The following is a 56,457-nucleotide window of genomic DNA, read 5'->3' as shown; positions in this document are numbered from 1 at the left end:
CGACAGCCGCCCCCGCGAGGAACCGCTCCAATCCCTTTGTGCCGGCCTTGCGTTTGTGCCCTACCTTTATGCCGGTCCATGTAATCGCCGTTAAAAGGAGCAAAAGTAACATTTGAACCTTCCAGACGGTGCCGAAAGCCGTTAGATTCAGCGTCTGCCAGAGTGCTCCGCCATGCAGCAATCCCTGAAAGTCGCCTTCATAAGAAAATGCTTGCAGCGGCAATGTAATAAGAAGGCTGATTCCGCTTCCCGCCAGGCCGGCAACCAGCAGGGACCGGCTCCTTTGAACAAGCCTGGATGCTCCAATATCCAGCGAGCCGCGGGGAAGCAGGGCCAAGTGGAAAAGCAGTGTCCCGGAATAGAGCGTCATACCGATATACCAAAGCCAGCGCACCACAAGGGCAGCCGTCCCCGGCGCGGCGGTGGAAGTATCCGAATTCGGCGGCGTCCGGACGGCAGCGCTTGGTTCATCCCCAACTTGAAATAGAATTGTTCCTTTCACCGGATGGCCGTCGCTGGATACGACCCTCCATTTAAGCGTGTAGGCTCCTTCGGGCAATCCCTGCTTCAGGCTGGCCGTCAGCTTGTCCGGTCGCTTGTTATCCAGTTGGGGGCTGCCTTGAACGGCTTGCTCTCCCTTTGGCCCCAGTACTTCCAGGGACGAAAAAGCGGGCTCGATCGGCTCGTTAAACTGAACATAGACGGATTCTGGAGGAGCTTGCAGCGTGGAGTCCGAGGCCGGATACGAGTCTACGACTGAGGCATGGGCGGCAGCCGGAATCGGGATAGCGCATGCCCCAAATCCGCAAACCCAAATAACCAACAACGTATATTTCCAAAGTTTTGAATAACCCAAACTCACACCACCCAGCTTTGTCAGTGATTAATGTCACAACTAATTACTTTACTATTTCTTTTTGAGTTTTATATAGCTCTAATTTACGTAAAATAACCAGAATTCCCCCGTTGATATGTCTAATTTGTGACACATCATCCCCGTTTGAACCGCCGGAGTGATGTTTATTTCTTCACTTGACGTGTTAGATATTTTAAATTTCACTGGAGTGCGTTAAAATGGTAAACATATTTGAATTGGAGGAGGAAACGTTTAGTGGCAGCGAACATCAAGGTGGGTATCGTAGGGTACGGAAATTTGGGTCGCGGTGTGGAAAAGGCGATCAAGCAAAACCCGGACATCGAATTGAAAGCGATCTTTTCCAGAAGACAACCGGATGAAGTGGCAGCGGCGAACGGCGTTGTACATATCTCCGAGGTTGAGAAATACAAAGGTGATATTGACGTCATGATTCTTTGCGGCGGGTCGGCTACGGATTTGCCGGAACAAGGACCGGAGCTGGCGGCTTTGTTCAATACGGTGGATAGCTTTGATACGCATGCCAAAATTCCTGAGTATTTTGAGAAAGTGAATGCGGCGGCCGTCAAAGGCGGCAATGTCAGCGTCATCTCCACCGGTTGGGACCCGGGACTGTTTTCGTTGAACCGCCTGCTGGCGGAAGCGGTGCTTCCTGAAGGTAAAGAATACACCTTCTGGGGCAAAGGGGTCAGCCAAGGCCACTCGGATGCCATCCGGCGAGTTCAGGGCGTGAAGAACGGCGTGCAGTATACGATTCCGGTCGAGTCCGCCGTAGAGCGTGTCCGCAGCGGGGAAAATCCCGAGCTGAGCACGAGAGAGAAGCATTTGCGCGATTGTTACGTCGTGGCGGAAGAAGGCGCCGATCTGGCGGCCATCGAACGCGAAATCAAAGAAATGCCTAACTATTTTGCCGATTATGATACTACGGTTCATTTTATCAGCGAAGAAGAACTCAAGAAGAACCACTCGGCGATGCCGCACGGGGGTACGGTGCTGCGCAGCGGCCGGACGGGCGAAAACAGCAAGCAAATTATCGAATTTGGCCTCAAGCTCGACAGCAACCCTGAATTTACGGCAAGCGTACTGGTGGCTTACGCGCGCGCCGTGTACAAGCTGTCCAATGCGGGACAAACCGGGGCGAAAACGGTATTCGACATTCCGTTCGGCTTGTTGTCTCCGAAATCCCCGGAACAGCTGCGTAAAGAATTGTTGTAACGCTGCAAAAAGATGTCAGCCAGCCGGCAAAACCGGTTGGCTTTTTTATGTTGTAGATATAAAGTGTCACCTTCGACGTAGGCGTCTCCACACTAACGGGAAAACCTCCCGTTAATGCACCGCTCTTGGCCCTTGAGCCGGATTTAGCTGGAGAAGCTCCATCTATTTCGTGGCTCAATGGCCGATATGCACAATTTCAGGTGGATTAGCGGGAGATTTTCCAGCTAAATCGCCTCTACAGCCGCATAGGCACCGATTTAACGAGAGGAATTCCCTTTAATTTGAACCAAACCATGAGCTGTAGGCCAAGAGTGCGAAAAGCCCCCTCACCCGACTGTCCAATAGGCAAATCAATAGTTCAATCTATATAGCAAGCATAAATAAGAAAATTTAGTAAGTGATTATTATCACTAACTATCGTATTTATATGACAATTTTGCGAACTGCGACTTGTTTTGAGATCATTGTGAACAATTATCAAAATCGCTGATTTTGCCGGAATTCGAGTTGAAACGGGCTTAAATCGGGATTGTGTTGGAAAAACGCATGACAGGTGCATGTCCTAATTGTAAAAATATTGAAAAAATGTCTAACTCTATGAATTGTTTAAATTTCCGGACTTTCCTAACATAATTCTTAAACGATTACTATTAAAAATCATCCCGCCTGCTCGTGATGAGCTTTACCAATTAGAAAGGGGTATCGGAAACCTATGAAAAGGAAAGGATTGCTGCTTGCTGTATTTACAGCTCTTCTTGTCCTCCTGACCGGGTGTGAGTCTCTAGCGGTCTTAAACCCGAAAGGACCTGTGGCCAAGACACAATCTAACGTCATCATCTTTTCCATGCTTGTAATGGCACTGATCTTGCTGGTTGTTTATGTGCTCTACATTTACATGCTTACCAAATACCGCGCTTCCAAAGCGGCTCCGGACTATGAACCGCCTCATGTCGAGGGAAGCAAGTGGCTGGAGATCACTTGGATCGCCATTCCGGTCATTATCGTTACAATCTTGTCCGTAGTTACGGTGAAGAGCACGGCCGCGGTCGAGACGGTGCCGGAAGGATATGAAGATCAAAAGCCGCTGGTCATCTATGCGGCATCCTCCAACTGGAAATGGCACTTCAGTTATCCGGAAGAGGGGATCGAGACGGTAAACTATGTCAACATCCCGACGAATCGTCCGGTCGAATTTAGATTGTACGCTTACGGACCGATTACAAGCTTCTGGATTCCGCAACTCGGCGGACAGAAGTATGCGATGAGCGATATGGTCAATAAGCTGAATCTGGTTGCCGAGCACCCGGGTTCGTATATGGGCAAGAACTCGAACTTCTCGGGCGAAGGCTTTGCTCACATGGAATTCGAGGCGTTGGCTATGTCGCCCGGCGAGTACGACGAATGGGTGAAGGAAGTCAAAGAGACGGCATCCGCACTGACGGAGCAGGAATTCGATTCGCTCCTCAAGGAAAGCCATGTCGGAAGAAAGACTTACACCTCCACGCATTTGGAATTCAGACCGGCACCTGAGGGCGAAAATGCCGGCCATAACCATGGTGACAGCGAAGAGACGGACCATTCCGATCATTCGGAAATGGATCACTCCGAGATGAATATGGACCATTCGGAAACAGAAGACGCCGGGCATGAATCGCACGGCCACTAACTAACGGAAGGGAGCTAGCTACAGATGAAATGGGACGAATTTTTCGTCACTGGAGAACCGATGATCTACGGCGCCATGGTCAGCATTGTGGTCGCCACGCTAGCGATCATCATCGGGCTCACCTATTTTAAAAAATGGGGCTACTTGTGGCGCGAATGGTTGACGACCGTTGACCATAAGCGTATCGGCATAATGTATATCATCGCCGCCTTATTGATGCTGTTCCGCGGCGGTGTCGACGGACTCCTAATGCGGGCCCAACTGGCGGTTCCGGAAAACGGGCTTCTGGACGGGCAGCATTACAACGAGATTTTTACGACCCATGGGGTTATTATGATTCTGTTTATGGCGATGCCTTTTGTCATCGGGCTGATGAACGTCGTCATTCCCCTCCAAATCGGAGCGCGTGACGTGGCGTTCCCGCGGTTGAATGCGGTCAGCTTCTGGCTCTTCTTCGCCGGGGCGATGCTGTTCAACATTTCCTTCGTCATCGGGGGCTCCCCGGACGCAGGCTGGACCGCTTACTTCCCGCTGGCGAGCATCGAATTTAGCCCCACCGTCGGCAACAACTACTATTCCATCGCGCTTCAGATCGCGGGGATCGGTACGCTGATGACAGGCGTAAACTTTATCGCTACGATTCTGAAAATGCGTGCGCCGGGCATGACCCTGATGCGCATGCCGATGTTCACCTGGTCGGTGCTCATCACTTGCGTCATCATCCTGTTCGCCTTCCCGGTCCTGACCGTGGCGCTGGCGCTTATGATGTTCGACCGCATGTTCGGCTCACAATTTTTCACGATGGCGAACGGCGGGATGGATATGCTCTGGGCCAACCTGTTCTGGGTTTGGGGGCACCCTGAGGTTTATATTGTTATCCTTCCTGCCTTCGGGATATACAGTGAAATTATCTCTACTTTCTCGCGCAAAAATCTGTACGGCTACAAATCCATGGTATGGAGTATGATCGTGATTTCCCTCCTTTCCTTCGTCGTATGGGCGCATCACTTCTACACGATGGGTCACGGGGTTATGGTCAACGGGATCTTCTCGATCACCACGATGGCGATTGCCATTCCTACCGGGGTTAAAATATTCAACTGGCTATTCACGCTGCAAAAAGGCCGAATCGAGTTTACGACGCCGATGCTGTACTCGCTCGCCTTTATTCCGATCTTTACGATCGGCGGCGTAACCGGCGTTATGCTCGCGATGGCGAGCGCCGATTATCAGTACCACAATACGATGTTCCTGGTAGCGCATTTCCACTATGTGCTGATTCCGGGTACGGTGTTTGCGGTCATCGCCGGTTTCTACTACTGGTTCCCGAAATTGTTCGGGTTCCGGCTTAACGAGCGCCAAGGCAAGCTGGCCTTCTGGACCATTGCCATCAGCTTTAACGTAACGTTCCTGCCGCTGTTCTTCCTCGGCCTTAAGGGGATGACGCGCCGGATGTACACCTACTCGGAAAGCACGGGCTTCGGTCCGCTGAACCTGATCGCCTCGATTGGCGCGGTAGGCCTGGCCATCGGTTTTGTGCTGCTGGTGTACAACATTTACTGGAGCTTCCGTTACGCGCCAAGAGATACGACGGGCGATCCGTGGAATGCCCGGACCTTGGAATGGAGTACGCATAGCCCGGTACCGGAGTACAACTTTGCGGTTGTGCCGAAGGTAAACGGACTGGATCCGTTCTGGGAAGCTAAAAAGGGCGGCCCTGCGCTCTACGAAGACAAAATTGAAGAGATTCATATGCCGAATAACAGCGGTCAGCCGGTTATTCTGGGGATTATATTCTTCTTCTTCGGATTTTTCATGGTATTCAGTTGGTGGGTACCGGCCATCGTCGCCGGCATCGGCGTTCTGGTCATGCTGGCGGTACGTTCGTTCGAACGCGACCACGGCCGGCATATCCCGGTCAAGGAAATTCTGGAGACGGAGTCAAAATTGCGGGGTGAACAGGTATGAAATTAGATAATACGCTGCCGTTGGAGTACCGTTCGGAAGAGAACAGCAACCGTATTTTCGGCTTCTGGCTGTTCCTCGGCGCGGAAATCGTATTGTTCTCGACGCTGTTTGCCGTGTACCTTACGCTCTGGAACCGTACCGGCAACGGACCGTCGGGGCATGAAATCTTTGAGATCGGACCGGTGTTGATCGAAACCTTCCTGCTGCTTACCAGCAGCTTCACCATCGGTCTGGCCATCAACAGTATGCGGCAGGGTTTCAAGAAGGCCACCCTGGTGTTTTTCCTGATTACCTTGCTGCTCGGCCTCGGGTTCCTCGGGGTGGAGATCATGGAGTTTGTAACCTATGTGCATGAAGGTGCAACCCTCCAGACAAGCGCGTTTTTGTCCAGCTTGTTCGTATTGCTCGGGACACACGGGGCTCACGTTACGCTGGGTCTGCTGTGGGGCGGAGGACTGATGCTGCAAATCAAGCGCGAAGGGTTCACGCTCGATACGGCGAACAAATCGTTCATCTTCTCGCTGTACTGGCACTTCCTCGACGTGGTCTGGATTTTCATCTTCAGCTTTGTCTACTTGAAAGGACTGATGTGACATGAAAAAACTGTTCCCGCTTCACCACGTCATGGGATATCTGTTCTCGCTGGTCCTGTCCGTGGTCGCGCTGTCCGTCGTTTTCTGGGATATGTCCCCTGCGGTAGGCATGACCATCCTGTTGATTTCCGCCACGATCCAAATGGGCGTGCAACTCTTCCTGTTCATGCACATCGGCGAGAGCGGCTCCAAGAAGGCGTTGTACACCAATATCGCTTACGCCTTGTTCGTCGGTCTGGTCACAGTGTTCGGAACCCTGCTTACGATGATTTGGGGATACCAATAAGATACAAAATCATATCCAAGTTTAAATGTAACGCCGCACCTCTTGGTTGAAGAGAGTGCGGCATTTTTTTTGTGCAAAATCCGTCGGGGTGGGTCGAGTGGGCAATTAACTGGAATTCTTCCCGTTATTTTGGTGGCTATATGGATGAATGGGCGGATTAGCTGGAAAAATACCCGCTAATTTTCCCGAAATATTGACGACCGACGTTTGAGGCGCGAAATAAAGGGAGGTTTTCCCGCTAAATCGAAGCGATGGTCCTAACGCTGAAGATTAACGGGAGATTTTCCCGTTAATATAGTTGCAGGACCGTCTTCATTGCGACGGCTAAGCAACTGTGCCGGGCCAAGGGCGCCTTGATTCCGACATATATCATATGGGTTCGAAATCAGCGACGATCCGCTCCCTTACGGATGAATTTTCGAATTTAAATCCACTGTTCGAAGAAGTATGATTTTGTCATCATAATAATATGACCAAACAAGCGTATTACTTGACACCTTTCGGGGATTTACCTGCAAGGGTGTTTTTTTCATTTTTACCGTTAAAAGGATCCGAGCAGGTGTCCCTTTCCCCGGAGTAGAAGTGTCATATTACCTAAAGGAAAAAAAGCGGGGAGGTCTTGAAAGGTTGGATCCCATCGAAGAGTATATCAGGCGCGTCCGGGCCGGGGAGGTGGATCGCTTTGAGCAGATATATATTTATTGCTGCCGAATGCTCGGCTGCACGCAAGATGCCCAGGATGCGGTTCAGGAAATATTCATCAAAGCGTTTACGAAAATTCGTTCGTTTGAGGCAAAGGCAACCTTCTCATCCTGGTTGTACAAGATCGCCTACCATCATTGCCTCAATATGCTGCGCAAAAGAAACATCCGTCTCCGGATAGGACGCCTGATGTCGTCGGTTTCGACAAAAAAATATTAGGCGGCAAGGGATAACAAACGAAGGTTAGAAAAAAGCCGGAAGGGGAAAATAAAGGGAGAGAGAAAATTAAATCTTTACATACCCCCATAGGGTATTTTATAATAAGTTTGTAAGTACGGGATGAAGACGAACACGGAAAGGGGATGGATGAATGGCTGCGAATACCAAGCCTGAGCATGCCGGCCATGAAGGGGCTGAGGATGCCTGCTCCGGTCATGAAGGAACTGTGCGGCACAGCCATCATTCGGCTGCGGTCAAGAATAATCTGACAAGCCGGCTTAATCGGATTGAGGGCCAGATCCGCGGGATCAAAGGCATGATCGAGAAGGACACCTATTGCGATGATGTGCTGAACCAGATTGCAGCCGTGCAATCCGCATTGAACAGTGTCGGGAAGCTGCTGTTGGAAGGGCATATGAAGAGTTGTCTGATCGAGCGCATTCAGGCCGGTGAGACCGAAGTTGTGGATGAACTGTTAACCACGGTCAATAAATTGATGAAATAAACTACTAATCCATCAGGAGGAATATGAAATGGCAAACATTACTCTGCAAGTTGAAGGCATGTCTTGCAACCACTGCGTAAATTCCGTGGAGGGAGCCGTAAAAGAACTTGGGGCGACGGCCAAAGTCGATCTTTCTGCAAAGAGCGTAACCGTTTCTTATGATGAGAACAAAATCACCCTAGAAGCCATCAAAGAAGCCATCGAAGACCAAGGATACGACGTGGTATAAGGCACACCCGTTCTGTCGCTTGAAATATACCCCTGGCAGGTATTATTGGTGGGGTAAAAAAACTCCCTTGAATCCATCCGATTCAAGGGAGTTTTCAATTAGGTCTCATTTCTCGCGGACAAATCCGTGTTCGTGAAGCGCCTCAATAAAATGCAAAGCCACCTTGACACCTGCCTCAAGAAAGGCGAGATCAGGCTTCTTGCTGAGCCCGGACACGGTCAGTATCCCCCGGCTCCCCTTGATCCGCAGCTTTACGCGGGCGCCGGGGAGGTGCTCCAAAGCCTCGTACAGCCCTTCCTGCTTCAGAATCAGGCGAAGCAATCCGGGATGGGTGGCCTTCGCGTGGTACGTCTTGTTCATGGCCGAATGGGGGAGCGAAGCGGAACGCAATTCCGGATGAAAAGGCAGGGCCAGCGGATGCTTGGAGCGCTTAAGGCTAAACTCAAGTTTCCGCCTTGGCATGAAGCAGAATTTCACGGCGGAGGACCATTGTTTCGAAGAATCAGAGCCCGCATCGGCCAAAGTCACATAGAGTGCTCCGATACCCTGTTTTAACTCTTTGCGGACATGCTGGCCGGTATATTTCCAGCCTTTAAATGAAGTCCGCACGTAGACGCCGCTGTGCGTTTCCGCGTATTGCTGCAGCAAAGCCTGGGATTTCGATACCCACCAAGGTTTGTTTAACTTTTTAACCGTATGCATCGCTTAATCCTCCTTACGGGACGTCCCCTTCGGAGAAGGAAGGCGTCCCTCTTTCCGCAATGCCTCCCGGAGCAGATATTCGATATGACCGTTCACGCTTCGGAATTCGTCAGCCGCCCAGCGCTCCAAAGCTGCATAAAGAGTAGGGTCCAGGCGCAGCGGAAAGCTTTTTTTGGTTGCCATTTGCCTATCGCGCCAGCATTAGTACAGCGTGCTCGTATTGATGACCGGCTGGGCGGAACGGTCGGATACGACGGCGACGAGGAGATTGTTGATCATAGCGGCTTTCCGTTCATCGTCCAACTCAACGAGATTGTCGTTTTGCAGTCTTTGAATCGCCATTTGCACCATGGTCACGGCACCGTCGACGATTTTCTCGCGGGCGGCGATAATGGCTTCGGCTTGCTGACGCTGCAGCATCGCACTGGCGATCTCCGTCGAATAGGCCAGGTGGGTCAGGCGCGATTCAATTACTTTTACCCCCGCGATGGACAGCCTGTTCTGGAGTTCATCCGTCAGCTCCAGGGCGATCTCCTCCGAGTTGGCGCGCAGGGAAAAACCGGTGCCGTCGGGCTGATCGTAAGGATATTTGCTGGCGACGTGGCGCAGCGCCGTTTCGCTTTGAATCTCCACGAACGTTTCATATTCATCCACTTCGAAGAGCGCCTTGGCGGAATCGACCACCGAGAACACGACGACCGCGGCGATCTCGATCGGATTCCCGTTGACGTCATTGACCTTCAGCTTGGCACTGTTAAAGTTGCGGACGCGCAAGGATACTCTTTTGCGGGTGGAAAAAGGCACGGCCAGATAGAACCCGCTCTTCCGAATGACGCCAAGATAGCGTCCGAAAAAGGTGACGACATTCGCCTGGTTCGGCTGCACGATCGTCAACCCGGTCAACAGCACGAAGCCGATCACACAGGCTACAATGCCTGCCACCATCGGCAGAGTGATCTCAAGCGAAATCAGATAAGCGCCCGCGCCCATCAGGGCCAGGATAAGCAGCACCGCGACAAAACCGTTCACGTACGATAATTCCTTTTCTTTCATAACTGACACTCCTTAATGTATATATTGTTTTGATATTTGTATGATATCACTTTTAGTATTTATTGTAAATTGGTAATTAAAAAAACAGGCACCTTCTGCCTGTTCCGGCAGGGTACCCGTTCTTTAAGGGATCATCCTATTAACTGATCCAAGTCATTTCGGACTCGGTAACACTCCAAGCCCCCTCTTTAAGCTCCAGTGTAATCTTTGCCCCGATAGCCCCCTTACCGGACCGGTACTTCGAGCCTTCGATCACGGCGGAGTTCTCCCCGAGCTCCACTTTTTTAATTTTTAGCAAAATACCTTGCAGCACCATTGTTTCCTTGAACTCGGGCTCTTCTTTTTTGAGTTCCTCCATTGTGGCGTCCCGGACGTCCACATCCCCGAAGGCAAACGATGAAAGGAGGTGCTCTCTGTCCGCATCGGTTAATTGCGGGAGGTCGCTCAGATCGAGGGCGATGTACTTCATTTCCGAATTAAGCGCCTCGTCCATGGAAAACATCGCTTCAAAAGCAAGGCGATAGAGTTCACCGGCCGATCTGTGCGTGTCCTGATCGCCGTCGGGAACGGCGGCTGTGGCCGGTTTCGTCCCGCCAGCGGTTTCTTCCGCCTTCGGCTGATGCGTTCTATCCGATTCACCTGCCAATGGCGGAGCCTGGACCGCGGGTTCGGCGGGTTTATCGCCACCGCAGCCGGTCAGCGCAAAAAACAATCCCAACAGGCAGACGGCCGCTCTTGCACGATTTAGGGTCACTGTCGGATCCCTCCTTTTTAGGATAGACGCTTGGAGAGGGGGAGAAGTTGCTTTTGCGTCAGCCTCCAAGCCTATAACTTGGCCACGATGCCGGCAAGGCGGGCGATGCCGCTCTCCAGTTCATCCAAGGAGGCGTACGAGTAGGAGAGTCTTAGGCAGTTGCCGGCTTCCCGGTCATACAGATGTCCGGGGTTTATGAGTATGCCCTGCTTTAAAGCCGCATCGAACAGCTTGCGCGGGGCCGCCGCTTGTTTTAGGCGCAGCCAAATATAGAAGCCGCCGGCGGGCACGTTCCAGTCGGCCAGCCCGGCAAAATGCCGGTCCAACGCCTCGGCGGCGATTTGTCTGCGGAAGCGCAGGGCGCTGCGCAGGCGGTCGAGGTGTTCGTCGTAGATGCCGCTGGACAGCCACTCCGCCGCCATCCGCTGGGAGAAGGCGCTGGAGCCGTAGTCGCTCTGCATTTTGATGTCGGCCAGGCGCTCAATGACCGGCTGGGGCCCGGCGATCCAGCCGATGCGCAGGCCGGGGCTGAGCGTCTTCGACAGGCTGCCGAGGTAAAGGACGCTGCCGCTTGAATCCCCGGCTTTCAGCGGAGCCGGGGGCGGCTCGTCCAGCCACAGATCCCGGTAGACGTCATCCTCCAGCACCGGCAGGCCCGCCGCCTGGCAGGCTTCCAGCAGCCGGGCGCGGCGGGGCTCGCTCATCACGGTCCCCGTCGGATTATGGAACGTGGGAATCGTATAGAGCAGCGAGCCGCCATACTGCCGGGCGTAAGGAGCGACCAGTTCGGGGCGAAGCCCCTGGTCGTCCATCGGCACGCCCTGCAGCCTCATGCCGGCCGATTGGAACACGGGCACGGAGTATAAATAGGACGGCCGTTCGAGCAGGATTACCGATCCGCGCCGCAAAAGGCCGACCGAAATCAGCTGCAGGGCCTGGAGCGCGCCGGAAACGATCAGGATCGATTCCGGGGAGATGGCCAGGCCCTGGTTTTTTAAGCGGGCGGCAAGGATTTCGCGCAGCCCGGGGTCGCCCTTCGGCTCGCCGTAGCCGAGCTCGGGGACGCGGTCCGCCATCCGCTTGAGGAGGCGGCCCATCGCCGGCCTCGGCAGCAGCTCCGGCGCCAGCTCGCCGGTGCCGAGGCGGAGCATGCCCGGGCGGAATTCCGCCCGGTTGATTTCCTGCACGGCCGGCAGGTTGGGACGGTGAATTCCCGCACTGACGTAGGAATTCCAGTCCGGCGGCGGGGCGGAGGTCAGCACGCCCCACGTCCGGTTCGCGACGCGCGTTCCGCCGCCGCGTCCCGTCTCGACCATGCCGGCGGCGGCAAGCTCGTCCATCGCGGCGACCACGGTGCTGCGGTTGACGCCGAAGCGGGCGGCCAGCTCGCGCTGGGACGGGATCCGCATCCCGACCGGCCATTCGCCGCCTGCGATTTTGTCGCGGAGATATTCGAAGATTTGCGTGTGCAGCGGAATCCCGGAGCGGCGGTTCGGCTGCCAGGAAGTAGGCTCCACATAGATCAGCTCCTTTTATGAAGAAGACACGACAGTTTTCTTCATTATACAGTTTGGTTGGTTCAACATCCATCCAAATGGATGGAGCCAGATCATCGCCGGGCGGTTACAATAACCAAGGGGTCTATGATCCCGGGAGGATGACCATCAAAGAGAGAAGGGAAGAGAGAGGCGATGTTGACGGCGTTCATTCACGGTTTTGTTCTTGCTCTCGGCCTGATTTTGCCGCTGGGGGTTCAAAACGTATTCATATTTAATCAAGGGGCATCCGGAAAAAGGTGGACGCGGGCGCTTCCCGCGGTCATTACCGCTTCGGTATGCGATACGATGCTGATTCTGCTGGCGGTCCTCGGGGTATCCCTGATTGTCCTCACGCTGGAGTGGTTAAAAGTTATTCTTTTCATCGGTGGGGCCTGCTTTATGTTATACATGGGCTGGTCGATTTGGAGAAGCTCTCCTTCGGGGAACCCGGAAGGGAGCAAGGGCCTGCCCGCCAAGCAGCAGGTGTTGTTCGCCATGTCGGTGTCCCTGCTGAATCCGCATGCGATTCTCGATACGATCGGCGTGATCGGAACCAGTTCCCTAAGCTATGAGGGGGGAGGGAAAGCGGTTTTTGCCTTGGCGGCGATCCTGGTATCCTGGCTTTGGTTTGTCGGCCTGGCCCTGGCCGGCCGCCTCGTTGGCGGGCTGGACGGAAACGGCACGCTGCTTAAGCGGATCAATCAGGTTTCGGCCCTGGTGGTGTGGGGTATGGCGATATATTTACTGCTCGGGCTTCTAACTTCTATATAGTTTGAACTATTGATTTGCATACTAGTGCCCCGTCAGACAACCTTGAGCCTTGAGTAGCATAGAATTCCTGCATATCTGTAGGATTTTTCCTGTTCGGAACAAAAATTTGAGGGTTCCTGCAATTCTGCAGGAATTTTCGACGAAATAGGCCCGTTTCTCTAAAATCGCTAGAAATACCTGCAGATTTGCATCTTTTGGAGTTGGAAGTGCGCTAGGTACCTTGATAGTCTAGCCGTGGGCTTGATACGGATTTGGATGTCTGTGGGCGTGAGACTACTTAATTATCGAGCACCTCACTCCAAATCATAGTTGAAGCAGCGGATTCTCATTTTCCCCCACTACGCTGTCCGATGGAGCACTAGATAGCGGGGGAAAGGGTTCTTTGTTTCGAATTAAAGGGAATTCCTCCCGTTAATTTGCTGCGTATGCGGCTGCTTAGACCAATTACCGGGAAAAACTCCCGCTAATTCGCCTGAAATTGTGTATATCGGCAATAGGGCCGCGAAATAGATGGAGCTTTTCCAGCTAAATCCGATCGAAGAGCCAAGAGCGGTATATTAACGGGAGATTTTCCCGTTAATAATGTAGACTCCGACGGTGGTGGGCACCATTTCATATCCTTGCCCAACGCCAATTCTTTAGTTCAACCTATATAGGTTAGGGGGCGGGCATACTAAAAGGAATCAGGCAGCTTTTTCTCATTCGGAGACAGGTGCTTTCTTTTTCCGATGGCGATATCGCTCCTTTGAAAAAGTGCTGGGGATGATTAATAATTTAGCTGTTGACATACACAGGGGGGGTATAATATGATGGAGACAAATCCTTTATACCCCTCGGGGGTATTATGCGAAGGGGAGTTTGATATGAGTAGCGCTGAAGGTTCAAAACAACAACAAACCACCTTACAGATTACAGGCATGACCTGTGCCGCGTGCGCCAATCGGATCGAAAAGGGGCTGAGCAAGCTGGAGGGAGTTTCTCAAGCCACGGTAAATTTTACGCTCGAACAAGCGGCGATTACTTTTGATCCAAGCAAAACCGATCCGTCACAAATGGAACAGAAGATTCAGGCGTTAGGCTATGGCACGGTCGGGGAGTCCGCGGATTTTCAAATAACGGGCATGACCTGTGCCGCCTGCGCGGCGCGAATCGAAAAAGGACTGAACAAATTGCCGGGCGTGACGAAAGCGACGGTGAATCTGGCCCTGGAGACGGCGCATGTCGAATATAATCCGGCGGAGGTCACTCCAACCGACATGATTCAGAAGGTTGAAAAGATCGGCTATAAAGCGGCGCTAAAAGGTGAGAAGAAGGAAGCCGGGGATCACCGGCAGAAAGAAATCAAACGCCAGAAACTCAAATTGCTGGTTTCGGCTCTTCTGTCTTTTCCGCTGCTCTGGGCTATGGTCAGCCACTTTTCATTCACTTCGTTCATCTGGCTTCCGGACCTGTTCATGAATCCGTGGTTCCAACTTGCTCTAGCTACGCCGGTCCAGTTTATCATCGGCAGTCAATTCTACATTGGAGCCTACAAGGCGCTCAGAAACGGCAGCGCGAACATGGATGTATTGGTTGCATTGGGGACTTCGGCCGCCTATTTCTACAGTCTTTACCAGACGATCGAAACGATAAACGCGCATGGACATCACCAGGTCGACCTTTACTATGAAACGAGCGCCGTTTTGATTACATTAATTTTGCTGGGCAAGCTTTTTGAAGCACTTGCCAAGGGCAGATCCTCGGAAGCCATCAAGACCCTAATGGGACTGCAAGCCAAATCCGCCACGGTCATTAGAGCGGGTCAAGAGATGGTCGTGCCTGTTGAACAGGTTTTGGCCGGCGATGTTGTTGTAGTGAAGCCGGGAGAGAAGATCCCTGTCGACGGCGAGGTCGTTCACGGTACTTCATCCGTGGATGAGTCCATGTTGACCGGGGAGAGTATTCCGGTTGAGAAGCGCGCGGGGGATAAGGTGATTGGCGCGACGATCAATAAAAACGGGATGCTGCAAATTCAGGCAACCAAGGTGGGCAAAGAAACAGCGCTTGCGCAAATCATTAAAGTGGTGGAAGAGGCTCAAGGCTCTAAAGCCCCGATTCAACGGATTGCCGATATCATTTCAGGGATTTTTGTCCCGATTGTCGTGGGAATTGCCATTGTAACCTTCCTTGTTTGGTATTTTGCGGTGGAACCGGGAAGCTTCGCCAGTGCGCTCGAAAAAGCTATTGCCGTCTTGGTTATCGCCTGCCCGTGTGCCCTTGGCTTGGCAACCCCAACCTCGATTATGGCCGGTTCCGGCCGCGCCGCCGAACTTGGGGTACTCTTCAAAGGCGGCGAGCATCTGGAGGCCACGCATCGGATTGAGGCGATCGTTTTGGATAAAACAGGGACCGTAACCAAAGGAAAACCCGAACTGACCGATGTTATCGCAGAAAATGGGATGGATGAGCGGGCGTTCTTGCGGCTTATTGGCGCGGCGGAAAAAAACTCCGAGCATCCTCTGGCCGAAGCCATTGTTGCGGGGATTCAGGAAAAAGGGATCGAGCTGCCGCCATCGGAACAATTTGAGGCGATTCCGGGCTATGGGATTCGCGCGATGGTCGACGGACTCGAATTGCATATCGGGACCCGCAGGCTGATGCAGAAGTACGGTATCCAGGCAGACAGCGCATTCGGCAAGATGAATCGATTGGAGGAGACGGGAAAGACAGCGATGCTCGTCGCAATAGAGGGTCAATATGCCGGCATGGTCGCCGTGGCCGATACGATAAAAGAGACTTCCAAAGAAGCGGTGAAACGCTTAAAAGATCTTGGTATTGATGTCATCATGATTACCGGCGATAATGAACGGACCGCGAAGGCCATTGCGGCTCAGGCGGGAATCGATAAGGTGTTGGCGGAGGTTCTGCCGGAGGGCAAGGCTGCCGAGGTGAAAAAGCTTCAGGAGTCCGGGAAGAAAGTAGCGATGGTCGGAGACGGCATTAATGATGCGCCCGCCTTAGCTACGGCGGACATCGGTATGGCGATTGGGACCGGTACGGATGTGGCTATGGAAGCTGCGGATGTAACGCTCATGAGAGGAGACTTGAACAGCATTCCGGACGCCATATTTATGAGCAAAAAGACGATGTCGAACATCAAACAGAATTTGTTCTGGGCGTTAGCCTATAACGTCATTGGAATTCCCGTTGCGGCGCTTGGGTTCTTGGCTCCATGGCTAGCCGGGGCGGCTATGGCACTGAGTTCGGTTTCCGTTGTGTTAAATGCCTTAAGACTTCAAAGAGTCAAATTATAAAAGACGGCAAGCGGCCCGTTCATTAGCTTAAAAAGTTAATGAACGGCCGGTTTTTAATAAGGATAATATACACGTTTGCAGAGAAGATATAAAATCATAATGGAATTCATCGGGGCAGTATGAATTTTTGACCTTGATTTATTATGTTGGGATTGGGAGTGAAAGCGAATGAATGAAGTGATTAATCTGCTGAAGAATCATCGTTCGATCCGAAAATACAGCGACCGTCCGGTCGGCCGGGAACAAGTGGAGGAGATCGTCGCCGCGGCGCAGATGGCGTCCAGTTCCAGCAACGTCCAGGCTTACAGCGTCATCGCTGTCACCGAGGAAGACAGGAAGGACAAGCTGGCGGAACTGTGCGGCAGCCAGACCTACATTGCGGAGTGCCCGGTATTTTTGGTTTGGTGCGCGGATCTTTCCCGGTTGAAATCGGCGGCGGAACGCCATCTTCCGGCGGGAACCGAGACCTATGAGGGCGCGGTGGAAAATTTCATCGTAGCGACGGTCGATGCGGCCTTGGCGGCGCAGAACGGGGCGGTCGCCGCGGAATCGCTGGGGCTCGGCATCGTGTACATCGGCGGCATCCGCAACCGGAGTGAGGAGGTGGCCGAACTGCTGGGGCTGCCGGAACTGATCTACCCCGTATTCGGCATGTGCGTCGGCTATACGGACCAGGAGCCGGGCCTCCGGCCCCGCTTGCCGCTGGAGGCGGTCTTGCACTGGAACGGCTATGACGCCGAACGCTCGGAAGCAGGGGTGAAAGCCTACGATGAGACGATGGTGAAGTATTTGCGGGACCGGACCGGCGGTATGAAGGACACCCCTTGGTCCGTATTGATGGCGGAGAAGCTCGCGCAGCCGGCCCGGCTTCATATGCGGGAGTTTTTGCGGCGGCGCGGCTTTGGACTGAAGTAAAGTGATAATCCCTTTGCTTTGCAACAGCCCTGCTATTTCCCTAGCCGCCCACCGCATTAGCGGCCTTTTGGGGTGCTATTTCGGTCCGATTCGCTTCCGGGGGGATAATAAGCGGTGAAAAAAGCCCTTATTGGACTGCTGCGGGCCCCGAAGTCAGGGGTTGGCCCGCTTTTTCCAAAATAAGACCTCAATATGCCGCTATTTCACATCGTTCAGCTGAATTCGACAAAATAGCGCCGCAAAGGGCCCCTATTCATCTGCCTGGCGTCAAAGAAATGGAAGAAGCCCGCTAATGTCCGGACGCTCCGGTATCCCCCGTCCTGTCGGCGGAGACGGGAGTGGCGCGGAGCGTACGGGAGGCGCTGTACACGGCGGCGAATATAGCTCCAGTGACCGTAAGCAGCCCCCCTCCTATCAGGCCGAGCATACGGGGGGACAGGACATCCAGCAAAAAACCGCCGAGAAGCATCGCCACCCCCATGATCGTATTTTGCAGCGTGGCCAGCATCCCCATAAATCTCCCTCGAATTTTATCGGGTACGAGCGTCATCAGGATCGTCTGGTTGCAGGCGTTCCCGATTCCTGAGCATATCGCCGTTCCCGCCAGCAGAACCATCAGCAGACCAAACGATCCGCTTTGGCTGATCAATATATGGCATATCCCTTCCAGCAGCAGGGTCAGGACTGCGGCGGCCTTGATCCGCCGGGCAAATCGGCCCGTCAGCGCGGATCCGGCGACCAGCCCGGCACCGAGCGCTCCGTACAGCAGCCCGATCCCGAGATCGCCCATGTGAAACACTTCCACCGCATAGACGCTGAGCAAAATATTGAAGATGCCGTCTCCGACCGGCCAGACCGCAAAAATGATCAGCATCAGCCGGAGGAAGGGCGAGCGGGCGAGCAGCCCGCGGAAGGCGGCGACGGTTGGCGAGGCGGCGGCCGGGGCCGAAGCCGAAGCTGGCGCGGCGAAGCCGTCAGCGCTCTCGTCTGCGGCGGCCTGACCCGGGCCGTGGGCGCAGCCGCTGTCCGGCGAGGAGCCGCTGAGCCGCGGCAGCCGGGCAAGCAGCAGGGCGGCGGCCAGGAAGGACAACGCGTTGAGGAGGAAGGGGACCTCCATGCCGAATTTAGCGGCCACGAAGCCGCCGCTGACCGAGCCTCCGATCAGCACGAGGCCGGTCATGACCTCTTCGAGGCTGTTAACCTGAAGCAGACGATCCTTCCGAACCAGGCGGGGGATCGCCGACATGCGGGCCGGGGCGTAGACGGCTTCCCCTGCGGACAATAGAAAGGAGCTTGCGTAGATCAACCATACGTCCGCGGCCTCGCGGACCAGCAGCGGCGTCAGCGCAAAGACAGCCCGAATCAGGTCCGTGGCGATCATCACCCGCTTATTGGAGAAACGGTCGGCGAGCATGCCGCCGAGCGGCCCAAACATCAAATAAGGGATAAGTCTGACGCCAAAGGTGATGCCGATCGCAAGGCCCGAACCGGTCAGCGTCAACAAGAGGCCAAGCACGGCAACCTGGCTGAAGCGGTCCCCCATGCCGTTCACGATTCCGGCCGTGAACAGTCTTGCATAGTCTTTTTCTTGTCGCAGAACGGTCCAGGGGTTCATGATGATGTTTATCCTCCATAATTGATCAATTTTATTAACATCTAATTTTATAAATATCTAATTAGTTAACGAAAAAAAAGAGCAGGCAGGCTCCAAACCGCATATCCCGCTCGATGATCCATCTCTATTCCCGCGCCCGATCGGCACCTGTCAGGGCTTCTCCCACAGTTCCGGCGGATTCAGCTCATAAATGCCGTCTTCCCGGTACATATACTGGTGCATAGTGAATTCCCGGCGAATCGTGGCAAAGTCCTCGTGAAATTTTAGAATGTATTCGTTAATTTCCTTCTCGGCATATTTTCGGTGCGGCTCCAAGCCCTGGATCAAATGCTCAAGCACCATGCGCTTCTTCTTTTGCTGAGCGGGCAGATGCTTTAAACGGCCGTCTTTGGTAAAAAAATTGCGAATCACCGCCATGCGGTCCAATGTCTTGTCACCCCCCGGATCCCCGCTTTCGTCGGCGCCCCCGTCTCCGACGGTTAATATGGCCCGGGCCTGCAAAGCGAGGCTTTTTTCGTTGAGATAAAAATAAATCGTATTCTTATCCCGGCGTTCGTAAATTAGATCGGCTTCGCGCAATTTGGTCATGTGGTGGGTTACCGTGGGCGGCGAGACCCCCAACTTGCCCGCCAAAGCTTGCCCGTGAAGCGGGCCGTTCTTGAGAAGCGCGATGATCCGGATTCGCGTCACGTCGCCTACCGCTTTATGAAATTGAACGAGACGGTCGAGCTGCATGTGCGATGGCCTCCTTTTTTTGATGCTCAACTAATTAGATATATGTCGAATTATTTCACGCGGAATAGCGATTGTCAATAGTCATCGCTTCCGCAGGTTTTGCTTTTTATATCCGATAGAAAGTCCGGGTGTTCTCCGTTAACCTGTCCGCGGCCTCCCCGTAGGAGAGTCCCAGCAGACGGCCCCAAGCCTTCGCTACCTCGTGAACCATGTCCGGCCGCGTGGTCTGTCCGGCAAAAGGACCTTCAAATGGCCAAGGGCCATCGGTTTCGGCCATCACGAGGTCCCGGGGATAGTAGCGGGCCAACTCGGCGATTTCGGCTTCGTACAAAAGGTCGGGGGTAAAAGAAATAAGGTATCCCTGTTCGGCCATCCGGCGAATGGTGGGCTTGGTACCCTTGAACCAGTGAAAGTGCGCCTTGGCGATGCCGTGCCGATCCAGGAGATCGCACGCCAGTTTGGCGTCCTCATAAACGGCATGGAGCACGACCGGTTTATCGAGGCGCTTCGCGAGCCCAAGCAGCCGGTCCAGCAGGGAAATATACGGCTCCAGGGGAAAGGCTTCCCCGCGCTTTTCCTTTTCCTTCCGGGTGTAATAGGGCAGCCCGATTTCACCGATCGCGACCATTCGGGAGGCATGCGCTTCTATCCATTGGACCAGCCTCGCTTCGGCTTCGGGCGAAGGAAGGGGTTGCTCCGGATGAAAGCCGAAGGCGGGGTGGATGAGTCCGGGGTACTGGTCCGACAGAGCCAGGTTGCTCCGGCAGGAATCCAGATGCATGGAGACGCCGACCAATCCGTCGATCCCTCGTTGTTGCGCTTCCCGCAGCAGATCGTCTCTGGCGGACTTCTCATATAAATCCAAGTGAATATGGGCATCCATCATCACGAATTCCTCCTTATTGCCGGTTAATTATGAAAAAATATTATTTTTAGGAATGTTATCACTTTATTCCTAGTCAGTTCGCAACTTTTGACCTATAATGTTAATGATGCATGTCAGGACTTCCAAGTTTTAGGAGGCGTAAGCCGGTGAACGATTCAGACCTACATATTGAACGCTTAAAGCTAGACCAAGAACCGGATGCCGCGATGTGGCTGCGGATATTGCTTCATAAGCACCCGCATGTCTATTATCATTCTTCGAGGGTAGCCATGCTGGCCGAGAAAATCGCGGAGCCTCTTGAATTGAGTGATGAGGAGAAGAGACAGCTGGTAAGGGGCTGTTTTCTTCACGATATCGGAAAATCAGTTATCCCCAGGGAAATCCTGACGCAAAGAGAACCCTTCACCAGCAGCCAGTGGGCTTTGATTAAACAGCATCCGATTATCGGAGCCAGGATGGCGGAGAGCAATCCCGGGTTTTCCAAGGAAATCGTGAAGATCATTCGGCATCACCATGAAAGGTGGGACGGCAAAGGGTATCCCGACGGATTAAGCGGCGAGGAAATTCCTTTGGGCGCCCGCATCTGTGCGGTGATCGACGCTTTTGATTCAATGACCTCCAACAAGGTGTATCGGCGGAGCATCCAGGTGAGCGAAGCCAGGCTGGAGTTGATTCGGTATGCCAATATTCAGTTCGATCCGGACGTCGTTCATGCCATTGTCAAGCTCCCTATTGAAACATTAAGCATCTTTTCGCTCTAATTGCATTTTACATAATAGCTTAAGGCCAAAGTGACCGGAGGAACACCGCCGTCAGTTTGGCCTTTTGCGTTGCTCTTCCCTCATTTGAATGCCAATTTCCTTCCTGAGTCTCAAAAAGGCGGGATCCTCCGTCAGCTCCTCCCGACGAGGCCGGGGAAAAGGGACCTCTATCCGGTGAAGCACCCGGGCCGGACGATTGGAGAGCAAATAAATCGTGTCCGACATCATCAGCGCCTCCTCGATACTGTGCGTGATGAGGATGACCGAGCGGCGCCGGGTCTCCCACAGATCAAGCAGCCAGTGCTGCATCTCCGTACGAGTCAGCTCATCCAGAGAACTGAAGGGCTCGTCCAGGCACATCACTTCCTGGGGAGCCAACAGTCCGCGCAGAAAAGCGGCCCGCTGCTGCATGCCGCCCGAAAGCATGTGCGGATAGGCTTTCTCAAAGCCGCCGAGTCCCGCTTTGACCAGCCATTCCTTGGCTTCGGCCAGGGCTTCCTTGTCAGCGCCGCCCGAAATTTCCCGGGCCAGCAGGACGTTATCGAGCGTAGTCCGCCAAGGGAAGAGGGCTGGCTTTTGCGGCACATAGCTGATCAGGCCCCGCTGCCCGGTGACTTCCGTTCCGCCGGCCATCACGCTTCCCGCGTCGGGCTTCAGCAGCCCGCCGATGACATGAAACAGCGTGCTTTTGCCGCAGCCCGACGGGCCGATGATCGAGACGAATTCTCCTTCGGCCACGGAGAGGGATACTCCGTTAAGGACGGGCAGGCTCCTCCGGCGCTCCCGAAAAGAGAGGGTGAGTTCCCGGACCTCCAGTGCGGGCGGCGGGGAGAGCGAGGATTTTTCCGCGTGCGTCATTTGTTTGGCACCTCTTTCTAATTGTCTTCGCCCGCCGGTTTGTAGCGCACGAGCCATTTTTCCAGCAGGGCGACGAGGGTGAACATGGCCAGGCTGATAGCCACGATAATGGCGATGGCCACGAAGATCCGGTCCGTGCGGAAGGAAGCCTTCTGCAGCATCATATAATAGCCGATGCCTTTCTCGGCGCCGACCCATTCGGCGATGACCGCGCCCATGACGCTGTAAGTGGCGGCTATTTTGATACCGGACAGCATGGTAGGGATCGCATGGGGGATCTCCAGCTTGCGGAAAATTTCGCCCCGGCTCGCCCCCGTCATCCGCATATAGTCGAGCATCACGCGGTCGGTTCGGGTCAGTCCGTCCATCGCCGCCACGGCGACCGGAAAGAAGCAGACGAGCGTAATGACGATAATTTTGGGCAGGATGCCGAAACCGAACCAGATCATAAGTAATGGAGCCAGCGCGATGGTGGGCACATTCTGGCTAAGAATGATGAGCGGGTACAGCGATGATTTTAAAAATGGGACGTAATGGAGCACAAAAGCGACCAGCAGGCCCACTCCCGTTCCGATCGCAAAGCCGAGGATCATGAGTTCCAGCGTGGCCCGTGTATGCTCCCACAGTCCCGACGAGTTGGCGGCGGCTTCCCTGGCGATATCGGACGGACTCGGGAGGATCCACTCTTCGATATGAAACAGGGAGGTCGCCATTTGCCACAGGACTAAAAACAGGATGACCGCCACTAAGGGCGGCCATGTGCTGTTCCAGAGCCGGCGAAGCTTCATGGACGGTATTTCTCGGTCAGCTTGTCCATGCTGACGCCTTTCGGATTATAGGAAATTTTGATCTGCGAAATAATGCCGGTGCTCCCGAAATCGATAACCGCCTCGTTCATTTGCTTGACGATCGAGAGCAGCTCATCCAGCTCGCCTTCCATGGTCGTTTCGAGCGGGTTGACCTGATACTTGACCCCGGAAGCCTGAATGACCTCGATGGCGCGGTCCACGTACGGGATCACATCCTCGCCATTGGGGGTTTTGGGAATGATTTGAATGCTGAGCAATGCGTTTGGCATCATATTTCATCCTCTTTCGTTTATTTTATAGGTTGGGTGCTCCTGATTTCCTGTTTTAAGATTCCGGTAAAAACTCGTTCGTAAACGCCTTGTCCGTGTCGAGCGGTTTTTCGAGCAATCCGAATTTCTGCATCCAGTCGGAGTAATTTTGCCAAACCTCTTTCTTTTGTTCTCCCCAGCGGGCGGCATCCTCCTGGTATTTCGGACTCAGCCATTTTTGACTGGCCACAACCAGATCCTTGTCCAGGTCCGGCACGGCTTTCAGCAGCATTTCCGCGGATTCCTCCGGATGCTCGATCGCATAACGGTAGCCTTTGGAGGTGGCGCGCATGAAGGCTTTGACCAGTTCCGGATCATCCGAGATCGTTTTCTCGTTCGTCACGATCACGGGGGTGTAGTAATCCAGCTGTTCCGAGTAGTCTTTCACATACTGCATATCCAGCGGTTCGCCGCGCAGCTCGGCCTCAATGCCGGTCCAGGCATAGAAGATCCAGGCGAAATCGATGTCCCGTTTGACCGCGGTAAAATAATCGGCTTCTCCCATGTTGACGAACTTGACCTTGCCGACGTCGGCGCCGCTTTGGTCCATAATCGATTTCATGACGGCTTCCTCCACCGGGGAGCCCCAGCCGCCGTAGGCTTTGCCTTCAAAGTCCTTCGGGGTCTTAATCCCTTTATCGGCAGGCGCGGCAAAGCCCGAGGTGTTATGCTGGATGACCGCGGCGATGGAGACCAGCGGAACGCCCTGGATGCGCCCTTGGGTAACGTTCTCTTGCACGCTCACTCCGAAAGGGACCTCCCCCGACGCGACCATGGCGTCGGCGCCTCCGGCCCCCGGCAGAACGATATCCACGTTCAGCCCTTCCTCTTTGTAGTAGCCCTGCTCTTTGGCTACGTAAAGGCCGGTATGGTTCGTGTTCGGGCTCCAGTCGAGCACGATTTTGACGTCGCGCGGCTTTTCGGCCGTGTTCGGGCCGGATGCGGCCGAGCCGGTCTTCGCGGTTTTGCCGGCGTTTTGTCCGCAAGCCGTCAGGGCCAGCAGGAGGGCGCATACGGCAAGCAGTGCCCATGTTCTTTGCTTCACAGAAATTCTCTCCTTTATATGGATTTTGAATTTCCGCAGTCACGTTCGTGTGAAGTTCCGAATTATCTGAAATGGTGGCGTCCCAATTTTTCCCACAGGCAGAAAAAAAGCGCCCCGGATCGGGACGCGTAGGTATCATGGCAAATGACGATAAGCCCATGCTAAAGCATTCTTCCTACGCTGGCATTACCCAGATCAGGTTTAAGGGTCAGTATCTTGCGGGATACAATCTCAGCCGGCCTTTTTCCAGCTCCCCTGAACTATAGACTGCGGATTACAATAGTCATTATAGACGCGGGCCCGGTTTATGTCCAGTTTAGGTAAAGGCTTTCTTTTTGATTTGCTTTTTGGTTCGGGGGAGAGTATAATAAAATCAATTGAAGTTTTAAGAAGTGATATTCACGTATTGAAAAGGGTGTCAATTTTTAAAATGAACTTTTTTCAATATGTGAATTTTTTTATGTAAAAAAGGAGCATGTTAATCTTTAAACAGGAGGTAATTTACCATGGAAACTGGAACAGTAAAATGGTTCAACGCAGAAAAAGGCTTCGGCTTTATCGAAGTTGAAGGCGGAAACGATGTTTTCGTTCATTTCAGCGCGATCACAGGCGAAGGCTTCAAAACGCTTGACGAAGGCCAACGTGTACAATTTAACGTTGTTCAAGGCAACCGCGGACCGCAAGCCGAGAATGTCGTAAAACTGTAATGCAGGCATGGGCTGCTCTTAACGCGTGCGTTAAGAGCAGTTTTTATTTTTCCCCAAACGGCATATAGTTTAAAAGTTCCGGGATCTCGCTGAAGCCAAACTAATATCTAGGAGGTAACCATGAACTACCGTAAAAAAACGATTGAAGAAATTCCTGAGGAGAACACACCGGTATGGTCTTGCGTGAGTGAGGATTGCAACGGATGGATGAGGGATAACTTTGCGTTTAATTATGTTCCGGTATGTCCGTTGTGCTCCTCGGAAATGGCGAAAGGGATGAAGATGCTCCCGCAGCTGATCAACACCAATGCCGTGAAAGTGGACCGGTAATTACGTTCCAACCTGATATAGCATGCGATAAAAGCCGCCTCCCGCGGATTTGGGGGAGCGGCTTTTGCGTTTTTGAGTCCGCTGGCTGCCCGCTTCCGCCATGATCAGGGCAGAGGGGCGCTTCCGGCGGCTAGCCTCCTTTGGAAGCCAACCGGGCAGGTGAATAAGGTAGGCCCCGGCTTAGGCCTGAGCCGAAAATTTCTAACGGAAGCCATAGCCGCTATTTCGCCCATGAAGGGGGATTTCAGATTCTAACGGACGCAGCAGCCGCTATTTCAGTAAAATGAGGTCATTTCGGCGGGAAATTGGACAAATAGGCGCTAATATTTCCGTTAGAATTCCGAAAGTGCGGATCCCCGCGAAATAGCGTCTATGATGTCCATTAGAGCCAGCGCGCGGCACGTTGTTCATCCGGCCCTAGTAGGCCGAGATTCGGCTGGGTGGTGTAGCCAGCTAAGCCCCGCTGCGGCCCTTCCAGTACAGGATTGCAAGCTGGGTGCGATCCCGGACTTCGAGCTTGCCGAGAATGTCGGTCACATAATTTTTAACCGTTCCCTCGCTCAGAAACAGCTGGCCGGCGATTTCCTTGTTGGACAGGCCGTCGGCGATCAGGCGGAGCACATTGTGCTCGGTCGCCGTTAAACCGGCACGTTGGAGCCTGTCGTCGGCGGGAGGTGCGGGAGTGGGGCGCAGCAGGCCGGTGAGCTTCCTGGCGATTTCCGGATGGATCAGCATGTTCCCGCCATGAACGGTTTTGATGCCCTGAATGATCCGGTCGGGCGGAATGTTTTTGAGCAGATAGCCGCTAGCTCCGTTGCGAAGCGCCTCCAGAATGAATTCATCATCATCAAAGGTCGTCAGCATGAGTACCGCGACGTCCGGGAAGAGCGCCTTGATTCTTTTCGTTCCTTCGACTCCATTGCATTCCGGCATGCGGATATCCATCAAAACCACGTCCGGAACCGTTCCGCCGTTCCGTAGCCGCTCGACGGCTTCGGCTCCGTTCCCCGCCGAACCGATCACTTCGATGTCCGGATCCATGCCGATGAGCAGGGTCAAGCTTTCCCGGATAAAAGGATCGTCGTCCACAATGAATAAAGTTAAGTTGGCCATATCGGTCCTCCCCTTTTACGATAACTTCTCTTCGGTGTCTATATGTACCGTGCCCTAAACCATTTCCGCCCGCTGCGCCACCGGCAGTTTCGTAATTACCGTGAACATCGGTTCTAAAACGATGTCCAGACTGCCGCCCGCCAAGGCGCAGCGCTCTTTCATCCCCCGCATGCCCAGGCCGCCGGATTGCGGCGGAATCCGTCCGGGAAGGGCGCCGTCGTTGCTTACTGTCATGGTGATTTCGCGGGCATCATAGGTGATTACGATTTCGACCGTTTCGGGCCGTCCATGTTTCAGCGCATTGGTGATGGCCTCCCGGGCGTTTTTGTACAGGATCAGCTCTTGGCTGGGATATAAGGAGTAAGGATCTCCTTCCAGAGTTAGCCGGGTCCGGACTCCGGTTTCTCTGCCGATCTCCTCCAGCATTTGGCGCAAGGAAAGGATTCCTGCGGCTTCCCCGGCGGGCCTGATCCGGCGGACCGCGGCTCTCATCTCATCGAGTCCGGAGGCCAACTGGTCGCGGATTTGCAGCAGCAGGCTCATCCCTTTCTCCGGATTGCCGGGAATGACCTGCAGGGCGGCTTCCATCATCATCTTGGCCCGGATCAGGCGATGACCGACCTCATCATGCAGCTCCCGGGAAATTCTGTTGCGCTCCTCGGTCTGCGCGGCTCCTTCGACCTGCTTGGTGAAGAGCAGTAGGCGTTTTCTCGCTTCGTCCAGTTCATAGTGTTTTTTTCGCAAATCATCAAATTGAAGATCGGCATGCTGCTTAGTCAGGGCGGAGTGCCGCAGGAGGGACAGAAGAACGGCCATGGCGAGCAGAAGCAAATTACCCGTCACGGCCCATTCCAGGGATTGGCCTCTCACGGCGTAGTTGTAGGCCAGCAGGTGCAAGCCCGCCAGCGTATATCGCCATCCGGCGCGAGGCAATTGGAAGTACAGCAGTACCGGGCTAGCGGCGACAAGGCTTATAATACCGCCATAAACATGACCCAACCACGACGCATACAGAATCAGCAGGGTGGAAAGCCCCGTCAGCGGAGTTACCCGGGAGGTAAACCGGGAGGCCACAAACAGGTTAAGCAAGATGAGAACCTGCAGCAAGTACTTGCCGTAGCCCCCTTCCTCGGGCAGCAAGTAAATATGAAAGAAGCAAGGAATCAAGGTGAAGCCGAGGATGAAGATGAACAGGGAGTTTTTTGGCATGCGGTTCCATTCCTATCTTTCGGGATTCCTGCGGATTTCGCTGGCTTCATTATAGCACAGCCGTTTTTGAGGAGAGGCGGGCCGGCATGAATCTGATGAGGAGGTGACTTTCGTCACCCTCAGGTCATGACGATCCGTACCTTCGCGGGGAAAGGGGGGCTGATAGAATAATACTCAAGAAACGGCAACGACACAGGAAGGTAGGGGAGCCGCATGGCATTGGTTGAGGTGAAAGACGCTATTAAGCGTTATGGAGATAAGCTGTCCGTAGACCATCTAAGCTTAACGATCGAGGAGGGAGAGATTTTCGGGCTTCTGGGTCCGAACGGCGCGGGAAAAAGCACGACCATCAATATGATGGTCGGTTTGCTGCGGATGGATCAGGGGGATATCCGTATCGACGGTTTCTCGGTCAAGGAGAAACCGCTCGAGGTGAAACGGAGAATCGGACTGGTGCCGCAAGATTTGGCGCTTTACGAGTCGATGCCCGCCGCCGACAACGTGGCTTTCTTCGGCAGATTGTACGGTCTGCGCGGCCGGGAGTTAAAGGCGCGGATATCGGAGGCGCTGGCCTTCGTCGGTCTGGAAGACCGGGCCAGGGAGCTGCCGAAGACATTTTCCGGCGGCATGAAGCGGCGGCTTAATATCGCTTGCGCGATTATGCACCGCCCCAAGCTGATTATTATGGATGAGCCGACGGTGGGGATTGACCCGCAGTCGCGAAATCATATTTTGGATTCGGTCAGGGAACTGAACCGGATGGGCTCGACTGTCATTTACACGAGCCATTACATGGAGGAGGTCTCGGCGATTTGCGACCGGGTAGCCATTGTGGATCAGGGGCATGTGATTGCTTGCGGGACGCAGAATGAGCTGAGAGAACGCGTCTCCGGTGAGGAGAAGATCAGGATGAAAGCGACCGGCATCGGCGAAGAAGTCCTTGCGGAACTGCGGTTGCACCCCAGAATCACGCGTGTGCTCCACCAGGAGCAGGAACTGTACACGTTTTCTTCGCAGAACGATCTTCAGGATATTTTGTACATCTGCGCCAAGCATGACGCCGTGATCCATTCCGTGGTTTGCGAACAACCGACGCTGGAGACGCTGTTCCTGAACCTGACCGGGCGCAAGCTGCGGGACTAGGGGGCAATTGGCATGAAATTACTAACGATAATTGCGTTTGAAGTTCGAAAACTGATTCGCGCCAGGGTTGTGCTGTTCAATTTGTTTCTTCTTCCCTTGCTGCTGATCTTCATTTTGGGAAATGCCCTGTCGCCGATGTTTGATTCGGGATCGGATAAAACCCTGGAGCAGGTCAACGTCAAGCTGGTGAGGTCCGCGGCCGAAGGAGGCACGGATTTGGGGCTGGACGCCTTTCTGGTCAATCCGGAAATCAAGGAAACTTTGCGGATCGACAAAGCGGCGAACCGCGCCGAGGCGGAAGCGTCGCTTCGTTCGGGGAATAGCGATTTTGCCGTTGTGATTCCGGGGGATTTTGAAGCGAAGGTCACCCGGGGGGAAGCGGCGAAATGGGAGTATATTTTGGGGAAGGATCAACTGAAGAATCATGTCGCGGAAATGATTTTTGACGCTTATCTAGATGAAGTGAACCGAACGCAAGCTTCGGCGATCGTGCTTGGACCCGAAGCTGTAACGGCGGCGATGAGGCAGGTTCAACAGGCCGGGGACCCAACGTTTGTGGAGATGGCGCCGCTCAGTGAACAAGGGGAGTCCTATTCCGCCTTTCAATATTACGCCGTCTCGATGCTGATCATGTTTCTTCTTTACTCCGGGCTCATGGTCAACGAAAGCTTGCGAAGCGAAATCGACAATCGGACGTTGTACCGTTTGGGCTCCATGCCGATCGGCGGGCTGCCGATTTTTGCAGGAAAAATCATCGGGAACGGATTGGTTACCTCGCTTCAAGCGACGGTGATTATCCTCGGTACCTCCTGGCTCTACGGTGTGGAGTGGGGAAATCATCCGTTCTATCTGGCGGCGATTTGCGGATTGGTTATTCTTTGCTCCATGATGCTCGCTGTGATCGTATCTCTTTGGAGCAAGTCGGGGACGGCCGCCAGCACGTTGGTCCAAGTGGTCGCGATTCTTATGACGTTTTTGAGCGGAGGCTTTCAGCCGATTCCGGTGGATCTGATTCAAAAGCTCGGAGATTTTACGGTCAACCATTGGGCGATGCAGGGTTTGCTCCGTATTATGCTGGGAGCCGACCCGGCGATTATAGGGCATCATATCCTGATGCTCGGCATCTTCGGCGGCGTCCTGATGCTGATCGGCATAATTACGTACCGGAAGGTGGGTTACCATGAATAGTTTGACCATAGCCTGGAATATGATCAGGCAGACCGTCGGGACCAAAAAGGGAATGATCATGCATATCCTTCTGCCCTGCATCGTTATTTCCCTGGCTGTTGCCTTGCTCGGACAAGAGCGGCCCCTCGGCGTTCAAATCGTATATGTGAATCAAGACACCGGTAAAGCCGGAGCGTATTTGCTGGAGGAGTTGGCCGCGAAGCCAAATTATTCGCTGAAGGAAGTGGGGAGCGAAGATGCTTTGCGGGAAGAGGTTACCGAAAATCGGGCGGAGGCGGGCTTTATGATCCCATCCGGCTTTACGGATCTCCTTTTGGCCGGGCAGAAACCGAAATTGCCCATGTATGAATTAAAAATGAGCGAGGGGACATACACGCTCCGGTTGACTTTGGAGGAACTGGCGCGGGGAGCGGCGGCCATGGCCGGACTGGTGTCTGCGTCACAACCGGACGTCTTTGGAGCCGTTTTGGACCAGACGAGAAAACATGCCGTCAGTCCCGACAAGACCGACCTGCAGTTGTATCCCAAGCCCGGCTTGAATGTGGTCACCGGCTTTACGCTGATGTTTCTGATGAGTCTGGTCGGCAGCACCGTCGGCAAGATCCTGGAGGAACGCCGCCGCCGGACCATGGCCAGGATGTACAGCGCACCGGTCAGAGCCTGGGAAATCACACTGGGTCATTTTCTGGGCAGTTTCACCGTCGGTATTTCGCAAATTGCCCTTGTTTTGATCTTCAGCGGCTATGTGCTGAAATATGATTATGATCTGCCTATGCTGCTTCATTTCATCGTGCTGGCCGCCTTTATGCTCGTAGCGATGGGCATTGCCAGCGCGGTGGCGGGAATAATGCGGAATCCGCAAAATGTCGGGATGCTGAACAGCCTGATCATCACGCCGACCTGCATGCTCGGGGGATGTTTTTGGCCGATCTCCTATATGCCGGAATTCATGCAAAAAGCCGCGAATTTCGTGCCGCAAAAATGGGCCATCGAGGCGGTGGAGAAACTTTCGGCGGGAGGGGGGCTGGGCACCATCACATTACCGCTCCTGATTTTAGGCCTGATGGCCCTGATCCTGCTTGCCATTGGCTCCTCGATTCTTCGGCCGGCGGAGGCAAATGTAACAGGGTAGACCCAAAATATGCAGGGCTGTTCGCGCGTTGATTAATCCCGCGCGGACAGCCTGTTTCGGTTATTTTGACCCGTTTGCGGCGATTTGGAGAAAAAAGATTGCAAGTGTTCACAAAATCTACTATCTTGGAACTATTATAGACAACAAAGAACTTGCATCTAGAGGAGGGGGTCTTCCCATGCATAGCGATTTTAAAGTGGGATCCCAGATAACGGACATTCCCTCCAACCGAAATCAGCGGAGGCTTGCCCTGCTGCTGGCATCTTTGATTTCCGTGATGTCCTTGACAGCTCTTCCGTTCGGTACGATGATCCTTCCTTCTTTCGAACCTTTTTTGCCGATCCTGATTTCCTGGTTCATCTTCGGGGATCTGCTGACCGCGTTCATTCTATTCAGCCAATTTCGGGCCTCCGGCGTACCGTCCCTTCTCGTCATTTCCTGCACCTATCTATTTACCGGATTAATTACCGCACTGCATATATTAACCTTTCCCGGCGTGTTTTCGGAGGAGGGGATGCTTGGCGCGAATAACCAATCGGCAGGCTGGCTATGGATTTTTTGGCATGGAGGCTTTCCGGTCGGAATTTTGATATATTTATTTGTAGGGGTTCGATATCCGCAGCCGCTGGAGTCGAAAACGGACATTTCCTTTTATACGGCGCTAGGGCTGTTTTTGACATTGCTATCGGTATGCCTGTCGTTCCAGCTCGCTACCGAAGGAGCCGATTTGATGCCCCGCATTATCGATTTCGGAAGCTACAGGCATATTGTGGATTCGGGGATCGGTCCTGTTTTGGGAGGGCTGAATTTACTTGTTCTGGTGCTGGTGATTTTGCGTTTTCGGACAAGAAGCGTACTGCACCTCTGGATTGCCATTGCCCTGCTGGCGTTGTTCCTCGACATTCTTCTCACCGTATTCGCCGGAACCCGGTACACATTGGGATGGTATTTGGCCCGGATCAATTCGGTGATTTCGGCGACGGTCGTCCTCTGCTCGGTTGTAAGCGAGGTCAACAGGCTGTTCGTCCGTCTCTCGGACCAGCATAAGCAATTGCTCGAATCCGGGAGGCAACTGGAAAGAGCGAATGAGGAATTGTTCCGGCTGTCGAGCCTTGACGGCTTGACGGAGATTCCGAATCGCCGGAGACTGGACGAAATCATTTCCTGGGAGCTGGTGTTTCCCGAGGAGCGGCAGACGCCGCTTTCGCTGCTCATCCTTGATGTGGACTGCTTCAAAGCCTATAACGACCACTATGGACATTTGGGCGGGGACCAGGTGTTGAAGAAGATCGCCCGGACGATTTCGGCGGAAGTGAAGCCTTATTTTGGATTTGCCGCAAGGTACGGAGGCGAGGAATTCGCGGTGTTGCTATCCGGCCTCGATGTCCAGGGGACGTTTGCCGTGGCGGAGCGGATCAGGAACGCTGTGGAACGGCTGGAGATCGGTCATGCCGGATTACCCGCGGGCGGGAGGGTGACGATCAGCATCGGCGGTCACTGTCTTGCCCCGTTTCAAGGCATCGATCAGGACGAACTGATTTACTTAGCCGATCAATGCCTCTACGAGGCAAAAGATGAGGGGAGAAACCGCAGCATCGTCAAAGGGTGGTCCCGGGAGATCGGCGAGGCGCTGAGCGTGGGAAGTTAAGCTTGCCGGGGAGTTCCGGTGATATCCCGGTATTTCTTCAGCATGAATAAACGCCAGCGCAGAATCATTCCGTAAGCGAGAATGAAGAAGACGGAGCCTGTCTGCAATACGGAAATATACTGCTCGACCACTTCGTGCAAGGCGAGGCGCAGCACCAGCAGGCCAATAAGAATATACGCGAATCCGGGAGAGCGCTGGGCATACACTTCGCCGCCGATGACTTCAAAGCGGGTCGTCCGGTTCAGCGGATAGGAGAACACAAACCATCCTACGGCGAAGGCGATGAACGCCCACGAAAGAGGGATGCGCATCTCCGGGGCGACAAACATAGCGAAGCCTGTGGTCATGCCGAGCGGCGGGATGACGATCTTTTTGACCGTCACGGGTTTTCGGCTGGCCTTCAGGCGAATGATCAGGACGGAGACCGCCATCAGGGCGGCGCCGATCGTTAAGACCAAATGCATATAAGCAGAACTGAAAATGTTCATCATATGAAGTTCCTTTCCGTTCTAGTTAAGCCAGAACATTATACCATACTCCCGCCGGTGCAAAAAATCCGCTGCCCCTTTATTCACCGTTCATGTTTCAAATTTGCCTAGGGAGGGGGAAAAAATATGAACAGCGAATTTACCATCGCCGTCCATTGCCTTCTGTTTCTTTACACCAAGGAAGACAAGATGGCCAACAGCGAACAGATTGCCTGCAGTGTATCCACTCACCCCGCACGGGTCCGGAAAGTGCTGAGCTTGCTGCGCAAGCAAGGGCTCGTGGCTACCAAGGAGGGGGCTCGCGGCGGCTACCAGCTGAACAAGACGCTGGAAGAGATTACGCTTGGCGATTTATACCGGTTGTTTGCACGCGGCTCATTGCAGCCGGGCTGGTGTTCGGGCAACGAAAAGTCGCCCTGTCAGGTATCCTCCAATATTCATTCCGCGATGGAGCTTATTTTTAACCGCGGCGAGGATTGCTTGGAGTCCTATTTTAACGGGATCGCGTTATCCGAGGTGCATCGGCTCTTGAACCGGAGCAGCCCGGAGGAAGCCGGCGATCGAATCGAGAGAGGAGCGAAAAGAGAGCATGAATGTTGGGAACTCAAAGAAAACTGAGCTGCTTTTTTATTTGGGGTCTTATGCTGCTGAATCGGAGCCGGGGATTCACCTTGCCGGCTTGAACGCGGAGACGGAAGAATTGCGGTGGATTGAGAGCACCTCGGGAATCCGGAATCCGTCATTTCTCGTATTGAATCCGGAAGGGACGCGGCTGTACGCGGTAAGCGAACAGGCGCAGGGAGCCGTGGTCAGCTATGCCGTCCGGACGGAAGGCGGGCTGGAACAATTGAATTCGGCGCCGACGGAAGGGGCGGACCCTTGTCACTTGTCTCTCTCATCGGACGGCGGCTTGCTCGCGGCCAATTATTCCAGCGGGCATGTGAACCGTTATGCGCTGGATGAACGCGGAGCCGTGGGGGAGTTGACCGCGCTTGTGCAGCACGTGGGCCAGGGATTCCGCCAGGACCGGCAGGAAGCAGCGCATGCGCATAGTGCGGTACCCAGTGCCACGGGCGATTATGTTTATGTATCCGACCTGGGGCTCGATCAGGTAGTGTATTACCGCGTGGAAAACGGAAAGCTCTCCACCGAAGGGGAGATCAAGCTGCCGCCGGGCTCCGGTCCGCGCCATTTTGCGTTTCACCCGAACGGTGTTCACGCGTACGGCATCAATGAATTGAACAATACGCTCACGGTTTATGCGTATAATCCGGTTCAGGGGCATTTGCAGATTTTGCAGCATGTTTCCACGCTGCCTGAAGGGTTTGGCGGTGAGAACTATCCCGCCGATGTGCACCTCTCTCCGGACGGCCGCTATCTGTACGGCTCCAACCGCGGCCATGACAGCATCGTCAAATTTGCGGTCCATCCGGACACCGGAATGCTGGAGGCGCTGGAGTGGACGGAGACCGGAGGCAAGTGGCCGCGCAATTTCGCGATTCTGGAAAACTATGCGCTGGTGGCCAATCAATATTCGGACAACGTGGTCCTGTTTCGCAGAAATTCGGATACGGGGAGCCTGAAGTCGACAGGACGGGAACTGAAGATCAAGCAGCCTTCCTGCATCGAGCCGGTTCGATCGTAATGCACGGAAACGGAAGAGCATAAACACAGACGAAGAAAAAAACCTGGGGCATTGCCCCAGGTTTTTCGCATTTGGACAGGGACAGAAATTCCCATTCTGAGTACATTATGGTATGGGCGATCTTCAAAAAAAGGTTTGACAACCGAACCCCGGGGCATTTAAAATAGCACCATAACATACTAAACAGGTAGGAATAATTAAAAATGGTTCTCGCCGTACGGACGGAGGAACGCTCTACTTGCCAAGGCAGACACGAGTAGCGGCTCGGTCGGACCTAAACGGCGGGAGCGTTTCTCCGCTTTTTTTGCCGAAAAAGAGGGGTTGCCCGGCAGACGAAGGACGGAAATAAAGGGGAGGAGTGATCCGATGAGCAAGGCGAAGACAAAGGGTGTTCTGTTGAGTTTGGTGTTGGCGATGTCGGTATTTCTCGGGGCCTGCGGTTCGGATTCCGGGGAGAAAACGAGCGGTGGAGCGGGGGAGACCTTGGAGCTCTTGAACGTATCCTACGACCCTACCCGCGAGCTGTATGAGAGCTTTAATAAAGCCTTTGCCGCCCACTGGGAGAAAGAGAAGGGGCAGAAGGTGGAAATCAAGCAGTCTCATGGCGGGTCCGGCAAGCAAAGCCGCGCGGTGATCGACGGTCTTGAAGCCGACGTTGTAACTTTGGCCCTCGGCTACGATATCGATGCCATTCAGAAGAGCGGCCTGATCGATGAAGGCTGGCAGAAGGAGTACGACAAGAACAGCGCGCCGTATACATCCACGATCGTGTTCCTCGTCCGCAAAGGAAACCCGAAGGGTATCCAGGACTGGAACGATCTGATCAAGGAGGGCGTGGAGGTCGTCACCCCGAACCCGCAAACTTCCGGCGGAGCAAGATGGAACTACTTGGCGGCTTGGGGCTATGCGCTGCATCAAAACAACAACGACGAGGCGAAAGCCCAGGAGTTCGTGAAGCAGTTGTATGAGCATGTCAAGGTTTTGGATAGCGGGGCACGCGGTTCAACGACGACTTTCGTCGAGCGGGGACTCGGCGATGTCCTGCTGGCCTGGGAGAATGAGGCCTGGTTATCCGTAAAAGAACTCGGCCCCGACAAATTCGATATCGTTTACCCTTCCGAAAGTATTTTGGCGGAGCCGCCTGTGGCGGTCGTGGACAAAAACGTCGACAAACGCGGAAAGCGCGAGGTGGCCGAGGCCTACCTGAAGTACTTGTATTCGGAGGAAGGGCAGACGATCGCAGCGGAGAACTATTACCGCCCGACGCTGGACAGCGTAAAGGCGAAATATGCCGACCAGTTTCCTGAGATCAAGCTATTCACGATCGATGAAGTCTTCGGAGGCTGGGCGGAGGCGCAAGAGAAGCACTTCAGTGACGGGGGGATTTTCTCCCAAATATACTTAGCCAAATAACCGACCGTTGATGACGGAGGTGCGTTCCGGAAGGGAACGTCAAACCCGAGGACGCGAGAAGAAAGGATGAAAATTTCATGCAAACTGGCGCCACCAAGCGCGGCGTGCTGCCCGGCTTCGGACTTTCGATGGGCTACAGCGTACTCTACCTGAGTCTTGTGGTACTCATTCCGTTATCGGCACTGCTGCTGAACTCTACGGGACTGACCTGGGGGAAATTTTGGGAGGTGGCCACCGATCCGCGCGTGCTGGCATCTTACAGGGTCAGTTTACTGACCGCCGCGGCGGCCGGACTGATCGACACCGTACTGGGATTGCTGCTTGCCTGGGTTTTGGTCAGATACGATTTTCCCGGAAAAAAGATTTTCGACGCCATGATCGATCTGCCGTTTGCTCTCCCTACCGCGGTAGCGGGGGTCTCGCTTACGGCGATCTATTCGCAGAACGGCTGGATCGGCTCGCTGTTCGAACCGCTGGGAATCCGGCTGGCTTTTTCACCGATCGGCATCACGCTCGCCTTGATGTTCATCGGCATACCATTCGTCGTTCGAACCGTTCAACCGGTGCTGCAGGATCTCGATGCCGAGGTGGAGGAAGCGGCGGCCACGCTGGGCGCCAGCCGGCTGCGAACCTTCCGCTCCGTCGTTCTGCCGGAGCTGCTGCCGCCCCTGCTGACCGGATTTGCGCTTGCCTTTTCGCGCGGCATCGGCGAATACGGCTCCGTTGTTTTTATATCCGGCAACATGCCGATGAAGACGGAAATCGCCCCGCTCTTGATCATGTCCAAGCTGGAGCAGTTCGATTACGCGGGAGCTACGGCCGTAGCCCTGCTGTTGCTGCTGATCTCGTTTGTACTGATGCTGCTCATAAATACCCTTCAACGCAGGGTGCGTAAAACCGCCCGCTAGGAATGAAGCCGGCGGACGGATGGGGAGAAAAGCCCTCGCTGTCGCTGCAATAGCGGCCTTTTGGGTTCCTTTAGGGCCTTATTTTTGGGAAAAGCGGGCAGAAACCTGATTTCGGGACCCGCACCAGAGCAATATGCCCCTTTTGGGCCGCTATTTTTCCCGCGAAAGCGAACCGGGCCGAAATAACGGCCCAAAACGCACTGGCATTGCAACCTGACAGGGTGCTACTTATTTTGAACCTTGTCGCCTCGGTGTGGCGAGTTGGATCCGGCGTGCCCCATTTCCCTGACCGCCGTCGCATGAGCAGCCTTGCAAGAAAGACAAAAATTAACGTTAACGGTTGCCACAGCCGTTATTTGTCCTGAAAACGCCGATTTCCCATTCTAACGGTCGCCACGGCGCTTATTTTCGCATAAACAGGCTGTTAAGGCGAGAATCCAGGAGAATAACGGCGCTCACGACCGTTAGAATTTCGAAAGGGCTACTTTTCGTTAAATAGCGGCTGACACAACCGTTAGACTCCTCTCAGGCGTTAGTACCAGCCGGAAAGCCTGACCTTTTGCAGGAATTCATACTCGATCGCTAGTGCCCAAAACGCCGCTATTATAGTGGGCGGCAAGAGGGATTGTGGATAGGCAGCACCATGTCAGGTTTAATGCAACGCCAGTGCGTAAAAGGCTCTTATCACGATTCACCAACCTAGCTTTCAAAGGGAAAACGGGCTCCGCCGAATAAGATAAGGTGTTGGTCTGGAATTGCAGATATGCTGCAGAAATTCAATGTAAAAACAAAACAAGGTTGTCTGATGGGGCACTAGTGCATCACTTTTAATTGATTTCTCTACAAAGGAGGTTAAACGCATGGCCGGTTCCGTACCGCTCGCGTCAACGAAGGCGTCCGCCGGAAGAAGCCCGGTGACCCGATCGTCCGGCCCCATGAAATGGGTCCTGATCGGGCTGGCTGTCCTTGTTCTGCTGTGGCTGATCGTTTTACCGCTGGCCGTGGTGTTGATCGAATCCTTGAAAAAGGGCTTCGGCGTTTATATGGAGGCGATCACCGACCCTGCCGCTCTTTCCGCCTTGCGGCTAACCCTGTTGGTGGCGGTCATCACCGTTCCCCTGAACACGATCTTCGGGGTGGCCGCGGCCTGGGCGATCACCAAATTTCATTTTCGCGGGAAGCAGTTGCTCGTAACGTTGATCGATCTGCCCTTTGCCGTGTCCCCGGTGATCGGAGGGCTCATTTACGTCCTCGTTTACGGGACTCACGGCTGGTTTGGCCCATGGCTGCAGGAACATGATTTAAAAGTGATTTTCGCACTGCCGGGGATTATTTTGGCCACGCTGTTCGTGACGTTTCCGTTTGTGGCCCGGGAGCTGATTCCGCTGATGGAGGATCAGGGGCTGCAGGAAGAGGAGGCCGCCGTTACACTGGGGGCCCGGGGCTTTCGTATCTTCTGGAAAGTCACCCTGCCCAATATCAAATGGGGGCTCCTGTACGGCATTATATTGTGCAACGCCAGAGCGATGGGGGAGTTTGGAGCGGTTTCGGTCGTATCGGGACATATTCGCGGCGAGACCAACACGCTTCCCCTCCACGTGGAGATTTTGTATAACGAGTACCAGTTTTCCGCGTCCTTTGCCGTAGCATCCCTGCTGCTTTTGCTGGCGCTCGTTACGCTGCTGCTCAAAAGCTGGTTTACGCGGAAAAGCCGGCATCAGGGCTAACCCCATTCATTGGCTTAAACGTTCAGGACCTTAATCGGGAATAGGAGGGCTGCATCATGGCGAAGCCGTTAAAAGTGGATCAGATTTGGCTGGAACGCATCGCGGGACTGCTCAATGAAATGGAATTCGGGTCGCTGAACATTGTCGTTCATGAAGGACAAATCGTTCAAGTCGAGCGGACCGAACGCAAACGGTATGAGCTGGGGAGCGGGGGGCAGGGCAAATCGGCCCCGGCGCCCCGCCATGCGGCCAAGTCATTGCGCAGATCCTGATTCGGACCCGAATGGAAAAAAGCCTCCTCCCACGTTTGTTGTGGGAGGAGGCTTTTGCTATTGGGGCGAGTTCGTCTATTTCGTATCGTTCCCTGCCGGGCTTTTGGCCGCGGTCTCCGGTTCCGTCTCGGTTGATAGCGATGCCTGCCCTTCCGGCAGCGCCTGGTAATGACCGGCGAACGGACGGGATTTTCGCGGCTTGGTGCCCGTCAAGCGAAACCCCGCCAGAAACAGAAGCAACTGAAGGGTCAGGACGAAAGGGGCAAAGGACGGATTCACAAGATGAAGCAAAAACAGGGCGGAGATCAAAACCGACCATAACCGGTGCAATACCGCCCCCGAGCCCGGACGGTTACCTCCCATGACCACGGGATACAGCAGCGCCAGGGAGAACAGAGCGGATCCGAACAGCGACCATGCGGAAATGACCGCCTCTCCTTCATTCCCGACCGCGATTTCTCCGTTCAAGGCTCGCAGCAGCCAACTGAACAGGTAGAGCAGCGCCGCAGCGAACAAAAACGGAACGCCCGGGCGGACCTGTCGCCAAAACGCCTGCCCCCATCCCGGGCTTTCGGTATGCCGCAGCAGCTTGTCCCGCTCCGCACACATGCGGTCGTTCTCCCGTTCCAGCGTTTTAAGCAGCCGGGGAAGGCGGGCCAGGTCCCGCTCCCCGGCGTATGTGGAGATTTGCGCCATCGCATCCTCCGAAAGGTAGGGGGCGGCGCGGCAGGCGAGAAGCCGCTCCAGCAGCAGCCGCTCCTCCGCCTGCGAAAGCTCCGTCCGCGCATGCAGATGGATCAGAGCGCTTTCCGCGGCGGCATAGAGCTTCAGGCTCGCATCAAGCCGGCGCAGCCGAGCCTGCTCCCGGCGCCTGAAGCTAAGCGCCGAGACCCCGTACAGGCCAAGAAAGAGAGCGAGCGCCAAAGATGCGGTTATGGCGGCGGGGCTGAGATCCCGCAGCCAATATAACCAGTCCGACAGTGACAAAAGATATCACCCTTTCGATATTCCTACCTTCCACTATTGCATAGGATTGGGACGAATTTCAAGCGTCATGGAGAAAACGGAGGCCCCTTTTTTACCCGCCCGGAAAAATGGGTAAATAGATGGCATTACCGGTCAGGGGGAATCGCCGATGGAACTGGGACAAATCGCATTAAAACTGGTGGTCGGGTTTATCGGATTATGGCTGCTGACGCGTCTGCTGGGCAAAAAGGAAATCTCCCAGCTCACCCCGTTTGACTTCGTTTCTTCGTTGATGCTAAGCGAGTTGGTGGGGAATACGGTCTACCAGGAGGACGCGAAGTTTTTGCACCTGTTGTTCGCCTTGTTTTTATGGGGAGGCTTGTCCTATTTGTTTGAGAAAATAACGCAGCATGCCAAGCGGGCACGCGGGTATTTGGACGGAAAACCGTCGATTCTGATCCGGGACGGGGAAGTCGATTTGAAGGAGCTGCGCAAAAACAGCCTGGACTTTGACCAGCTCCGGATGCTGCTGAGGCAGCATGACGTATTCTTCATCGGCGAGGTCGCTTATGCTATATTTGAAGCAAACGGAACGCTCAGCGTGATGAAGAAGCCGGAAGAAGAGACCGTGAAACGGGGGGACCTCGGCTTGGAATCGGAGAAGCCCGGTCTTTCTTACGCGCTGGTCGAAGAGGGAGAAATCAACCTCGATACCTTGCGGCTGATCGGCAAGCAGGAGGATTGGCTCCGCCGGCAGCTCCGGCGGCAGGGCTGCAGCGATATCAAACAGGTGGCTTATGCGGAATGGAAAGATGGCGAAGGGCTGTACATTTTGCGGCATAAGCAGGGCTCGTTTCGGGAACCGGCCAAAGAGTAGGAGGACAACAAGAATGGAAGACAAAAAGAAGCTGAAAATCGTTCATGAGGCTCCTTCCCTGGAGGATTATCTATCTGGCATTAAGGCGGCAGGCCGGGTTATCGGGGACGGAGGATGTTTCATTCGCAAGGCATGTATTTATGGTTGAAATCCTGAGGGTTCGGCGCATACTATTGGAGGATTTTTCATAAAGCGAGGAAAGGGCGGTGTTTCGTTATGAAGATTGCTATTTTCGGAAGTACGGGAACGATCGGGAAAGCGTTATTGGAAGAGGCCTTGCAGCGGGGGCATGAGGTTACCGCTGTCGTGCGGGATCCGGGCAAGCTGGCGGCCGGCCGGGAAAGACTGCGGGTGCGGACGGGGGATATTTTGATGCCCGATTCCATCGCGGCCGCGGTGGAGGGCTGCGATGTGGTGATCAGCGCCTACGGGCCGCGCTTCGGCGAGGAGAGCCAGCTGTCGGAGGCGACTCGCTCCCTGATCGAAGGCGCCCGAAACGGCGGAGTCCGCCGGCTGATCGCCGTCGGCGGCGCCGGAGGGCTGGAGGTCGCGCCCGGGATGAAGCTGATGGAAACGCCGGAATTTCCGGAGGAGATCCTTCCGCTCGCCCGCGCGCACGAAGACGCATACCACATATATCGGGACTCCGATATCGTCTGGACGGTGCTCAGCCCCGCCGCGATCATCGAGCCGGGCAAACGGACCGGCCAATTCCGCATCGGCATGAACCAACTCGTCGTGGACGAGCGCGACCAAAGCCACATCTCGGTCGAGGATTACGCGGTGGCCATGCTCGACGAAGCGGAGGACCCGCAGTTTGTCCAGGCCCGGTTTACGGTGGCTTATTAGCCGCTTATTCGCTTATTTGGATGTAGGCCGGGGAGAGAAGATCACCGCGTTGAATGAACGGGCCTTGGGTGGCAGGAATGTAAAAAGATGCGAAAATGCAGGGATTTCGGGCGGAAGATAGGCTCGTGAAATGAAAAGATGCAAATGTGCAGGAATTTTTTGAGGATTGGGAGCTATGCGGGTGCTTCGTGTCAAAAACCTGCAGAGGATATGCAGGAATTCCCAAATAATTGGCCGACCTCGCAAAAAATTCATGCATTTTTGCAGGAATTCCGTTCCGCGGGCATGTGAGTCTGAGCGGGCAAACGGCAAGAAGTTGGGAGTAAAAAGGGGAGCGAAGGATGAAATTCGTAACATCGGAGCAAATGAGGGAAATGGACCGCTATGCGATGGAAGAGCTGGGCCTTCCGGCTATGGTGCTGATGGAAAACGCCGGGCGGGCGATCGCGGAGGAGGTGCTGCGATTTTGCGTGGAGCGCAGCGGCGGTTCCTGCGGTACCGGCGGCGAAGGCGGTCTCCGGGATGCTTCGCGCCTCCGGGAGACCGAGTCCATCCGGGAGGGAGACCCCGAAACGGGCCTGGACCTGTCCCGGGAGCACTGGCTGATCCTCGTCGGAAAGGGCAACAACGGCGGGGACGGACTCGTCTGCGCGCGGCATTTGGCCGACGCCGGAATGGCGGTCAGCCTTCTGTATGCCGAGCCGCCCGAGCAGCTGCGGGGGGAAGCCGCGGCTCAGTATCAAATCGTCCGGGCGCTCGGGCTGCCGGGGACGGTGTATGACCCGGAGCGCGGCGGGGCGGATTTGCTGGAGTGGGCGCAGGGCGGGGATTCCATGGGCCGGGGAGCCAGAGTTACCGGCCTCGTGGACGCCCTGCTCGGCACCGGCACGAAGGGAGCGCCGCGCGCGGGTTACGCTTCCCTGATCCGGGAAGCGAACGCCAGCGGTCTGCCAATCATCTCGGCAGACCTGCCGAGCGGGCTGGACGCCGATACGGGCGCGGTCCACGATCCGTGCATCCGGGCCCGGGTCACGGTCAGCCTCGCCTTTTTGAAGGCGGGGCTGACGCAGTATCCGGGGGCCCGGGCCGCCGGGGACGTGGTGGTCCGCTATATCGGCATCCCCCGCGCTCTGCCGCCGGGGATGAAGCCGGCGGGCACGGTTTTGACGGAGGCGGTGCTGCGAGGCGAGCTCGGCGCCGACCCGGGCCGCCGGCGCGAGCCCGACGGCCATAAGGGCACCTACGGGCACGTGCTGCTGGCCGCAGGCAGCCTGCCCATGAGTGGCGCCGGCCTGCTGGCCGCCAAGGCCGCGCTGCGCGCCGGGTGCGGCCTCGCCACGTGGGCGCTGCCGGCGGCGCTGCTGCCGCCCCTGCTCGGGGCTGTGCCCGAGCTGATGCTGGCGCCGGTCGCCGACGGCGGCTCCGGCGCTTGGAACCCGGCCGCAGCGGGCGAAGTGCTGCGGCTGCTGGAGGCGCGCGATGTGCTAGCCGTCGGCCCGGGGCTCGGCCGCTTCCCGGGCGAGGGCGCTTACTTGCGCGCCCTGTGGGAGGGCGCGGCGCGTCCCCTGGTCGTGGACGCGGACGCCCTGAACATCCTCGCCGCCTCCGGCTTCGCGGCGTGGCCCCGCCGGGATGCGGCGACGGTGCTTACGCCGCATCCCGGCGAGATGGCCCGCTTGACCGGCCTGACGACGGCCGAGGTCCAGCGGGACCGGATCGGCGTCGCCCGCAGGTTCGCCGCCGGGCATGGCCTCACGCTCGTCCTGAAGGGCGCGCGTACGGTCGTCGCGGCCCCGGACGGCCGCGTGTTCGTCAACGTCACCGGCCATCCCGGGATGGCGACGGGCGGAACCGGCGATTGCCTGACCGGCATCATCGCCGGCCTGCTGGCCCAGGGCCTGGACGCGGCCCAGGCCGCCGCGCTCGGCGTGTATCTGCACGGCCGGGCCGGCGAGCGGGCCGCCGCCCTACGCGCCAATCCCGCCTCTCTGCTGGCGGGCGATATCCTGGACGCGCTGTAGGGGTTTGGCGGCGGCCTGTGCCGCTGCTGCGCCACCCTTACGCGGTGACCATCGCTCCGCCGTTGACGTGCAGCGTTTCGCCGACGGTGAAGGACGAATCGTCGCTCGCCAGGTAGACATACGCGGGGGCCAGCTCGAACGGCTGGGCCGCGCGTTTGATCGGCGCATCCGTGCCGAAGACAGCGACCTCCGAGGCCGGGAAAGAGGCCGGAATCAGCGGCGTCCAGACGGACCCGGGGGCCACGGCATTGACGCGGATGCCGCAGTCGATTAGGGAGAGGGCCAGGGAGCGGGTGAACGTCACGATGGCGCCCTTGGTCGCGGAATAGTCAATCAGCTCTTTATGGCCTTGGTAGGCCGTAATCGATGCCGTATTGATGATTGAGCTTCCCGGTTTCAGGCAGGGCAAAGCCGCCTGGACCATGAAAAAGAACGGGAATACATTGGTTTGAAACGTCTGGTACAGTTGGGCCTCGGAGATCGCGGCGATGCTTTTTTGCGGATACTGCACCGCATGGTTGTTAACAAGTACGTCAAGCCGTCCGAAACAGCGCAGTGTTTCTTGAACGACGGCTTCGCAGTTCCGCTTTAGGCGCAGATCGATTTGCAGAGGCAGGCAACGCTGCCCGAGCTCCTCAATCCTCTGTTTGGTCGCGAGGGCGTCCGAGGTTTCCCACAGGTAGGGAATGACGAGATCGGCCCCTTCCTTGGCAAAAGCGATCGCCACCGCGCGGCCGATCCCGCTGTCTCCGCCGGTTACGATGGCCACCTTGCCCTTCAGCTTGCCGCTGCCGCGGTACTCCGGGTTTTCGGAAATCGGTTTGGGATGCATCAGGCTTTCCAACCCCGGCTGAACGGGCTGGTGCTGCGGCGGGAAAGCGATCGGCTGCTCGGTGCACACCGTTTTCCGGCCGACATAAGGATATACGGGAATCATCGATTTTTCAGGCTCCTCCCTGGGTGGGTTTTTTTGAAGCGAAAACACGCATATGTCTTATGGGTATGCATCCGCCCAGAAAAGGGTGTTCCAACCCGGGTACAATTGACTTTTCATTAAAATATTGATAGCATTTTTTAAAATTATACTGATTTTATCGGATTTATATAGTGCGAGGCATATCTTGGCGCAAAGAAAAGGAGGGCTATGACATTGGCCAAAGTAACGGTGATTAACGGAACCCCTACGCCGGGCTCCAGATTGACGGCGGTCGTTTCCCTGGCGGAGGAACTGCTGGTAAAGGAAGGCTTTGAGGTCAACCATGTGAACGTGTCGGAGCTGCCGCCGGAGGATTTGATACATACCAAATTTGAAAGCGAGGCGATCGTGAAAGCGAACGCGCTCGTTGCCGGAGCCGATGCCGTCATTGTGGCCAGCCCCGTCTATAAGGCTTCGTACACGGGCGTACTGAAGACGTTCCTGGATCTGATCCCGCAAAAAGGCCTGGCCGGCAAAATCATTCTTCCGCTCTTTATCGGAGGAAGTCTGGCGCACCTTTTGTCCATCGATTATTCGTTGAAACCGGTATTGTCGGCGCTGGGAGCCCGGCATATTTTGGGCGGCGTTTACACGGTCGATTCCCAAGTGGCGCGGACGGAGCAGGGCGGTTTTGAGATCGCGGAGGAGTTGAAGGAACGGTTGGAGAACAACGTCAAAGAATTGGCGGAAGAGACGCGGCGCCGGATTGCATCGGCTAACCTCCCTTCGTAGCATCGCCGGTCGATATTATGTTCGTCTGATGCGGACAATGGTCGAAAATGTCCATCCAAATGTGGACAAATCATATACAGGGGGACTATGAGGAGATGCAAAAACCAAAACAAAAACTCGTGTTTTTTGTGGGTGTTGCCGGAACGGGCAAAACGACAGTGGCGAGAAAGCTGGCCGAACGGATGCAGGCGGCTTTTCTGGACCGCGATACGGTTGGAGGACGGTTTGTCGAAAAAATCCTGGAGATGAACGGTCTGGACGTGAATGACCGGGACTCCGATTTTTACAAGAAGCATCTGCGCGATCTGGAATATGACACGACGAAAGACATTTGCATTGAAAATCTCGCCGCGGGACAAAGTGTATTTATGATTTCGCCGTTTACGGCCGAGTTGAAGAATAAGGCCTGGATCGAGGAAGTGCTGGCCGCCGCGGGAAAAACAAAGGAAGACGTGGACGTGAAGGTCGTCGTCGTCGCTTTGAAGGACATGGAGACGCAGAAGGAACGGATCATCGACCGTCAAACCGAGCGGGACACCTGGAAGCTGGAGCATTGGGACGATTTCAAGCACCGCGTGCAATTCGTGCCTGAGGTCAACTGGGATATTCCCGAATCGTCGGTTTTCGTGTTCGATAACAGCGGTGAATTGACCGACGAGAAGGTAGACAGCGTATACGGATTCGTCACCGGGAAGTAGTACCTGCGGCCCGTTTGCTTTAAAATGTAACGTGCGCCACAAAAATCCTTTTTTGACCTCTGTAATATAGCTATTGGAGCGATTGCTCCAAACCAAAACCAATAGGAGGCAAAAAACGATGAAAATCACCAAAAGGGCAGCAAGCTTGTTGTTTTCCGTCCTAGTATTTATGGCAACCTTTGCGGTCTACGATACAACTAACTATGAAGATTTTGATAGGGATTACGCTTTTACCTTAACTACTCAAACGACCCATCCCTAACTCGAAAGAGGCGGCCAGCTTGACTGGCCGCCTCTTTATTTTACGAAATGATGGAAGTACGCCGGGCGTCGTCCGTACACTTTCGCGTTTATATGATCTATAATAGAACACATATTTAGGGATCGGTTACAGAGATCGGTTACAGTCGGAGAAGGCGCTTTTCGGGCGGGGGCGGCAAGGAGGGGCGTTCATGACATTTATATTTTCCTACATAAAGAAGTACCGGGTGGCCGCGATTTCGGCGATCTGTATGATGTTGATCGAGCTGGCGGTGGAATTGGTCCAGCCGATGATTATTTCCAAAATAATCGATGACGGTATTCGCCAACGCGAGCTTTCCGTCGCCTGGACGTGGGGCGGCATTCTGCTCGGAAGCGCCGTGCTCGCTTTCGCGGCAGGGATATGCAGCTCGTTTTTGGCTTCCCATGCCAGCCAGGGCTTCGGTTACGACCTTCGGGACAGGCTGTACGAGAAAGTGCAGCGTTTATCCTATCCGGTGTTCGGCAAGTTTGCCGCTTCTTCGCTCATCACCCGGTTGACCGGGGATGTTACCCAATTGCAGGAAATGGTCTTTATGAGCCTGAGATTTGCGACCCGCGTACCGTTGGTGGTGCTCGGGAGCATGGTTATGGCGCTGGTGGTTCACGTCAAGCTCGGATTGTTCCTGACGGTGCTGGTCCCTTTGATGCTGGTGTTTGTCATGCGGATGATCCGGCGGACCACGCTCCTGTTTCGGGTCGTACAGAAGCGGATGGATGCGCTGAACGGCGTCATTCAGGAGAATATGACAGGGATGCGCCTCATCCGGGTATTCGTACGGCGGGATCAGGAAACGGGCCGCTTTCAGAAGCGCAGCTCCGAGCTGATGGAAGGAACGGTTTCCGCGCTGCGCCTGGCCGAAACGACTATGCCGTTTCTGCTGTTCGTCATGAACGCAGGGATTCTGGCCGTGCTGTGGTTCGGCCAGATCGACATCGCCGCCGGAAGCGCCACGGTCGGCGAGGTGGTCGCCGTCGCGAATTATTCGCTGCGCACGATCGGCGCTCTGTCCGCGCTGTCGTGGATCATGACGGTGTATTCGCGGGCTTCGGCTTCGGCGCAGCGCACCGGGGAGGTGCTGGCCGCGGAAGACCCGGAGGCGGAGGCGAATCTTGCGGTCGGCGGCGGTAAACGCCCGGATTCCGGGAAAGCGCCGCTGCGGGGCGAACTGGAATTTGAGCGCGTCGGCTTTCGCTACCCGGGCAGCGACCTCAGGGTGCTGGAGGAGATTTCTTTTCGTCTGCGTGCGGGACAGCGTGCCGCGATCCTTGGCGCGACCGGCTCCGGCAAAACGTCGCTGGTCCAGCTGGTGCCGCGTCTGTACGAACCGGATGAAGGCGTAATCCGGATCGACGGGGAGGACATTCGCCGGATCGGCAGTTCCCGGCTGCGCGGCGGTATCGGATATGTGCCGCAGGAAGTGATTTTGTTCTCCGGCACGGTGCGGGAGAACATCGCCTGGGGCCGCGAGGACGCCACGCTGGAGCAAATCCGGGAAGCCGCGCGGCAGGCGCAGATTCATGAGACGATCGAGTCGCTGCCGCACGGCTACGACACGATGCTGGGACAGCGCGGCGTCAACCTGTCCGGCGGCCAGAAGCAGCGCCTCTCGATCGCCCGGGCGCTGGTTCGAAAGCCGTCCATTCTCATTCTGGACGACAGTACCAGCGCCCTCGATACGCGGACGGAGGCCGCCCTACTGCAGGAGCTGGACCGTTTGTCCTGCACGACGCTCCTGATTACGCAGAAGGTCGGCACGACGGCCTCGGCCGATCTGATCCTGCTGCTGGACGAAGGTCGGCTGATCGCCAGCGGGACGCACGCGGAGCTGCTGGCGGACTCGCCGTTATACCGGCGTATCGTGGAATCCCAGCAGGGAAAGGGGGATACGCATGTTCAAGGTATTTCTTGAGCCGTTTCGCCATCCGTATCCCAAAGAGGTGATCGAGCGGGGCGGCGAAGGACAGGGGCGCCGAAAGCCGACAGCCAAAGCGAAGGACTGGTCGGGGACGCTCGGCCGGATCTGGCATTATCTTGCCCGGCGTAAGGGCAAGCTGGCGCTGGTCCTGCTGATGGTCGTCTTCAGCTCCGGTCTCGCGCTGCTCGGCCCTTACCTGCTCGGCGTCGCCGTCGATCATTACCTCGAAGGGAGCGGGGGACGGCCTTGGATGCTTTTTCTGACCGGGCTTGCGCTGGTGTATGCCGGTTCGTCCCTGACCAGCTGGCTGCAAAATATCTGGATGATCGAGATCGCCCAGGAGACGGTGTACCGCTTAAGGACCGATTTGTTTGCCAAGCTGCATCGTCTGCCGATTCCTTACTACGGCAAAAGACAACAGGGTGAAATTATGAGCCGGGTCACGAACGATATCGATAACGTCAGCTCCACACTGAACAGCTCGGCGATCCAGATTTTTTCCAGCGTACTGACCCTGGTGGGGACGATCACGGTGATGCTGCTCTTAAGCCCGATCCTTACGCTGCTCACGTTCCTGGTCGTGCCGCTGATGGCGCTGGGCATGCGCTGGATCACCCGGCGGACGGGGCCGCTGTACAAGCAGCGGCAGCGGGATCTCGGCCATTTGAACGGCTATATCGAGGAAACGCTGTCCGGCCAGCGGATCATCAAGGCGTTCTCCCAGGAGGAGCGCGTTATTCGGGATTTCCGGGAGCGCAATGCCTCGATCCGGCGGTCGGGATTCTGGGCCCAGACGATTTCCGGCTTCATTCCGAAGCTGATGAACGGGCTCAACAATCTGAGCTTCGCCCTGGTGGCCGGAATCGGCGGCGTGCTGGCGATCCGCGGTGCGGTAACCGTCGGCGTGATTATCGTCTTCGTCGAGTATGCCCGGCAGTTTACCCGGCCGCTGAACGACCTGGCCAACCAGTGGAACACACTGCTGTCGGCCATCGCCGGGGCCGAGCGGGTATTCGAGGTGCTGGACGAGGAGGAGGAGTCCCGGGATGAGAAGGAGGCGGCCGAGCTTAAAGAGGTGAAGGGGGAGGTTGTTTTCAGGAACGTGACGTTCTCCTATGAAAAGAATGGGGAAGCCGCCACGCTGAAGGAAATCAGCTTCACGGCCCGGCCGGGTGAAATGGTCGCGCTCGTCGGTCCGACCGGTGCCGGCAAAACGACGCTCATTCAACTGCTCTCCCGCTTCTATGACCCCGATTCGGGAACAATTGCGCTCGACGGGCGCGACCTGATCTCGGTGACCCGCGACAGCCTGCGCCGCCATATGGCCTTCGTACTGCAGGATTCGTTCCTGTTTCAGGGCACGATCCGGGAAAATATCCGCTTCGGCCGGCTGAACGCGACCGATGCCGAGGTAGAGGAGGCCGCGAAGCTGGCTAACGCGCATTCCTTCATCACCCGCCTCGCGGACGGCTACGACAAGATTCTCGGCGTCGGCGGGGAGGGGATCAGCCAAGGGCAGAAGCAGTTGCTGGCTATCGCCCGCGCGATTTTGGCCGATCCGTCGATCCTGGTGCTCGACGAGGCGACGAGCAGCATCGACACGGTGACGGAGATCAAAATTCAGGAAGGGCTGCAGCGCCTGATGGCGGGGCGGACGAGTTTCGTAATCGCCCACCGGCTGAATACGATCCGCGAGGCCGACAAAATCCTGGTACTGCAAGGCGGCCGGCTGATCGAGCAGGGGAACCATGAATCATTGCTGGCCGAGGGCGGGTTTTACAGCCGGCTGTATCAAGGCTATTTGGAGGACCGCGCGTCCAAAACGGAGGAACCGACAGGAGGCAAACCGAGTGGACTTGTTTGAAGTGCAGGCTTATTTAAGAAGCATGCTGCTGCTGAGGGAGGAGGTCCCTTCCTTTTCGCGCTACCCGTTTGAGCTGCCTGCGGTCGCGTCGCTGGAGAGGCTTGATTTTCACCCGAAGGTCACGTATATCGTCGGGGAGAACGGGATGGGCAAATCTACGCTGCTGGAGGCGATCGCGGTGGCGCTTGGCTTTAATCCCGAAGGGGGCTCGCTGAACTTTACGTTCTCCACGGCGCCGACCCATTCGGAATTATACCGCTATCTCCGTCCGATTCGCGGTGCCCGCAAGCCTCGGGACGGGTTCTTTTTTCGGGCGGAGAGCTATTACAATCTAGCGACGGCTATTGATGAACTTGACCGGGAGCCGACATGGGCGCCCCTCATTATCGACTCTTACGGCGGAAAATCGCTTCACATGATGTCGCATGGGGAATCGTTCTTCGCCGCCTTCCTGAAGCGGTTCGGCGGAAGCGGGCTGTATATTATGGACGAGCCGGAGGCCGCTTTGTCGCCGTTTCGTCAAATGGCCATGCTGTCGCGAATCCATGAGCTGGTCGGCAAGCGTTCCCAGTTCATTATCTCCACGCACTCGCCGATCCTGATGGCCTACCCCGACAGCCTGATCTACCAACTGACCGGGGAGGGAATCCGCCGGGTGGATTTGGAGGAGACCGATCACTATGTGATCATGAAGGAATTTTTGAACAACCGGGAAAAGATGCTGGGCGAACTCTTGGATTAAGCGCGGCGCACATAACAAGAGCTAGATAGGATTGTAGAATCTAAAGGCCCGATTGATAGATATGGGGTGAGTGAGATATGGCTTTGAATCTGGAAGAATTAAAAACCTCCTGGAAGTTGGAGGAGCAACAAGGCTTCGAAGGTTGGGATTTCTCGGGGCTCAACGGACGCATGGGGGAGGAGCCGCTTCCTTGGGATTACAGGAAGGTGGTGCTTGCTTTGATGCAAGCCGAAACCGTGATGCTCGACATGGGGACGGGCGGGGGCGAGTTCCTGTTGTCGCTGAATCCTCCGCCAGGCCAAACGTATGCCACGGAAGCTTATCTTCCCAACTTTGAACTTTGCCGCAAAAAACTGCCGGAATACGGCATCGATGTGCGCCTGGTTCACGACGATAACGATCTGCCCTTTAAGGACGGCATGTTTGATCTCGTGATCAACCGGCATGAATCGTTCAGCGCCGGGGAGGTGTTCCGCCTTTTGAAGCCGGGCGGCGTTCTTGTGACCCAGCAGGTCGGCGGCCAAAATAACCGGGAGTTGTCCCGTTTTTTACTGGGCGGGGATCGGATGGTCACCGACGCGGAGTTCGATTTGAACCGGACGGCGCGTCTCCTGGAGGAAGCCGGGTTTACGGTAACGGAGCGGCGGGAGTATTATCCGGAGCTCCGCTTTCACGATATCGGCGCTCTGGTGCGTTTCGCCAGGATTATCGAATGGGAGTTTCCGGACTTCTCCGTGGACCGCTGCTTCGAGCCGCTTTGCCGGCTGCAGGGGCAGTTGGCGGAGCGCGGGTACATTACCAGCCGGGAACACCGTTTTTTTATCACAGCGCATAAATAAGGAGGATAATATATTGGCTTATTTTACGATCTTTGCTTCCCGCAATTATAATCATGATCTGGACGAACTGATCCAGGAGGTATTCCGGGACAAATTTAAAATCACCGGTTCGGCGGAAGGAACCCGTCAGGTGGAGATTCAGCCAAAGGGTTGGTTTAGCCGCAACAAAATCACGATCCGGGTGGCCGACGAGGAAACGGACCCGGCTTATTTCGAGAACAATGTCCCGGGGATGATGGGCTTCTATCAGGCGATTCCGTTTGAGGACGACGATTTGCAGTATCGCGTGATGGTGCAAATTTCCGTCATTAATACGATGCTGGCCATTGAAACGGAAAAAGACATCCGTCAGGAGGATCTCCAGTTGTTTGTCCAGCTGGCCGGCAAGGTGGGCGGCATCTGCTTCCTGCCCGACGGGACACTGCTCGACCTGGACGGGCGGGCCATCGTCACACCCGACGGCAAGTCGGGTCCGGCAGAGTTCAGCCCCCGCGCCTGCACCAAAAAAGTAAGAGGAGAAGACCGCTCCACGCCGGAGGGCCTGGCAAGAAAGCAAAGATCCCTGGCAGCCATTAAAGAGAAGGGGATCCCGATTCTTGAAACGCTGCCGGAGCTCCCTCCTCTGGAAGAACTGCGGGTAAAATCGCGGGACGAGATCGCGCGCAGAGCCGTAGCCCTGCTCATCGTCATCCAGTATGCCTGCGACATCGCCCAGGATGGCGATCTGCGGGAATCGAAGGAGTTCGTTCTGGAGATGCTGGACAAATTCGGTGTAGCGGACGAACTGACCGCAGCCGAGCGGGATTTGCTGGAGCAGCCGGAACCCGCATCCCAGGATGCCATTAACATCACTTGGCAGTATGAAGCTTACTGGGCGTTGCTCTGGGCGCTGGGACTGCTGGATGAGCTGGGCCATCCCGATGAAACGTGCGACTGCGATTTTGCCATTAACGTAGTGGCGAGTTGTGAATCGTTCGGCGAGTTCCTGGCAAAAACAACGCTGCGCCGTCCGGAGGAAATCCTGGACGAGGCGGACAAGCTCTACCGTCTGCATTGGGCCTGCGTGAACGAGCGCATCAAGGGCCAGCCGGCGCCGGCGGGCATGAATGAAAGCATTGTCCTGGAGCGCCGACGGGCGCTGTTCTGGATGCTCAGCTATCGTGACGAAGCCTGGGACGACATTAGCATGGATACATGAACCCATTGGACCTGCCCGTAGGGCGGGTCTTTTTTTGATATGATAGAGCAGGCGTGACGGACGGGGAGTGATAAGCAATTAGCGGGAAAACGTCCTGTTAATTTGGACGACCCTGTGCTTGGTTTATTATCCTGTGGTTTTTGCCATTCTAAATTGCAGAATCCAAACTGTTCATTATTGCAAGCATCTCCTACTATAGAGCTATAACCAGCTGAGTTGCTTCATCAGATACTAGTATCGCAAATGAGGGATTTCATCATGAGGGAACGCAAGATTGTCGACCTTCTGACCGGCAGTCAAGTCCCGGTTAAAATGAGCGAGCTGACACTTGAGCTTGGTCTCGCGGAACGTACGGTCAGAGAGCTGATCCGAAGCCTGAACAAAGAGGGCGAGAAAAACGGCTTTCACATTCGAATGATTCGTGGTCAAGGCTACCGTCTGGAGATGACGGACGAAACGCGCTTTAAGGCCTATCGGCTGCAAATGAAAGAAGACAGGAGAAACAACGTCGATCTCAACAACAAGACGGCGAGGCAGCAGTATTTGCTGTTTTATCTGTTCCAAAACAATTCATTTCAGTCGATGGAGCGGTTGGCCGACGAGATCGGCGTCAGCCGTTCCACGATCATCGTCGACTTGAAGGAAGTGGAGCAGCGAATCGAGCCGTTTGGGCTCAAGCTGAGCCGTAAAGCACACTACGGCATGAAGATCGAGGGCGACGAGCAGAACTTTCGGAAAGCCTTTTCCCACTTTATTTTAAACGACCGGCAGACGGTAAAGCAGTCCGAGGATTTTCAGCAGTTTCGTCGGGGCTTCGACGCTAAAAGGCTCAAAGCCCGCCTGCTGAAGCTGTTGAAGGATAACGGGCTGGACATTTCCGATGTCTATTTGAATAACATTGTGACCCATCTGTTTATTTTGTTGTACCGGGTCTCGCGCAGCAACCTGATCGTGGCCGACCAAATGATGCCGCGCAATCCCGAGCCGGTATATCAAAAGATCGCCAGGGACGTGGCGAAATGGATTGCCGCTGAATATGCCATTTCCCTGCCCCAGGACGAGGTCGAGTATTTGGCGCTCCATTTGTCGGGGAAGACGATCGTCCAGAATATCGGGGATGAGGAAAAAGAGGAGCTTAGAATCGGGATGAGCCGTATCCTCCAGACGCTGGACCATGAATTTTTGACGGAATTCAACCGGGACGACGAACTGAGGGAAGCGCTGCTGATGCATATGTTTCCGCTGCTGAACCGGCTGTACTACAATCTCCAACTGAAAAATCCGCTGGTGGAAGACGTATATAGCGAATACGCCAACGTTTTCGTCATTTCATTCCGGTTTGCGGAAATCATCGAGGAGAAGTACGGTTTCAAAATGTCCCGGGACGAGGCGGGGTACGTCGCTCTACATTTCGCTACCCATCTGGAGCGGATGAAACAGCAAAAGCTGGAGCAGTTCCGGCGCATCGCCGTCGTGTGTTCTTCGGGCGGGGGGAGCGCTCATCTGATCCGGCTGAAACTGGAATCGATTTTTCCCAAAGCTTCGGTAATTACGGCTTCCATCACGGAGCTGGACGAGCTGCAGGACCAGCCGCTGGATTTGATCCTGACCACGATCCCGCTGGAGGACGAGGTTTATAAGAAACCGATCATTCATATCAAGCAGTGGCTGGACGATCAGGAAATCCAGCGGATCAAGGAAATGATCTCCCTGCAGATCCATCCCGCGCATTCTTCGTACAAATTGAAGGATTTTAAAGATCTGTTTCATCGGGAGCTGTTTCATTTGTCCGGACCGGACGATTATCTGGAACTGCTGAAACGGCGCTGCGAAGAGGTAGTCGCCGCGGGATATTCGGCCTCCGACTTCACGGAACAGGTGTTGTTCAGGGAGCACAAATTTACGACCATCTACAAAAGCGGCGTGGCGGGTCCCCATCCGATGCGCATGGGCGCGATCAAGGACTGCATTAACGTTACCGTGCTCGAGAAGCCCATTGTTTACGACGACAAGCCGGTGCAGATCATTTTCCTGATTAATTTGCGCCCGGGGCAATTGTTTCTCCACAGGGAGATCAGCAAGCTTCTGCTGTTGATCATGGAAAAAGAGGATATCCGCGATAAATTGCTGCATGTCGAAACTTACGAACAATTTATTACCCTTATAGAAAATTTGTTATAGGAGCGGTTGAACCATATGGATTATGAACAAACGGTTATGCAAATCATCGCCAGCAGCGGCGAAGCCAGAAGCCTTAGCTTGAAGGCGGTCCGGATCGCGCGCGAAGGCAAGCTGGAGGAAGCCGAAGAATTGGTCAAGCAGGCGAAGGAAAAGCTCAAGGACGCGCACAAAGTCCAAACCAAGCTGATTCAAGCCGAGGGACGCGGGGAGAAAACGGAAGTAACCATGCTGATGATCCACGCGCAGGACCATTTGATGAACGCGCTCACCGTGCGTGAATTGATTGTGGAACTGATCGAAGAAATTAAAGCGCGTCTTGCGCTGCAACAACAAGTGGAAGGAATGGTGAAATAAATGAAGAAAATTTTGCTTGCCTGTGCCGGAGGTTTTTCGACAAGTATGCTGGTGGAGCGGATGAAGGAAGCGGCGAGAGCCCAAAACATCGAGGTGTTGATCGACGCCGCCGCCGAGAGTGACATTGCGGCGCAAGCGCCTTTTGACATCATTATGCTCGGGCCGCAAATGGGGCATGCCGAAGAGGAATTGGCAGAGGCTTACCCGCAGATCCCGGTAACGACCATCGATATGGCTGATTACGGGATGATGAACGGAGAGAAAGTGTTGGCTACGGCTTTCGAATTGATGGAGAAGGGAGCAAAATAAATGGCAGGGGGCGCTGAATGGAGAGTTAAAATCCAGAAAATCAGCAACAAAGTGCAGAAAAACATCTACATCAGCTCAATCTCCAACGGGCTGATGGCCCTGATGCCGATCCTCATCCTGGGCGCGATATTCTCTTTGATTAACGCGCTCAAGATCGAGGCGTATCAGAACTTTCTCACCAGCAGTGGTCTGAAAACGTTTACTTCGATGCCGATGACAGTGACGACCGATCTGATCGCAATTTATGCCACGTTTTCCATTGCTTACAATTTTGCGACGCAAAAGAAACAGCAGGGTTTTTCGGCCGGAATTTTGTCCCTGATGGGATTCTTCCTCGTCACTCCGAAAGGCATGCTGGATGACGGGGCGACGGCCGCGCTCGGCTACTCCTGGCTTGGGGCGAAAGGGT

Annotated in this window: 58 protein-coding genes and 1 riboswitch (2 of these 59 only partly in view); of the genes, 40 read left to right on the top strand and 18 right to left on the bottom strand. The window is 55.2% G+C overall.

Annotation, left to right across the window (positions count from 1 at the left end; translation table 11 throughout):
• Positions 1–856: the 5' portion of a copper resistance protein CopC gene (locus tag V4U88_RS19270; protein WP_334074874.1), read on the bottom strand. The gene continues 848 nt to the left of window position 1, outside the view; the window shows 856 of its 1,704 coding nt (coding positions 1–856); it begins with the start codon at positions 854–856; the stop codon falls past the left edge of the window.
• Positions 857–1,111: 255 nt separating this feature from the next.
• Here V4U88_RS19270 and V4U88_RS19265 point away from each other — a divergent pair, with 255 nt between their 5' ends.
• The 8 genes from V4U88_RS19265 (at position 1,112) to copZ (ending at position 8,257) form a co-directional block, all read left to right on the top strand.
• Entirely contained in the window at positions 1,112–2,089 is a 978-nt protein-coding gene (locus V4U88_RS19265) for a diaminopimelate dehydrogenase (RefSeq protein WP_334074873.1), read from the top strand.
• Between the two features lie 712 nt (positions 2,090–2,801).
• Positions 2,802–3,755, top strand: coding sequence for a cytochrome aa3 quinol oxidase subunit II (gene qoxA / locus V4U88_RS19260; RefSeq protein WP_334074872.1), 954 nt, complete (start codon positions 2,802–2,804; stop codon positions 3,753–3,755).
• 24 nt (positions 3,756–3,779) lie between these two features.
• Positions 3,780–5,723: a cytochrome aa3 quinol oxidase subunit I gene (qoxB, locus tag V4U88_RS19255; RefSeq protein ID WP_334074871.1), complete on the top strand. Its 1,944-nt coding sequence runs from the start codon at positions 3,780–3,782 to the stop codon at positions 5,721–5,723.
• Positions 5,720–6,316: a cytochrome aa3 quinol oxidase subunit III gene (gene qoxC, locus V4U88_RS19250; protein ID WP_148455435.1), complete on the top strand. Its 597-nt coding sequence runs from the start codon at positions 5,720–5,722 to the stop codon at positions 6,314–6,316. The genes qoxB and qoxC overlap by 4 nt, the downstream gene beginning before the upstream one ends.
• A 1-nt stretch (position 6,317) precedes the next feature.
• On the top strand, positions 6,318–6,602 hold the full coding sequence (gene qoxD / locus V4U88_RS19245; RefSeq protein WP_334074870.1) for a cytochrome aa3 quinol oxidase subunit IV: 285 nt from the start codon (positions 6,318–6,320) through the stop codon (positions 6,600–6,602).
• Positions 6,603–7,229: 627 nt separating this feature from the next.
• Complete coding sequence (locus tag V4U88_RS19240) at positions 7,230–7,523, top strand: RNA polymerase sigma factor (protein ID WP_334074869.1); 294 nt, start codon at positions 7,230–7,232, stop codon at positions 7,521–7,523.
• Between the two features lie 151 nt (positions 7,524–7,674).
• Positions 7,675–8,028, top strand: a complete 354-nt coding sequence (locus tag V4U88_RS19235; RefSeq protein ID WP_334074868.1) for a metal-sensitive transcriptional regulator — start codon at positions 7,675–7,677, stop codon at positions 8,026–8,028.
• Positions 8,029–8,056: 28 nt separating this feature from the next.
• Positions 8,057–8,257, top strand: coding sequence for a copper chaperone CopZ (copZ, locus tag V4U88_RS19230; protein ID WP_334074867.1), 201 nt, complete (start codon positions 8,057–8,059; stop codon positions 8,255–8,257).
• 105 nt (positions 8,258–8,362) lie between these two features.
• Here copZ and V4U88_RS19225 read toward each other — a convergent pair whose 3' ends face one another.
• The 5 genes from V4U88_RS19225 to V4U88_RS19205 all read right to left on the bottom strand — a co-directional run bounded on the left by V4U88_RS19225 (position 8,363) and on the right by V4U88_RS19205 (position 12,283).
• Positions 8,363–8,959 (bottom strand): hypothetical protein, encoded by a 597-nt coding sequence (locus V4U88_RS19225; protein ID WP_334074866.1) that lies wholly within the window; start codon positions 8,957–8,959, stop codon positions 8,363–8,365.
• A gap of 3 nt (positions 8,960–8,962) precedes the next feature.
• On the bottom strand, positions 8,963–9,142 hold the full coding sequence (locus V4U88_RS19220; protein WP_334074865.1) for a toxin-antitoxin system HicB family antitoxin: 180 nt from the start codon (positions 9,140–9,142) through the stop codon (positions 8,963–8,965).
• 18 nt (positions 9,143–9,160) lie between these two features.
• Positions 9,161–10,012 carry an SPFH domain-containing protein gene (locus V4U88_RS19215; RefSeq protein ID WP_334074864.1) on the bottom strand — a complete coding sequence of 284 codons (852 nt, stop codon included), beginning with the start codon at positions 10,010–10,012 and terminating at the stop codon, positions 9,161–9,163.
• Positions 10,013–10,151: 139 nt separating this feature from the next.
• Positions 10,152–10,766 carry a hypothetical protein gene (locus V4U88_RS19210; RefSeq protein ID WP_334074863.1) on the bottom strand — a complete coding sequence of 205 codons (615 nt, stop codon included), beginning with the start codon at positions 10,764–10,766 and terminating at the stop codon, positions 10,152–10,154.
• A gap of 71 nt (positions 10,767–10,837) precedes the next feature.
• A complete protein-coding gene (locus V4U88_RS19205; protein ID WP_334074862.1) occupies positions 10,838–12,283 on the bottom strand; it encodes an aminotransferase-like domain-containing protein in 1,446 nt (481 codons plus the stop codon).
• A gap of 174 nt (positions 12,284–12,457) precedes the next feature.
• Here V4U88_RS19205 and V4U88_RS19200 point away from each other — a divergent pair, with 174 nt between their 5' ends.
• From V4U88_RS19200 to nfsA, 3 genes are all read left to right on the top strand, one after another.
• Complete coding sequence (locus V4U88_RS19200) at positions 12,458–13,075, top strand: LysE/ArgO family amino acid transporter (protein WP_334074861.1); 618 nt, start codon at positions 12,458–12,460, stop codon at positions 13,073–13,075.
• An 863-nt stretch (positions 13,076–13,938) separates the two neighbouring features.
• Positions 13,939–16,368, top strand: a complete 2,430-nt coding sequence (locus tag V4U88_RS19195; RefSeq protein ID WP_334074860.1) for a heavy metal translocating P-type ATPase — start codon at positions 13,939–13,941, stop codon at positions 16,366–16,368.
• Between the two features lie 168 nt (positions 16,369–16,536).
• On the top strand, positions 16,537–17,283 hold the full coding sequence (gene nfsA / locus V4U88_RS19190) for an oxygen-insensitive NADPH nitroreductase (protein ID WP_334074859.1): 747 nt from the start codon (positions 16,537–16,539) through the stop codon (positions 17,281–17,283).
• Between the two features lie 289 nt (positions 17,284–17,572).
• Here nfsA and V4U88_RS19185 read toward each other — a convergent pair whose 3' ends face one another.
• The 3 genes from V4U88_RS19185 to V4U88_RS19175 all read right to left on the bottom strand — a co-directional run bounded on the left by V4U88_RS19185 (position 17,573) and on the right by V4U88_RS19175 (position 20,519).
• Entirely contained in the window at positions 17,573–18,898 is a 1,326-nt protein-coding gene (locus tag V4U88_RS19185; RefSeq protein WP_334074858.1) for an MFS transporter, read from the bottom strand.
• Between the two features lie 150 nt (positions 18,899–19,048).
• Positions 19,049–19,633, bottom strand: coding sequence for a DUF2087 domain-containing protein (locus tag V4U88_RS19180; protein WP_334074857.1), 585 nt, complete (start codon positions 19,631–19,633; stop codon positions 19,049–19,051).
• A 106-nt stretch (positions 19,634–19,739) separates the two neighbouring features.
• A complete protein-coding gene (locus V4U88_RS19175; RefSeq protein WP_334074856.1) occupies positions 19,740–20,519 on the bottom strand; it encodes a TatD family hydrolase in 780 nt (259 codons plus the stop codon).
• Positions 20,520–20,665: 146 nt separating this feature from the next.
• On the opposite strand from V4U88_RS19175, the gene V4U88_RS19170 reads away from it, so the two are divergent.
• The gene (locus V4U88_RS19170) at positions 20,666–21,280 is read left to right on the top strand and encodes an HD-GYP domain-containing protein (protein ID WP_334074855.1); all 615 of its coding nucleotides are present in this window, start codon (positions 20,666–20,668) and stop codon (positions 21,278–21,280) included.
• Positions 21,281–21,331: 51 nt separating this feature from the next.
• Here the strand turns inward: V4U88_RS19170 and V4U88_RS19165 are convergent, their stop codons facing one another.
• Genes V4U88_RS19165 through V4U88_RS19150 form a run of 4 tightly spaced genes read right to left on the bottom strand, consistent with a single transcriptional unit; the run spans position 21,332 to position 24,306 of the window.
• Complete coding sequence (locus V4U88_RS19165; RefSeq protein WP_334074854.1) at positions 21,332–22,138, bottom strand: ABC transporter ATP-binding protein; 807 nt, start codon at positions 22,136–22,138, stop codon at positions 21,332–21,334.
• A gap of 17 nt (positions 22,139–22,155) precedes the next feature.
• Positions 22,156–22,926: an ABC transporter permease gene (locus V4U88_RS19160; protein ID WP_334074853.1), complete on the bottom strand. Its 771-nt coding sequence runs from the start codon at positions 22,924–22,926 to the stop codon at positions 22,156–22,158.
• A complete protein-coding gene (locus V4U88_RS19155; RefSeq protein WP_334074927.1) occupies positions 22,923–23,216 on the bottom strand; it encodes a thiamine-binding protein in 294 nt (97 codons plus the stop codon). Before V4U88_RS19155 ends, V4U88_RS19160 begins: the two co-directional genes overlap by 4 nt.
• Before the next feature lie 55 nt (positions 23,217–23,271).
• Positions 23,272–24,306 carry an ABC transporter substrate-binding protein gene (locus V4U88_RS19150; protein ID WP_442951898.1) on the bottom strand — a complete coding sequence of 345 codons (1,035 nt, stop codon included), beginning with the start codon at positions 24,304–24,306 and terminating at the stop codon, positions 23,272–23,274.
• A gap of 149 nt (positions 24,307–24,455) precedes the next feature.
• Positions 24,456–24,567: riboswitch (TPP riboswitch) on the bottom strand.
• A 239-nt stretch (positions 24,568–24,806) separates the two neighbouring features.
• Between V4U88_RS19150 and V4U88_RS19145 the strand changes: the two genes are divergently transcribed.
• Complete coding sequence (locus V4U88_RS19145; RefSeq protein WP_009223993.1) at positions 24,807–25,007, top strand: cold-shock protein; 201 nt, start codon at positions 24,807–24,809, stop codon at positions 25,005–25,007.
• Positions 25,008–25,127: 120 nt separating this feature from the next.
• Positions 25,128–25,337 carry a cold-shock protein gene (locus V4U88_RS19140; RefSeq protein WP_334074851.1) on the top strand — a complete coding sequence of 70 codons (210 nt, stop codon included), beginning with the start codon at positions 25,128–25,130 and terminating at the stop codon, positions 25,335–25,337.
• A gap of 453 nt (positions 25,338–25,790) precedes the next feature.
• Here the strand turns inward: V4U88_RS19140 and V4U88_RS19135 are convergent, their stop codons facing one another.
• Positions 25,791–26,450, bottom strand: coding sequence for a response regulator transcription factor (locus tag V4U88_RS19135; protein WP_334074850.1), 660 nt, complete (start codon positions 26,448–26,450; stop codon positions 25,791–25,793).
• Positions 26,451–26,504: 54 nt separating this feature from the next.
• Positions 26,505–27,659, bottom strand: coding sequence for a sensor histidine kinase (locus tag V4U88_RS19130; protein ID WP_334074849.1), 1,155 nt, complete (start codon positions 27,657–27,659; stop codon positions 26,505–26,507).
• Positions 27,660–27,872: 213 nt separating this feature from the next.
• Here V4U88_RS19130 and V4U88_RS19125 point away from each other — a divergent pair, with 213 nt between their 5' ends.
• From V4U88_RS19125 to V4U88_RS19110, 4 genes are all read left to right on the top strand, one after another.
• Positions 27,873–28,802 carry an ABC transporter ATP-binding protein gene (locus V4U88_RS19125; protein WP_334074848.1) on the top strand — a complete coding sequence of 310 codons (930 nt, stop codon included), beginning with the start codon at positions 27,873–27,875 and terminating at the stop codon, positions 28,800–28,802.
• 12 nt (positions 28,803–28,814) lie between these two features.
• Positions 28,815–29,990: an ABC transporter permease gene (locus V4U88_RS19120; RefSeq protein ID WP_334074847.1), complete on the top strand. Its 1,176-nt coding sequence runs from the start codon at positions 28,815–28,817 to the stop codon at positions 29,988–29,990.
• Positions 29,983–31,122 carry an ABC transporter permease gene (locus V4U88_RS19115; RefSeq protein ID WP_334074846.1) on the top strand — a complete coding sequence of 380 codons (1,140 nt, stop codon included), beginning with the start codon at positions 29,983–29,985 and terminating at the stop codon, positions 31,120–31,122. The genes V4U88_RS19120 and V4U88_RS19115 overlap by 8 nt, the downstream gene beginning before the upstream one ends.
• A 178-nt stretch (positions 31,123–31,300) precedes the next feature.
• Complete coding sequence (locus V4U88_RS19110) at positions 31,301–32,770, top strand: sensor domain-containing diguanylate cyclase (protein WP_334074845.1); 1,470 nt, start codon at positions 31,301–31,303, stop codon at positions 32,768–32,770.
• On the opposite strand, the gene V4U88_RS19105 is transcribed toward V4U88_RS19110, so the two are convergent.
• Complete coding sequence (locus V4U88_RS19105) at positions 32,767–33,234, bottom strand: CcdC family protein (protein ID WP_442951895.1); 468 nt, start codon at positions 33,232–33,234, stop codon at positions 32,767–32,769. The two genes, V4U88_RS19110 and V4U88_RS19105, sit on opposite strands and share 4 nt — an antisense overlap.
• 150 nt (positions 33,235–33,384) lie before the next feature.
• Here V4U88_RS19105 and V4U88_RS19100 point away from each other — a divergent pair, with 150 nt between their 5' ends.
• The 6 genes from V4U88_RS19100 to V4U88_RS19075 all read left to right on the top strand — a co-directional run bounded on the left by V4U88_RS19100 (position 33,385) and on the right by V4U88_RS19075 (position 39,223).
• Positions 33,385–33,876 carry an Rrf2 family transcriptional regulator gene (locus V4U88_RS19100; protein WP_334074844.1) on the top strand — a complete coding sequence of 164 codons (492 nt, stop codon included), beginning with the start codon at positions 33,385–33,387 and terminating at the stop codon, positions 33,874–33,876.
• Positions 33,848–34,903: a lactonase family protein gene (locus tag V4U88_RS19095; RefSeq protein ID WP_334074843.1), complete on the top strand. Its 1,056-nt coding sequence runs from the start codon at positions 33,848–33,850 to the stop codon at positions 34,901–34,903. The genes V4U88_RS19100 and V4U88_RS19095 overlap by 29 nt, the downstream gene beginning before the upstream one ends.
• Before the next feature lie 366 nt (positions 34,904–35,269).
• On the top strand, positions 35,270–36,316 hold the full coding sequence (locus V4U88_RS19090; RefSeq protein ID WP_334074842.1) for a sulfate ABC transporter substrate-binding protein: 1,047 nt from the start codon (positions 35,270–35,272) through the stop codon (positions 36,314–36,316).
• A 77-nt stretch (positions 36,317–36,393) separates the two neighbouring features.
• Entirely contained in the window at positions 36,394–37,224 is an 831-nt protein-coding gene (cysT, locus tag V4U88_RS19085) for a sulfate ABC transporter permease subunit CysT (RefSeq protein ID WP_334074841.1), read from the top strand.
• 860 nt (positions 37,225–38,084) lie between these two features.
• A complete protein-coding gene (gene cysW, locus V4U88_RS19080; RefSeq protein WP_334074840.1) occupies positions 38,085–38,951 on the top strand; it encodes a sulfate ABC transporter permease subunit CysW in 867 nt (288 codons plus the stop codon).
• Positions 38,952–39,007: 56 nt separating this feature from the next.
• Positions 39,008–39,223, top strand: coding sequence for a YezD family protein (locus V4U88_RS19075; protein WP_334074839.1), 216 nt, complete (start codon positions 39,008–39,010; stop codon positions 39,221–39,223).
• A 75-nt stretch (positions 39,224–39,298) separates the two neighbouring features.
• On the opposite strand, the gene V4U88_RS19070 is transcribed toward V4U88_RS19075, so the two are convergent.
• Positions 39,299–40,210 (bottom strand): hypothetical protein, encoded by a 912-nt coding sequence (locus tag V4U88_RS19070; RefSeq protein WP_334074838.1) that lies wholly within the window; start codon positions 40,208–40,210, stop codon positions 39,299–39,301.
• Positions 40,211–40,358: 148 nt separating this feature from the next.
• On the opposite strand from V4U88_RS19070, the gene V4U88_RS19065 reads away from it, so the two are divergent.
• From V4U88_RS19065 to V4U88_RS19050, 4 genes are all read left to right on the top strand, one after another.
• Positions 40,359–41,066 (top strand): DUF421 domain-containing protein, encoded by a 708-nt coding sequence (locus tag V4U88_RS19065; RefSeq protein WP_334074837.1) that lies wholly within the window; start codon positions 40,359–40,361, stop codon positions 41,064–41,066.
• Between the two features lie 13 nt (positions 41,067–41,079).
• The gene (locus V4U88_RS19060; RefSeq protein WP_334074836.1) at positions 41,080–41,214 is read left to right on the top strand and encodes a hypothetical protein; all 135 of its coding nucleotides are present in this window, start codon (positions 41,080–41,082) and stop codon (positions 41,212–41,214) included.
• Between the two features lie 68 nt (positions 41,215–41,282).
• The gene (locus V4U88_RS19055; protein ID WP_334074835.1) at positions 41,283–41,915 is read left to right on the top strand and encodes an NAD(P)-dependent oxidoreductase; all 633 of its coding nucleotides are present in this window, start codon (positions 41,283–41,285) and stop codon (positions 41,913–41,915) included.
• 341 nt (positions 41,916–42,256) lie between these two features.
• Entirely contained in the window at positions 42,257–43,936 is a 1,680-nt protein-coding gene (locus V4U88_RS19050) for an NAD(P)H-hydrate dehydratase (protein WP_334074834.1), read from the top strand.
• 37 nt (positions 43,937–43,973) lie between these two features.
• Here the strand turns inward: V4U88_RS19050 and V4U88_RS19045 are convergent, their stop codons facing one another.
• Entirely contained in the window at positions 43,974–44,873 is a 900-nt protein-coding gene (locus V4U88_RS19045) for an SDR family oxidoreductase (protein ID WP_334074833.1), read from the bottom strand.
• Between the two features lie 213 nt (positions 44,874–45,086).
• Here V4U88_RS19045 and ssuE point away from each other — a divergent pair, with 213 nt between their 5' ends.
• From ssuE to V4U88_RS18985, 12 genes are all read left to right on the top strand, one after another.
• Positions 45,087–45,644, top strand: coding sequence for an NADPH-dependent FMN reductase (gene ssuE, locus V4U88_RS19040; protein WP_334074832.1), 558 nt, complete (start codon positions 45,087–45,089; stop codon positions 45,642–45,644).
• 95 nt (positions 45,645–45,739) lie between these two features.
• The gene (locus V4U88_RS19035; RefSeq protein WP_334074831.1) at positions 45,740–46,342 is read left to right on the top strand and encodes an AAA family ATPase; all 603 of its coding nucleotides are present in this window, start codon (positions 45,740–45,742) and stop codon (positions 46,340–46,342) included.
• Positions 46,343–46,460: 118 nt separating this feature from the next.
• Positions 46,461–46,604 carry a hypothetical protein gene (locus V4U88_RS19030; RefSeq protein ID WP_334074830.1) on the top strand — a complete coding sequence of 48 codons (144 nt, stop codon included), beginning with the start codon at positions 46,461–46,463 and terminating at the stop codon, positions 46,602–46,604.
• Between the two features lie 190 nt (positions 46,605–46,794).
• Positions 46,795–48,555 (top strand): ABC transporter ATP-binding protein, encoded by a 1,761-nt coding sequence (locus V4U88_RS19025; protein ID WP_334074829.1) that lies wholly within the window; start codon positions 46,795–46,797, stop codon positions 48,553–48,555.
• Complete coding sequence (locus tag V4U88_RS19020) at positions 48,536–50,425, top strand: ABC transporter ATP-binding protein (RefSeq protein WP_334074828.1); 1,890 nt, start codon at positions 48,536–48,538, stop codon at positions 50,423–50,425. The genes V4U88_RS19025 and V4U88_RS19020 overlap by 20 nt, the downstream gene beginning before the upstream one ends.
• Positions 50,426–50,447: 22 nt before the next feature.
• The gene (locus V4U88_RS19015) at positions 50,448–51,167 is read left to right on the top strand and encodes an AAA family ATPase (protein WP_442951897.1); all 720 of its coding nucleotides are present in this window, start codon (positions 50,448–50,450) and stop codon (positions 51,165–51,167) included.
• A gap of 77 nt (positions 51,168–51,244) precedes the next feature.
• Positions 51,245–52,006 carry a class I SAM-dependent methyltransferase gene (locus V4U88_RS19010; protein WP_334074826.1) on the top strand — a complete coding sequence of 254 codons (762 nt, stop codon included), beginning with the start codon at positions 51,245–51,247 and terminating at the stop codon, positions 52,004–52,006.
• A 13-nt stretch (positions 52,007–52,019) separates the two neighbouring features.
• The gene (locus V4U88_RS19005) at positions 52,020–53,204 is read left to right on the top strand and encodes a DUF4272 domain-containing protein (RefSeq protein ID WP_334074825.1); all 1,185 of its coding nucleotides are present in this window, start codon (positions 52,020–52,022) and stop codon (positions 53,202–53,204) included.
• Between the two features lie 258 nt (positions 53,205–53,462).
• Positions 53,463–55,385 (top strand): BglG family transcription antiterminator, encoded by a 1,923-nt coding sequence (locus tag V4U88_RS19000; protein WP_334074824.1) that lies wholly within the window; start codon positions 53,463–53,465, stop codon positions 55,383–55,385.
• 15 nt (positions 55,386–55,400) lie between these two features.
• Positions 55,401–55,739 carry a PTS lactose/cellobiose transporter subunit IIA gene (locus V4U88_RS18995; RefSeq protein WP_334074823.1) on the top strand — a complete coding sequence of 113 codons (339 nt, stop codon included), beginning with the start codon at positions 55,401–55,403 and terminating at the stop codon, positions 55,737–55,739.
• The gene (locus tag V4U88_RS18990; protein WP_334074822.1) at positions 55,740–56,048 is read left to right on the top strand and encodes a PTS sugar transporter subunit IIB; all 309 of its coding nucleotides are present in this window, start codon (positions 55,740–55,742) and stop codon (positions 56,046–56,048) included. It abuts the gene before it with no gap.
• Positions 56,049–56,457: the 5' end (the start) of a PTS sugar transporter subunit IIC gene (locus V4U88_RS18985; RefSeq protein ID WP_334074821.1), read on the top strand. 887 nt of this gene lie beyond the right edge of the window; only the first 409 of its 1,296 coding nucleotides appear in the window; its start codon is at positions 56,049–56,051; the stop codon falls past the right edge of the window.

Source organism: Paenibacillus sp. A14, from assembly GCF_036864815.1.
GTDB classification, from domain to species: domain Bacteria; phylum Bacillota; class Bacilli; order Paenibacillales; family Paenibacillaceae; genus Fontibacillus; species Fontibacillus sanfengchensis.
The sequence above is the reverse complement of the archived record's forward strand: the minus strand, read 5'-3'. Positions and strand labels throughout refer to the sequence as shown.

Excerpts from the sequence above, each read along its gene's own strand:
- cysT (WP_334074841.1), top strand. The coding sequence starts at position 36,394 with ATGCAAACTGGCGCCACCAAGCGCGGCGTGCTGCCCGGCTTCGGACTT.
- qoxC (WP_148455435.1), top strand. The coding sequence starts at position 5,720 with ATGAAATTAGATAATACGCTGCCGTTGGAGTACCGTTCGGAAGAGAAC.
- V4U88_RS19140 (WP_334074851.1), top strand. The coding sequence starts at position 25,128 with ATGAACTACCGTAAAAAAACGATTGAAGAAATTCCTGAGGAGAACACA.
- V4U88_RS19045 (WP_334074833.1), bottom strand. The coding sequence starts at position 44,873 with ATGATTCCCGTATATCCTTATGTCGGCCGGAAAACGGTGTGCACCGAG.
- V4U88_RS19220 (WP_334074865.1), bottom strand. The coding sequence starts at position 9,142 with ATGGCAACCAAAAAAAGCTTTCCGCTGCGCCTGGACCCTACTCTTTAT.
- V4U88_RS19155 (WP_334074927.1), bottom strand. The coding sequence starts at position 23,216 with ATGCCAAACGCATTGCTCAGCATTCAAATCATTCCCAAAACCCCCAAT.
- V4U88_RS19020 (WP_334074828.1), top strand. The coding sequence starts at position 48,536 with ATGTTCAAGGTATTTCTTGAGCCGTTTCGCCATCCGTATCCCAAAGAG.
- V4U88_RS19160 (WP_334074853.1), bottom strand. The coding sequence starts at position 22,926 with ATGAAGCTTCGCCGGCTCTGGAACAGCACATGGCCGCCCTTAGTGGCG.
- V4U88_RS19050 (WP_334074834.1), top strand. The coding sequence starts at position 42,257 with ATGAAATTCGTAACATCGGAGCAAATGAGGGAAATGGACCGCTATGCG.
- V4U88_RS19180 (WP_334074857.1), bottom strand. The coding sequence starts at position 19,633 with ATGCAGCTCGACCGTCTCGTTCAATTTCATAAAGCGGTAGGCGACGTG.
- V4U88_RS19225 (WP_334074866.1), bottom strand. The coding sequence starts at position 8,959 with ATGCATACGGTTAAAAAGTTAAACAAACCTTGGTGGGTATCGAAATCC.
- V4U88_RS19000 (WP_334074824.1), top strand. The coding sequence starts at position 53,463 with ATGAGGGAACGCAAGATTGTCGACCTTCTGACCGGCAGTCAAGTCCCG.
- V4U88_RS19185 (WP_334074858.1), bottom strand. The coding sequence starts at position 18,898 with ATGAACCCCTGGACCGTTCTGCGACAAGAAAAAGACTATGCAAGACTG.
- V4U88_RS19215 (WP_334074864.1), bottom strand. The coding sequence starts at position 10,012 with ATGAAAGAAAAGGAATTATCGTACGTGAACGGTTTTGTCGCGGTGCTG.
- V4U88_RS19110 (WP_334074845.1), top strand. The coding sequence starts at position 31,301 with ATGCATAGCGATTTTAAAGTGGGATCCCAGATAACGGACATTCCCTCC.
- V4U88_RS19010 (WP_334074826.1), top strand. The coding sequence starts at position 51,245 with ATGGCTTTGAATCTGGAAGAATTAAAAACCTCCTGGAAGTTGGAGGAG.
- qoxB (WP_334074871.1), top strand. The coding sequence starts at position 3,780 with ATGAAATGGGACGAATTTTTCGTCACTGGAGAACCGATGATCTACGGC.
- V4U88_RS18995 (WP_334074823.1), top strand. The coding sequence starts at position 55,401 with ATGGATTATGAACAAACGGTTATGCAAATCATCGCCAGCAGCGGCGAA.
- cysW (WP_334074840.1), top strand. The coding sequence starts at position 38,085 with ATGGCCGGTTCCGTACCGCTCGCGTCAACGAAGGCGTCCGCCGGAAGA.
- V4U88_RS19130 (WP_334074849.1), bottom strand. The coding sequence starts at position 27,659 with ATGCCAAAAAACTCCCTGTTCATCTTCATCCTCGGCTTCACCTTGATT.
- V4U88_RS19030 (WP_334074830.1), top strand. The coding sequence starts at position 46,461 with ATGAAAATCACCAAAAGGGCAGCAAGCTTGTTGTTTTCCGTCCTAGTA.
- V4U88_RS19090 (WP_334074842.1), top strand. The coding sequence starts at position 35,270 with ATGAGCAAGGCGAAGACAAAGGGTGTTCTGTTGAGTTTGGTGTTGGCG.
- V4U88_RS19025 (WP_334074829.1), top strand. The coding sequence starts at position 46,795 with ATGACATTTATATTTTCCTACATAAAGAAGTACCGGGTGGCCGCGATT.
- V4U88_RS19055 (WP_334074835.1), top strand. The coding sequence starts at position 41,283 with ATGAAGATTGCTATTTTCGGAAGTACGGGAACGATCGGGAAAGCGTTA.
- qoxD (WP_334074870.1), top strand. The coding sequence starts at position 6,318 with ATGAAAAAACTGTTCCCGCTTCACCACGTCATGGGATATCTGTTCTCG.
- V4U88_RS19145 (WP_009223993.1), top strand. The coding sequence starts at position 24,807 with ATGGAAACTGGAACAGTAAAATGGTTCAACGCAGAAAAAGGCTTCGGC.
- V4U88_RS19135 (WP_334074850.1), bottom strand. The coding sequence starts at position 26,450 with ATGGCCAACTTAACTTTATTCATTGTGGACGACGATCCTTTTATCCGG.
- V4U88_RS18990 (WP_334074822.1), top strand. The coding sequence starts at position 55,740 with ATGAAGAAAATTTTGCTTGCCTGTGCCGGAGGTTTTTCGACAAGTATG.
- V4U88_RS19120 (WP_334074847.1), top strand. The coding sequence starts at position 28,815 with ATGAAATTACTAACGATAATTGCGTTTGAAGTTCGAAAACTGATTCGC.
- V4U88_RS19095 (WP_334074843.1), top strand. The coding sequence starts at position 33,848 with ATGAATGTTGGGAACTCAAAGAAAACTGAGCTGCTTTTTTATTTGGGG.
- V4U88_RS19100 (WP_334074844.1), top strand. The coding sequence starts at position 33,385 with ATGAACAGCGAATTTACCATCGCCGTCCATTGCCTTCTGTTTCTTTAC.
- V4U88_RS19125 (WP_334074848.1), top strand. The coding sequence starts at position 27,873 with ATGGCATTGGTTGAGGTGAAAGACGCTATTAAGCGTTATGGAGATAAG.
- copZ (WP_334074867.1), top strand. The coding sequence starts at position 8,057 with ATGGCAAACATTACTCTGCAAGTTGAAGGCATGTCTTGCAACCACTGC.
- nfsA (WP_334074859.1), top strand. The coding sequence starts at position 16,537 with ATGAATGAAGTGATTAATCTGCTGAAGAATCATCGTTCGATCCGAAAA.
- V4U88_RS19060 (WP_334074836.1), top strand. The coding sequence starts at position 41,080 with ATGGAAGACAAAAAGAAGCTGAAAATCGTTCATGAGGCTCCTTCCCTG.
- V4U88_RS19195 (WP_334074860.1), top strand. The coding sequence starts at position 13,939 with ATGAGTAGCGCTGAAGGTTCAAAACAACAACAAACCACCTTACAGATT.
- V4U88_RS19175 (WP_334074856.1), bottom strand. The coding sequence starts at position 20,519 with ATGATGGATGCCCATATTCACTTGGATTTATATGAGAAGTCCGCCAGA.
- qoxA (WP_334074872.1), top strand. The coding sequence starts at position 2,802 with ATGAAAAGGAAAGGATTGCTGCTTGCTGTATTTACAGCTCTTCTTGTC.
- V4U88_RS19075 (WP_334074839.1), top strand. The coding sequence starts at position 39,008 with ATGGCGAAGCCGTTAAAAGTGGATCAGATTTGGCTGGAACGCATCGCG.
- V4U88_RS19105 (WP_442951895.1), bottom strand. The coding sequence starts at position 33,234 with ATGCATTTGGTCTTAACGATCGGCGCCGCCCTGATGGCGGTCTCCGTC.
- V4U88_RS19165 (WP_334074854.1), bottom strand. The coding sequence starts at position 22,138 with ATGACGCACGCGGAAAAATCCTCGCTCTCCCCGCCGCCCGCACTGGAG.
- V4U88_RS19200 (WP_334074861.1), top strand. The coding sequence starts at position 12,458 with ATGTTGACGGCGTTCATTCACGGTTTTGTTCTTGCTCTCGGCCTGATT.
- V4U88_RS19235 (WP_334074868.1), top strand. The coding sequence starts at position 7,675 with ATGGCTGCGAATACCAAGCCTGAGCATGCCGGCCATGAAGGGGCTGAG.
- V4U88_RS19115 (WP_334074846.1), top strand. The coding sequence starts at position 29,983 with ATGAATAGTTTGACCATAGCCTGGAATATGATCAGGCAGACCGTCGGG.
- V4U88_RS19015 (WP_442951897.1), top strand. The coding sequence starts at position 50,448 with ATGCTGCTGCTGAGGGAGGAGGTCCCTTCCTTTTCGCGCTACCCGTTT.
- V4U88_RS19035 (WP_334074831.1), top strand. The coding sequence starts at position 45,740 with ATGCAAAAACCAAAACAAAAACTCGTGTTTTTTGTGGGTGTTGCCGGA.
- V4U88_RS19065 (WP_334074837.1), top strand. The coding sequence starts at position 40,359 with ATGGAACTGGGACAAATCGCATTAAAACTGGTGGTCGGGTTTATCGGA.